At 34.8% G+C, this 57671-nt stretch carries 41 protein-coding genes and 2 pseudogenes (1 of these 43 only partly in view); 13 read left to right on the top strand and 30 right to left on the bottom strand.

All coding sequences use genetic code 11. The features are described from left to right. Positions 1-125: 125 nt before the first annotated feature. The 4 genes and pseudogenes from IRZ80_RS21030 to IRZ80_RS13640 form a co-directional block, all read right to left on the bottom strand. Positions 126-317 (bottom strand): annotated as a pseudogene (locus tag IRZ80_RS21030) (IS982 family transposase); the annotation flags it as partial. Positions 318-328: 11 nt separating this feature from the next. After that, positions 329-1330 carry a DUF6625 family protein gene (locus IRZ80_RS13650; protein WP_194642125.1) on the bottom strand — a complete coding sequence of 334 codons (1002 nt, stop codon included), beginning with the start codon at positions 1328-1330 and terminating at the stop codon, positions 329-331. 64 nt (positions 1331-1394) lie between these two features. Beyond that, entirely contained in the window at positions 1395-2357 is a 963-nt protein-coding gene (locus IRZ80_RS13645) for a hypothetical protein (RefSeq protein WP_194642124.1), read from the bottom strand. Positions 2358-2810: 453 nt separating this feature from the next. Further along, positions 2811-3662, bottom strand: a complete 852-nt coding sequence (locus IRZ80_RS13640; RefSeq protein ID WP_194642137.1) for an IS982 family transposase — start codon at positions 3660-3662, stop codon at positions 2811-2813. 666 nt (positions 3663-4328) lie between these two features. Between IRZ80_RS13640 and IRZ80_RS13635 the strand changes: the two genes are divergently transcribed. Beyond that, positions 4329-5240 carry a DUF6625 family protein gene (locus IRZ80_RS13635; RefSeq protein WP_194642123.1) on the top strand — a complete coding sequence of 304 codons (912 nt, stop codon included), beginning with the start codon at positions 4329-4331 and terminating at the stop codon, positions 5238-5240. Between the two features lie 305 nt (positions 5241-5545). After that, positions 5546-5701 carry a hypothetical protein gene (locus IRZ80_RS13630; RefSeq protein WP_194642122.1) on the top strand — a complete coding sequence of 52 codons (156 nt, stop codon included), beginning with the start codon at positions 5546-5548 and terminating at the stop codon, positions 5699-5701. A 669-nt stretch (positions 5702-6370) separates the two neighbouring features. Here IRZ80_RS13630 and IRZ80_RS13625 read toward each other — a convergent pair. Continuing rightward, positions 6371-6720: pseudogene (locus IRZ80_RS13625) on the bottom strand (phosphoenolpyruvate carboxykinase (ATP)); the annotation flags it as partial. 565 nt (positions 6721-7285) lie between these two features. On the opposite strand from IRZ80_RS13625, the gene IRZ80_RS13620 reads away from it, so the two are divergent. The 3 genes from IRZ80_RS13620 to IRZ80_RS13610 are packed head-to-tail and all read left to right on the top strand — an operon-like array spanning position 7286 to position 9174. Then, positions 7286-8122 (top strand): alpha/beta fold hydrolase, encoded by an 837-nt coding sequence (locus IRZ80_RS13620; RefSeq protein WP_194642121.1) that lies wholly within the window; start codon positions 7286-7288, stop codon positions 8120-8122. Position 8123: 1 nt separating this feature from the next. Further along, positions 8124-8618: an RNA polymerase sigma factor gene (locus tag IRZ80_RS13615; protein ID WP_194642120.1), complete on the top strand. Its 495-nt coding sequence runs from the start codon at positions 8124-8126 to the stop codon at positions 8616-8618. Then, complete coding sequence (locus tag IRZ80_RS13610; protein ID WP_194642119.1) at positions 8605-9174, top strand: hypothetical protein; 570 nt, start codon at positions 8605-8607, stop codon at positions 9172-9174. Before IRZ80_RS13615 ends, IRZ80_RS13610 begins: the two co-directional genes overlap by 14 nt. Positions 9175-9307: 133 nt before the next feature. Here IRZ80_RS13610 and IRZ80_RS13605 read toward each other — a convergent pair whose 3' ends face one another. From IRZ80_RS13605 to yiaA, 3 genes are all read right to left on the bottom strand, one after another. Then, positions 9308-9478 carry a hypothetical protein gene (locus IRZ80_RS13605; RefSeq protein WP_194642118.1) on the bottom strand — a complete coding sequence of 57 codons (171 nt, stop codon included), beginning with the start codon at positions 9476-9478 and terminating at the stop codon, positions 9308-9310. Positions 9479-9601: 123 nt separating this feature from the next. Next, on the bottom strand, positions 9602-10732 hold the full coding sequence (locus IRZ80_RS13600; protein WP_194642117.1) for a hypothetical protein: 1131 nt from the start codon (positions 10730-10732) through the stop codon (positions 9602-9604). A gap of 365 nt (positions 10733-11097) precedes the next feature. Further along, a complete protein-coding gene (yiaA, locus tag IRZ80_RS13595) occupies positions 11098-11568 on the bottom strand; it encodes an inner membrane protein YiaA (protein WP_194642116.1) in 471 nt (156 codons plus the stop codon). Positions 11569-11658: 90 nt separating this feature from the next. Between yiaA and IRZ80_RS13590 the strand changes: the two genes are divergently transcribed. The 5 genes from IRZ80_RS13590 (at position 11659) to IRZ80_RS13570 (ending at position 17294) form a co-directional block, all read left to right on the top strand. Continuing rightward, positions 11659-13218, top strand: a complete 1560-nt coding sequence (locus IRZ80_RS13590; RefSeq protein ID WP_194642115.1) for a hypothetical protein — start codon at positions 11659-11661, stop codon at positions 13216-13218. Positions 13219-13510: 292 nt separating this feature from the next. Then, positions 13511-14740 (top strand): hypothetical protein, encoded by a 1230-nt coding sequence (locus tag IRZ80_RS13585; protein WP_194642114.1) that lies wholly within the window; start codon positions 13511-13513, stop codon positions 14738-14740. A 14-nt stretch (positions 14741-14754) separates the two neighbouring features. After that, positions 14755-15549: an alpha-ketoglutarate-dependent dioxygenase AlkB gene (locus IRZ80_RS13580; RefSeq protein WP_194642113.1), complete on the top strand. Its 795-nt coding sequence runs from the start codon at positions 14755-14757 to the stop codon at positions 15547-15549. Then, on the top strand, positions 15546-16067 hold the full coding sequence (locus tag IRZ80_RS13575; protein ID WP_194642112.1) for an endonuclease V: 522 nt from the start codon (positions 15546-15548) through the stop codon (positions 16065-16067). Before IRZ80_RS13580 ends, IRZ80_RS13575 begins: the two co-directional genes overlap by 4 nt. A gap of 771 nt (positions 16068-16838) precedes the next feature. Continuing rightward, the gene (locus tag IRZ80_RS13570) at positions 16839-17294 is read left to right on the top strand and encodes a hypothetical protein (protein WP_194642111.1); all 456 of its coding nucleotides are present in this window, start codon (positions 16839-16841) and stop codon (positions 17292-17294) included. Positions 17295-17569: 275 nt separating this feature from the next. Here the strand turns inward: IRZ80_RS13570 and IRZ80_RS13565 are convergent, their stop codons facing one another. The 7 genes from IRZ80_RS13565 to IRZ80_RS13535 all read right to left on the bottom strand — a co-directional run bounded on the left by IRZ80_RS13565 (position 17570) and on the right by IRZ80_RS13535 (position 26656). Beyond that, entirely contained in the window at positions 17570-18409 is an 840-nt protein-coding gene (locus IRZ80_RS13565; protein WP_194642110.1) for a DNA-binding domain-containing protein, read from the bottom strand. Positions 18410-18418: 9 nt separating this feature from the next. Continuing rightward, positions 18419-19333, bottom strand: coding sequence for a DUF692 domain-containing protein (locus IRZ80_RS13560; RefSeq protein WP_194642109.1), 915 nt, complete (start codon positions 19331-19333; stop codon positions 18419-18421). Next, the gene (locus IRZ80_RS13555; RefSeq protein ID WP_194642108.1) at positions 19330-19908 is read right to left on the bottom strand and encodes a hypothetical protein; all 579 of its coding nucleotides are present in this window, start codon (positions 19906-19908) and stop codon (positions 19330-19332) included. The genes IRZ80_RS13560 and IRZ80_RS13555 overlap by 4 nt, the downstream gene beginning before the upstream one ends. Positions 19909-19924: 16 nt before the next feature. Further along, positions 19925-21439, bottom strand: a complete 1515-nt coding sequence (locus IRZ80_RS13550) for a ferritin-like domain-containing protein (RefSeq protein WP_194642107.1) — start codon at positions 21437-21439, stop codon at positions 19925-19927. 83 nt (positions 21440-21522) lie between these two features. Continuing rightward, entirely contained in the window at positions 21523-23520 is a 1998-nt protein-coding gene (locus tag IRZ80_RS13545; RefSeq protein ID WP_194642106.1) for a hypothetical protein, read from the bottom strand. 26 nt (positions 23521-23546) lie between these two features. Continuing rightward, complete coding sequence (locus IRZ80_RS13540; protein ID WP_194642105.1) at positions 23547-25265, bottom strand: alpha-keto acid decarboxylase family protein; 1719 nt, start codon at positions 25263-25265, stop codon at positions 23547-23549. 38 nt (positions 25266-25303) lie between these two features. Further along, positions 25304-26656, bottom strand: a complete 1353-nt coding sequence (locus IRZ80_RS13535) for a heme-binding protein (RefSeq protein WP_194642104.1) — start codon at positions 26654-26656, stop codon at positions 25304-25306. 433 nt (positions 26657-27089) lie between these two features. Between IRZ80_RS13535 and IRZ80_RS13530 the strand changes: the two genes are divergently transcribed. Genes IRZ80_RS13530 through IRZ80_RS13520 form a run of 3 tightly spaced genes read left to right on the top strand, consistent with a single transcriptional unit; the run spans position 27090 to position 31518 of the window. After that, the gene (locus IRZ80_RS13530) at positions 27090-28109 is read left to right on the top strand and encodes a LacI family DNA-binding transcriptional regulator (protein WP_194642103.1); all 1020 of its coding nucleotides are present in this window, start codon (positions 27090-27092) and stop codon (positions 28107-28109) included. Positions 28110-28154: 45 nt separating this feature from the next. After that, positions 28155-29144, top strand: a complete 990-nt coding sequence (gene mgrA, locus IRZ80_RS13525) for an L-glyceraldehyde 3-phosphate reductase (RefSeq protein WP_194642102.1) — start codon at positions 28155-28157, stop codon at positions 29142-29144. A gap of 28 nt (positions 29145-29172) precedes the next feature. Next, a complete protein-coding gene (locus tag IRZ80_RS13520; RefSeq protein ID WP_194642101.1) occupies positions 29173-31518 on the top strand; it encodes a glycoside hydrolase family 2 TIM barrel-domain containing protein in 2346 nt (781 codons plus the stop codon). A 67-nt stretch (positions 31519-31585) separates the two neighbouring features. On the opposite strand, the gene IRZ80_RS13515 is transcribed toward IRZ80_RS13520, so the two are convergent. The 15 genes from IRZ80_RS13515 to IRZ80_RS13445 form a co-directional block, all read right to left on the bottom strand. Beyond that, positions 31586-33571 (bottom strand): alpha-L-arabinofuranosidase C-terminal domain-containing protein, encoded by a 1986-nt coding sequence (locus IRZ80_RS13515; RefSeq protein WP_194642100.1) that lies wholly within the window; start codon positions 33569-33571, stop codon positions 31586-31588. Between the two features lie 59 nt (positions 33572-33630). After that, a complete protein-coding gene (locus IRZ80_RS13510; RefSeq protein WP_194642099.1) occupies positions 33631-35196 on the bottom strand; it encodes a putative Ig domain-containing protein in 1566 nt (521 codons plus the stop codon). A 47-nt stretch (positions 35197-35243) separates the two neighbouring features. Beyond that, positions 35244-36683 (bottom strand): glycoside hydrolase family 28 protein, encoded by a 1440-nt coding sequence (locus tag IRZ80_RS13505; protein WP_194642098.1) that lies wholly within the window; start codon positions 36681-36683, stop codon positions 35244-35246. A 58-nt stretch (positions 36684-36741) separates the two neighbouring features. Further along, a complete protein-coding gene (locus tag IRZ80_RS13500; RefSeq protein ID WP_194642097.1) occupies positions 36742-38307 on the bottom strand; it encodes a glycoside hydrolase family 28 protein in 1566 nt (521 codons plus the stop codon). Positions 38308-38501: 194 nt separating this feature from the next. Beyond that, on the bottom strand, positions 38502-40139 hold the full coding sequence (locus IRZ80_RS13495; RefSeq protein WP_194642096.1) for a sodium:solute symporter family transporter: 1638 nt from the start codon (positions 40137-40139) through the stop codon (positions 38502-38504). A gap of 219 nt (positions 40140-40358) precedes the next feature. Next, on the bottom strand, positions 40359-41507 hold the full coding sequence (locus IRZ80_RS13490; protein WP_194642095.1) for an acyltransferase family protein: 1149 nt from the start codon (positions 41505-41507) through the stop codon (positions 40359-40361). Between the two features lie 201 nt (positions 41508-41708). Then, entirely contained in the window at positions 41709-44855 is a 3147-nt protein-coding gene (locus IRZ80_RS13485) for a glycoside hydrolase family 2 TIM barrel-domain containing protein (protein WP_194642094.1), read from the bottom strand. A 140-nt stretch (positions 44856-44995) separates the two neighbouring features. Beyond that, complete coding sequence (locus IRZ80_RS13480; RefSeq protein ID WP_194642093.1) at positions 44996-45874, bottom strand: inositol oxygenase family protein; 879 nt, start codon at positions 45872-45874, stop codon at positions 44996-44998. A gap of 122 nt (positions 45875-45996) precedes the next feature. After that, on the bottom strand, positions 45997-50028 hold the full coding sequence (locus IRZ80_RS13475; RefSeq protein WP_194642092.1) for a two-component regulator propeller domain-containing protein: 4032 nt from the start codon (positions 50026-50028) through the stop codon (positions 45997-45999). Positions 50029-50081: 53 nt separating this feature from the next. After that, positions 50082-51911 carry a metallophosphoesterase family protein gene (locus tag IRZ80_RS13470; protein WP_194642091.1) on the bottom strand — a complete coding sequence of 610 codons (1830 nt, stop codon included), beginning with the start codon at positions 51909-51911 and terminating at the stop codon, positions 50082-50084. Positions 51912-52096: 185 nt separating this feature from the next. After that, on the bottom strand, positions 52097-53179 hold the full coding sequence (locus IRZ80_RS13465) for a phosphatidylinositol-specific phospholipase C1-like protein (protein ID WP_194642090.1): 1083 nt from the start codon (positions 53177-53179) through the stop codon (positions 52097-52099). Between the two features lie 86 nt (positions 53180-53265). Further along, positions 53266-54123 carry a DUF4861 family protein gene (locus tag IRZ80_RS13460; RefSeq protein WP_194642089.1) on the bottom strand — a complete coding sequence of 286 codons (858 nt, stop codon included), beginning with the start codon at positions 54121-54123 and terminating at the stop codon, positions 53266-53268. Positions 54124-54208: 85 nt separating this feature from the next. Next, positions 54209-56005, bottom strand: a complete 1797-nt coding sequence (locus IRZ80_RS13455) for a hypothetical protein (protein ID WP_194642088.1) — start codon at positions 56003-56005, stop codon at positions 54209-54211. An 80-nt stretch (positions 56006-56085) separates the two neighbouring features. Further along, positions 56086-56652, bottom strand: a complete 567-nt coding sequence (locus IRZ80_RS13450; protein WP_194642087.1) for a hypothetical protein — start codon at positions 56650-56652, stop codon at positions 56086-56088. Positions 56653-56665: 13 nt separating this feature from the next. Then, positions 56666-57671, bottom strand: partial view of a GH92 family glycosyl hydrolase gene (locus IRZ80_RS13445; RefSeq protein WP_228520908.1) — the final stretch only. 1274 nt of this gene lie beyond the right edge of the window; only the last 1006 of its 2280 coding nucleotides appear in the window; its start codon lies off the right edge, out of view; the stop codon is at positions 56666-56668.

The following is a 57671-nucleotide window of genomic DNA, read 5'->3' as shown; positions in this document are numbered from 1 at the left end:
TCATAAAAACACAAATAAACACTTAAAATATTACAAAACAACAAAGACCTGCCTCTAAATACTTATGTATTCTTCGCTATTTTAATAAAATATTCAAAGAAACCGCAGTGCATTATTGAATTAGACTAATTTTTTAGATTATTGATGTTTCTATTGAATACGAATTTATTTAAATATCGTATCGTGGTTAAAATTGTTATTTTAATAAGAATCATTGTTTTAAATCCTTAAAAAGATTTAGCATAATTACGCCTAGTCATCAACTGGTCACATAATTGAGAGAACAAAGTCTCTGTCCTTTTTCTGTGTTTTTTAAACTAGGAAAGTCTTATATAGTGGAATTTTTATTTAGGACAGGATCGGTTTTATATATTATTCTACAGTTTTTCTCAAAAAGATTAAATCCTGATCTATTTATAATTACACCATCTTTTTGCATTTGATCAGCTTCTATGAATACGAATTTATCAAGATCTTTCCAAACTCGATCCTTTTTATAATAAGAGTTCATCCATCTCCCTGAAAAGAAATTCATAAAATGAAGGTAAATATATTTCTGATCGTAATCTATTTCATTGGTTAACTCACCATTGTACCAATACCAAGTTTGTGGGTGAAAATATTCTCCCGATCTCCATAAAGCATGAGTAAGAGGTGTCGTAAATTGTTCAATTAAATATAATTTTTGTCTATACTTCTTACTGAAAGGATTAAAGATGTCATATAAAAAAAAATATTTAGAATTAATCTCCGATGGATATTGAAAAACTTTTATAAATGAATCCTCATCAAATCTCAGACATTCGGGATTTTCAATTATGCTTTTCCATCCTTTATATCTTTTAAATGCATTTCTCATCCATTTAAAGTTTTTGAATATTGCTAAATGTCCAGATATACACCAATTATGACTACTTAGTACATTGTTTTGTAAAACTTGTGGAGTGTAAAAATTTCTTATGTTACCGTATATTACATCTATATCGCCGTAACCATAAAAATCATAACCTTCAATTTCTTCCTCATGAATGAATCCATACATAGGTTTTAAATCGCATAATTTATAATTATCTGACAGAGTAAAATTTATATTGAGTTTTTTATTGACCTTTTGAATATAATTTTCTTTTGTTATGGACTTGAAAGATACATTCCCAATTTTATAGTGCTCGTGTTCACAATCAGTATGAAAGAGCCAGTTTATCGTAGAATTTGCTTTACAGGACTCCAAAAAAAGGGAAAACCAATCAGGCCAATCTCCAAAATAATCTATAATTATAACAATTGATTGATAATCGACTTCTTTAGATTTTAAAATATTGTGCTCCAAAATAATTATTTTGATTTAATATTGATACATAAAACTCAGCCGAAAAAAAATAGCTTTTCTTAGTCTAAACTGTTTTCTTTAAATTGTAATTTGAAATTTTACGTAAGGTTTCTATAACTTTACTATAACCTTTTCTTTGAATTTCTTTCAAAGGATCCGGTAAATTCAAAGGATCTAAGTTTCTGTAATAATCCCAGAGCTCTACATAAGGTATTTTGGCTAAATCTCCATTTTTTTCTCTCCATACTCCAGCCCAATGCATTAAAAATACAGAACGTTTATATGGATCTTTGAAAGTGCCGTCTTTAACAATTCCTCCAGGAAAACCTGCCCAACATTCGAGTTTTATATTTTTTGTAATTGTGCCTCCCCACATATTAAAAACAAATAAACTTCCGTAATTATACCCTGATGTTACAATCAGATAATTTAGGAAAGGCTGCTCCATACATAATAATTCCATATCTTCTTTTAAAGATAGAGCTCCTTCTACCTGATCCATTACCCAGTTCATCGGTAAAATGTTTTTTGTGCTTACAATAAAACCTGTATTTGTAGCATATTCTATTTGTGTTTTATTCAATTTATTTTTGGTATAAATTGAATCTTTCCAAACCCATCTTCTTATTTCTGGCAAATTAGAGTGGGAAGTAAAAATTTTGCAGTGAGATAAATTTTGCCAGACAAAAGAAAGACTATCAAGAACAACAGTGTCTATATCTATATATATAAACTGTTCGAATTCTCCTTCCCAAGCAACTAATTTTCTATAAGCCCCAACAACTTCCCCATGAAATTTTAAGCTTATATCATCACAATATCTTAATAACTCTTGATTATTGAAAACACTAAAATCATAAATCTTTTTCATTGCTTCAACTTTATCAAAATCTTCATTGTAAGGTATGAGACAAAGAGGAAGTTCTTTATTATATGTTCTAAAACTATTTAAAAAAGCAGTAACAAGTTCAAAAACTTTATTATTTGCTAAAAAATAAACGCCTTGCTTTTTTATAGGTGTTTTCATAAAAAATTATTATTTTAACAGAATTTTACTTGTAATGTTATAAAAATATTTAACACGAAAATTGATTTATTTCCAAATTTAACCAATTTTTAACAATCATATCTTTTGTAAATTTCTTTATTCTTTCACAAACAAATCCTACTAATTTTTAAATTAAGTCCATTAAAAGTAGAAAATTAAGGTCTGCAAACAAACTAAATCCTTTGACAATTTTACACAAAGGTTAATATTAAATATTTGTTAAAAACAAGCTTGAAATCATTAAGTTGATTTCAAGCTTGTTTTTTATATTACGTAGCGCTTTTTTAAACCAAAAAGATAGGTGTTCATAGCTGCGCTACCTTGGTCAAGTTAAGCACTATCATGATGGATGCAATTCATGATTCGCTGTTAGTAACCTGAACTCGATTAATATAAAGAACGATAATTGGTTAGTTTTAACAGTTTCGTATTTCAAAGAAGGTTTTTAGGCAGAAAATTATAAGCAATTATTCCAGCAATAAGGTTTGACAAAAAATTAGTAAATGAGCGATGTCTGGAGTGTTCCACTTGACAAATGTTTTTAAGTTCATCGTTGACTGTTTCGATTATTGAACGTTTACGAAGTAAAATTTTGTCGCTCATTTCCATCAAACTATTTTTCATATTATTGCGAATACTGGTAATCAATTGGATTCCATCAACAAATAATAATTGTGATAGTTTTTGGCATATATATCCTTTATCACCAAATAACTTTCCAAAAATTGCGTTCAAAAAACCCTCATTTTTCAGTGGTTCTCTATCATCAACATTCGCTTGAGTTACAGCAAAACTCAATAACTCTCCTTTGTCATTAATAATTATATGGAGCTTAAATCCATGAAACCAGCCCATTGTAGATTTTCCTGTAGTAGCAGTGCCTTTAAAAACTTTATTTCTACTGATTCGTTTGTTTTTACAAATTCTTATGGGTGTTGAATCTACAAATGAAATTCCTGTGCAATTGCCTAAACAACAAGTTTTGGCAAAAATGGTCATTGGTAAAAGAACGCTTTGCATCAGTTCTAAAAAACGATTATAAGAAACGGTGTTTGGAAATTCATTTTGCATATGCTTTTGAACATAAAAAACATAATAGTGCTTGAAACAACGAAAACCACTCAAATGAAAAAGTAAATAAATTGTAATCACTTCGGATTTAGACATAATCGAAGGACGTTTGGAAGGCTTTCCTAGCAAAAAAGGTTGTGTAGCTTTATCAAAATCTTTACAAAATTCATCAACAATAGAGAAAATATCAGTAATTTTATCGAAACAAATCATAAGGCGGAATTTAGTTAAATATTTAATTGTCAGAAATTTAGATATACTAAATTTTACCTTTTTCTGCAATGTTTTCAGCCTAAATTATTAATCGAGTTCAGGTTATTAGAAAGCTTTGCTTTGATACGATCTAAAACATATGTTGTTTTGGCTTGTCTAAACTTTCCTTCTATGAAGCCCTCAATATTAATGTCTCCTATAAAAATGCTTTTGGAATACAGAAATAAACGTGATATATTTGTGTATTGGATTAGTTTTCTACATTGCAAAAATAATCTGTACATAATCTTTTAAAAAGAGAATGACAGTCTTTTTAAAAATTAAATTATGCCTAGTTTGTTGAATTTAAGCAAAAAAATATCATGTACTAAAATCTCTATTATATTTGAAAAACAAACAACAACCTAATTGCAGAAACTAAAACATAAAAACCAACAAGGTCAGGGCTAAATAGAATTCCGAAAAATAAAGCTTCTTTTTATGTACAAGAAATTCTAACTAATAATTTATTGTGCTCAAAATTCAAATGTGATTTCTATCATATTAAAAATTTTAAATCGATTCAGTATTAGGTCTTTCTGTTTAGAAAACGAAGAGGATGCAAAAATGTAAATTATACAAATGAAGGGGAGCATCAGCAATTACAATCTTAAAATATAAATTATAATGACTACTTTACCTTCAATCGCTTTACTTACATGCTGGTATGGAGATTACCCATGGTATTTTCCTTATTTTATTAAATCATGTGTTTACAATCCAACTATTGATTTTATTATATTAACTGATAATACTACAGTAATTCCCGACAAGCCCCACAATGTGAAAATCATTTATAAAACAATAGATGATTTTAAAAGCAATGCCTACTCAAAACTGGGTTTTAAAGTGGCTATTGAGAGTCCATATAAATTATGCGATTTCAAACCGGCCTATGGTTTTTTATTCCCTGAAATCATAGCACCTTACGATTTTTGGGGACATGGAGATATTGACATGGTTTATGGTAATATCCGTGGTTTTATGACTTACGAAATTTTAAAGAATCATGATATTTTAACCTGTCGTGAGGACATTACAATGGGAACATTTTGTTTATATAGAAATTCAGATCAGATGAATAAACTTTTTATGAAAAGCCGTGATTATGAACTAGTATACACTCACCCTGAGCATTTTTGTTTTGACGAATGTAATTTTTTATTTAGAGAGCTAGCTTTTGGAAATTCTATTTTGGACTATCCTAAAAACATTCAAAGCATGACCTACCTTGCTGTAAAAGGAGATAAAGAGGGAGATTTTAGAGCATTTTTCGACCATTTCATAATACAGGGAATGTCTGATAAAATAAGATGGGATAATGGATTAATAATTTTTAACAATCAATTTGAATGTATGTTTTATGATTTGATTGATTATAAGATAAAATGTAAAAATAAAGACCTAAACTGGTCTGTTCCTAACATTTTTTATTTTAACAAAAAAGGTATAAATAAAAATAGTACTGTTAAGCTTTTAAGATTAAAAATCAAATCAAAATTAAGATTTTTCAATAAAGATGAAAGTTTTTCAGTGTAATAAAAAAAAGGCAAAATTTAGCATACGAAGACAATCTGATCAGCAAGGCTGCAGAGACCGAAATGTTTATAAATAATTTCTAAACATTACTCTAAAACATTCCGAATTCAACTGTTAAAGAAATGTTAACAAAACAACCCATCAAGTAAGTAATTGATTTTTTTTGGAATTAAAATTGATTTTTGGCTTAGGAACATAATTGGATCAGAATCGATTAGAGAAAGAAGTATTGACTTGTATTCCCTACATTGGACAAAAATTATAGAGAACAACCAAAATAAAGAAGAGGACGGCTAAAATCCAGAATGGCTAAAAGTCGTGTTGTCAGGAAACTGATGGACATGTCTGCCGCATCGTTACTGAATCTCCGAATAACGAGAAAAGTGCGTTTTAAAAAAGTTTTAGGATCCTATTATTATAACAAATCAGATTTAATGAATCTGTTCAATGATGAAAACTAATATGAGACTACAAAAACTTTCAAAATATCTCTCTATTTTAGAGGAGGATCACAGACTTAATGCTTGGCATTCGTTCTTTTAAGTGCTATTCTTTGTCTCGGATATAGACAAGGACATGCAAAGATAATTAAAGTAAGTCGGAGTAAATAATGTCGCTTTCACATATCAACACTTTACCAACCTACCATAAATACTTTAAGGAGTTACAGAAAATGGGTTATATAAATTATCGGCCATCCTACCATCCAGGATATCGAAGTGAAGTCGAAATAACAATAAAGCCTTATAAATTACCATAAAGCTTTTGCTCTATTGACATATATTCAAAATTTATATCATAAAATTGGTGTATTGCAAAACTTTGCCATTTAAGAATCTAGATTCAGAATTTATCCGTCATTGAAACAAAATTTTTTAACACTAAAAGTAGAAGTAGCAAAATATAATTTGACTTGCCTATAAGTTTATAGTCTCTAAATAATGTTCACTTTTGTAGTATTCATTAATAAATTATGTCGTTCTTTTACAGTCAATCAGCTTACAGCAGGAAAGTTAAATAAGAAAAATTTCAAGGCCTTTTTAAAGTTATGGCAAAATCGTGGCACACCCGATTTTACAAAGTAAAATATTGGTAATATTACGGGGTTTATCACATACGTTTGTTTCCCGGCGAGAGGCCAAATCTCTTGCTCTTTTTTCCCATTCATTCACATCTGCATAACTATCTCTTGGATCCAAAATTCCTTCACCTATATCTGTCAAAAAAATGGGTACTGTTAAATTTAAAAAAGGTATTTTTATAGTAGCTACCTCATTAATCTCTCCATTTATGATGGCATCAATAATAGCCCTTGTATTTTTAAGAGAAATCCTTTTCCTGTTCCATTCCATCCCGTATTCACTAAATAAGCTTTTGCACCATGCTCTTTCATTTTACTGATAAGTGTTTGAGAATACTTTGTAGGATGTAAAGTCAAGAATGCTTCTCCGAAAGCAGGTGAAAAGGACGGAACCGGTTCCGGCGAAACTTTATTATTCCATATCTGACGCGAAGATAAATTTTTACTATTGATTTAATCAAAATTTAAACCCTATTCAATTTACTCAAATCTTCCACAAAATGGTTCGAAAATTGTCCCGTTAGGGCTACAACGAAAAAAGCTTCAGAGAAATCTGGAGCTTTTTTATTATACACCTTTTGTAAAATTCAATTATTTTGGTATTAATAAGATTAGATAATCTGAATAAGAAGAAATCTATATTTCTAACACCTCTAAATTGAAATCTAAACGCTTTTATTTTCCTAGACTGCTAAGCTTTCTGAAAAAACTAAAAAAGAAATTAATAAAAGTGTTTCCGCCTCTGTCTATCCAAAAGAATGGTTTTTTTCTTTCTCCATTTTTTTTTATTTACCACTTTTTCTGCACTCTTTTTAAATCATCACTTGCTTTTTATTAAGCTAAACTGCAGGATTTTAAACCTAAATTCTGAAAGCGATAAAAATATTTTAAAAAAAAATGTTTTTTTGAGGTAACAATTAACCTAGTACTGTATCAAAAGATAAACTTTAAAAAATTAAATCTTATGAAAACGAAATCTATTTTAATTATTACATTTATTCTTCTTATCTCAAAATCTGTTTTTTCACAAACTGCCTTCAAAGTAGAGGTAAAAGGAAAAGGAGCTCCTGTCTTGTTATTCCCTGGTTTTGGCTGTACAGGAGAAGTATGGAATGAAACAGTTGCAGAGCTTTCTAAAAATTACGAATGTCATGTTTTTACTTTTGCAGGATTCGGAAATGTTCCTCCAATTGAAGAACCTTGGTTTTCTACCATAAAAGATCAGGTCATTTCTTATGTAAAAACAAAGAAAATAAAGAATGCTACATTAATTGGCCATAGTTTAGGAGGTACTTTAAGCTTGTGGTTAGCCTCTCAAGAAACCAATTTGTTTAAAAAGTTAATTATCGTTGATGCTTTACCTGCAAGTGCAGCTTTGATGATTCCTAACTACAAAGGGGAAATTATTCCGTACGACAATCCACAAAGTAAAATGATGCTGGCAATGGATCAAAAAGCGTTCAACGGAATGAATTCGCAGTCGACTGCTTATATGTGCATGAACAAAGAAAAACAGAAAACAATCAATGAATGGATGAATATTGCCGATAGAAAAACCTATGTTTATGGTTATATTGACATGCTTAATTTAGACCTGCGAAAAGAAATTTCTAAGATTAAAATTCCAGCAGTCATTTTAGCTGCCACAAATCCAGATCTTAATACAGTACAAAACACCTATAAAGCCCAGTATGAAAACCTTCCTTCTGTTAAAATTTATTACGCAGCAAACTCTGCTCATTTTGTAATGTACGATCAACCTGAATGGTTTATGGATAAAGTAAAACTTGAATTAAAATAAGGTGGCTAAAAAAGAACAATTCAACGAGATCTATTACAAGCATTACAATAAGGTGTTTCGTTTGTGCAAAGGTTATTTTTGTGGAGATACTGCATTGGCCTCTGATGCAGCTCAAGAAATCTTCATCAAAGTCTGGGAGAAATTAGACACCTTCCGAAATGACTCGAGTATCAGCACCTGGATTTACAGGATTGCAGTAAACACATGCCTTCTTTATTTAAGAAAATCATCTTCAAGAAAAGAAATTAGGACCGATATTATGCCTCAGACAGTTTCAGAAACCTATTCGAGCGAAAAAGATGAACAGCTGCAGCAAATGTATCAATGCATACAAAAACTTGAAGAAACAAACAAAATGATAATCCTAATGACTTTAGACGGTTTAGAATACCAGGAAATATCAGAAGTAATCGGGATAACTGAAGAAACACTTCGCGTTAGAATTCATAGAATCAAAAAAAGTTTAACTCAATGTGTACAAAATGAAAACATTTGAAGAATTACAAAATATCTGGGATCAGCAGACAGAATCTAATACACAGCCAACTGCTTCCGAAATTATTAAAAAAGCAGAGGCGCATACTAAAAAAATTAAACGCAGTCATTTTTGGACCAGAATAATTTTAAGTCTAACCTCATTAATATTAATCACTTATTATATTTGGGCAGGTGCTTATAGACATACACAGTTTAGTTTTGGATTATGTATTATGATTGCAATGCTTCTTATCCGCGCAGCCTTAGAATCGATCAGCGTAAAAAAACTACAGGACTTAAAAACCGATGTTAACTTAATTGAATACAGTAAACTAGCGCATGAGTTTTACAAATGGAGAAAAAAAATACATTACATCCTTACACCTGTCATTTACATGACTTATATTGTTGGCTTCACGTTGCTTTTACCTGTTTTTGAAAACAATTTCTCAAGAGGCTTTTATCTTTACATCCTATCAAGCGGATATATTTTTTTATTAATCTTTGGACTATTTATGGTAAGAATAATTCAAAAGGAAATAAAGCTTTTAAATTTCTTAAAAAATATCACTTAAAAGAAAAAACATTCTTTTATTAGCTATCTAATTTAGATATAACAGTTTTTAATCTGGCCCTTAGAAATATTAAATATATCCAAGTGTGCTTAAGTAATTCTTTTTAGAAATCTTCCATAAGCCGGTTAGACATTTAAATGCTTCCCGCTACTAAGAACAACCCATCAGCATTTTGATGGGTTTTTTTATGATTATCATGTTCATCACCTCCCGTAAAAATTGGAATTAACTCAAAAATACGGTTCCCTTTTTTGGTTAGATATTCTCTATTTTCTGCCCTAATTGACAAACTCTCTGGAAACACTAACTTTTGAATCCTTATCTTATCCTCAACATCTCCTCTATCATGGACATATCAAGCTTTTTAACCATATCCAAATTTCACTTCGTAAATAATTACATATCAAAACATTCCTACCCTATTTTATCATTTTTTCAATTTCTCGACAACAATAATCAGGTTTGATTTAAAATTCTTATTTACAATTTTAAAACTAGCCAGATAATCGTCTTTTATATAAATTGTTTCTGCAGGATCGGCTTCTATATCTAATTTTTGAGTGTTAATTTTAACAAATCCTATTTTAAGAAATTTATTGGCAAAATCAAAATCGTTGCCATATCCTCTTGGCATCATCAAAATAACCTGATCAGGCTTTTTTCTGGTAGAAATAATCTGCTGTCTTTTTTCATCAATCCAAACGCCTTCCGAATCATTATAAACCCAATTATTATTGATTTTATTGAGTTCTGCACCTAGATTCTCAAAAGAAACCGATGACAGATTTAATAGATCTTTAGGTTCTATTTCTCTTTGCAGTTTATTTTTATATTTTAACACACTATAATTATCAATAAGCAAATCTATATTGTGAGGGTCATTTTTAGAATAAACAATGTTTAGTTTTTGACCTTGATAAAAATCTTTGAATTCATAAGTAGAAACATCTTCAACTGCCGTAATGACTCTGCCGTCTTTTGTCATAAATTCGACCGTAACAGTAGCGTAATTTATTCTTCCTTCTATCGAAGATCCATCAATAACCGTTGCAACAGCATCTTGTTGAGTTTCTTTCAATATTTTATCAGCTCCTGAAGAAAAACAACTTGATATGATGAAATAAAATATAAACCCTGGAAAAAAAGATATTACGAGATAACCCTCTATGGGAGGCTTGGGCTTTCCGTATTTCTCAATATTTCGTTTCCTCCAGCTGCCATAATAAATAAAAACATTAAGAAGTGAAACACTTAAACAAATTGTACCTAGAATTGAAAGTGTAATCGTGTTTCGGGTAATACCTAATCCGGGAAGAATGAAGAAGAATAAAGCTGAAAAGAATAACAACAAAATTGTCCAGATTGTAAACCGAATTATATTCTGCCGTGGATAAGTTTTTAATTTATGCTCTAAAATCCTAGCCAATGCCTGATCCATCAAAGAATCAAATTGAGCTGGATCAATTTCTTTTCTTTTCAAAGAAGCTTCTATCTGATACTGATCCTCATTAGCATTAATTCTGTCAACAATATATTCTACGATTTCGTCTTTATTCATAAGTGATTCGTTTTTAAGTTTATTCTGATTATTACCTGATAACTTGTAATGATTATACTTTTTTCTCTAGCTAATATAACTCAATCTGCAGCTATTTCATCAATTGTGAATATCTATTTTAAAGACAAAAAATATTTTTCCTATCCAAATCGGAGTTTTAGTTTTTATTACTCATAGAAAAGCTCCAGAGAAATCTGAAGCTTTTTGTCAATAAAATATTTGATTTAGATTGCAGGTACAAAGTCAGGAGACATTCGTACAATATCCATAAGAAAAGTGACATTAGGCTTCACATCCTTACAAATTAAAACTTAGAAAACCTCAAAACTGCACAATGTTGTGACAGTAATGAGGCCCGCTAAAAACTATATGTTAGCCGATTCAAATTGTTTGAGATCTCGGGTATTTTTTTGCACTGCAAGAGCAGAAAACAGTCCTAATACGAACGACATTCCGAAGAATCCTTTTTCACTCAGGAGTAAATCGGCATTCCATAGACCGATTATTAACAATACTACAGCAGTAATGGTACTAAACCAACTTAAACCGTAATATAAATCGGTTACGGGAATACCTTCCAGTCTGTCTCGTACACTTTTCTGCACTGATATTACAGAGAAAAGACCAAAAAGGAGAATCGTAAAATAATATCCTTTTTCGTTGTAAGCCATATCCGAGTTATAAAGTCCGATACAATAGGAAGTCATACCTATAATTAACGTCATCCACGATGCGCCCACAAAAGCGACACTTGGCTTTAGAGGAGATTCATTGTTTAATCTTGCATTTCTTGATTCTGAATTGCTGTTTGATTCATTTGATTTTAGCGGTTCCATAATTTTTTATGTTTTATGATTATGAGGCAAATGTCAGCATGAAACAGGAATTCTAAAAATCAATTTATTAATAAAACTGACGATATAAAAATGTATTTTATTATTTTTATACTAAAAAAAACCATCCGTATGAATGCACTTCAGGAAATAGTAAATATGATGAATGAAAACGAAAAAAAGGCATTCATACAATATCTTTCAAAAAAGAACAAACGTAAAGACACAGGCAATACAGCATTATTCAATTCTTTAAAAACTGACGATATAAACTATAAAATAAATACTTTAGAAAACAAAAAAAGTACCGATGCCTATCATGCTCTCAGAAAAAGACTGTATGACAGTATGATTGATTTCATGGCCAATCGAAGTTTTGAGAATGACACCTCACAAGAAAATGCAGTACTCCGTCTTATTGTTGTAAGCCGTTTATTTTTTGAACACAAATTGATAAAAACAGCCTTTAAATGTCTTGCAAAGGCCGAAGATATTGCATTGAGCATTGAACATTTTGGTCTTCTCAATGAAATCTATCAGACTCAGATACAATTTGCACATTTCAATCTGTCGGAACCAATCGAAAAAATAATTGAGAAGTTTAAAGCCAATAAAAAACAGCTCGAATATGAGGAACAGCTTAATTTAGGCTATGCTGTTCTGCGCCGTGAACTTGCCGCTATTCATCACGAAGGCCGGATTGTAGATTTTCAGTCACTCATAAAAACCACCATTGAAACACATGGAATATCATTAAAACAGAGACTGACTTTTAAATCGCTGTATCAAATATTATTTATCGCCAACGAATATGCTTCCCTAAACAGTAATTTCTCGCTTATTCAGCCTTTTGTAGTTAAAAGCTACCGTTTCATTAGTAAAAAAACGGATCTGACAGACAGACATTTATACTATCATATCTACATTTTATATTTTATAGCCAACTTCTATTTTCGGAATGGTCAGTTTAGAGAATCTTTGGATTATCTTGGTTTGATGTCTGCCGAACTTCAAAAACAATCTGGTAAATATTATCAGCGGTTCTGCCTTCGGTATTTTTTATTATTGGCTTTCAATGAAAATTATCTTGGTCATTGGCAAAAAGCAATTGAAATTGCCGAAAAAGCGCTTTCTTCAAATAAAAAAACAGATCCTAATGACAGCAATGACCTCCGTCTGATGCTGATCGTTTTTTACTTACAGCAAAATGCAGGACGCAATGCCGTAAAAGAAATGGCAAAATTAAACCATACCGACAGCTGGTACGAAAAAAAAATGGGAATGGACTGGACCATAAAAAAGTGTCTTGTCGAAATCCTTCTGCACGCCCAGCAGGAAAACACCGAACTGGCTTTATCCCGAATAAAAAGTTTTAAACGGCGTTATAAAAAATACCTTTTAACGATAAATGAAGAACGTGTTGTACACTATCTTTTATTTATTGAGCAATATGTACTGAAACCCGAAATTATAAAAACACAAAAATTCCAAATAGCAATAGAAGATTTTATAGTTTCGGCACAAAACGGCCCAAAAGATATTTTTATCATGAGTTTCTTATCCTGGCTGCTTGCAAAAGTGAGGCGAAAAACGACTTATGAAACTACGTTAAATCTACTGACAGCCTACTTCCCTGTTACAAATTTCATATAAATACTGATCTTAAATAGATTTTAAGAACAAACACATTATGTCTTTTAAACTTTAGAACATCTGTAGCAGCTTTTCATTGGAAAATTTTAGAAAACTAACTTTAGTTTTCATTCAGCACACAAAAAAAATTATAAATCAACTTAGTTTTAAATATATCTTTCTACTATTTACAAATATAAAAAAGCCAAACTGCTATTTAAAAAATTTATTTATTTCTGTAATAAAATTAGTTATATATTAGCAATAAAAACACTGAGATCCAACTTAAACTAAAGAAGAAAACGCATAAAAGATGATGACATTACCCAGCGAAAACAAAATTTCTAAAGACAAAAATATTCTCATTGTTTTAGGTAAAAACACAAACACAACTTTAGAGCTTAGCTACCTGATAGAAAAATTCTGTGGAATTGTAGTAAATGATTTTTCTGAAATTAAAACTTCGTTAGCTAACAAAATGATTTACGTCTGCGGAGATATTAATCAACTTAAAAACAATGAACATAGCTTTTATGTAATCGAAGAACTGTCAATAAATCACGAAAATTACAAAGGTGATAATCTGCATTTTACAACATTAGGAGAAGTTCCGCTTCTTATCAGCAATGCTGGAATCTATTACCGAAATATGTTTGGCGACAATGATTATTTTAATACAATTAAATCTGAACATTTATTTCAGGAACTGACAGAATCGAACAAAGAATCTAAGGCTCTAAGAAAAGGCATTTATTTAACTGAAATTGTAAAAGAAAATACAAATAATTCAGAATTGCTTCATTTTCGCCTTTTGAGATGTTCAAGCAATTTTACCGGACCAACAGACAATTTTAGAAAAACTGATCAAATTATCCTAAACTTTTTAAATAATGCTATCAAATATACTTTTGAAAAAGAAACAAAAGTTAATCATGTTCTAGCTCAAATTTATGAGAATAAAATAAAGAGCAATGACAGCGCAAAAGAAGTAAAATCTAAAATAAAAGCACATTCTGACAAAACAAAAGATATGTCTAAAGATGGTATTATTGCTTTTTGCACTTTCTATGACAAATCCAATTTTGACCAGCTGACACAATCAAAAGAGGATAGGTACGATTGGTTTTATAAGAAAGCAAGCGGACTGACAAAACTTCATTTTAAATTAAAGAATACCGTAACTGATCCAGCTTTAGAAAAGGAATTCAGTGTTACTTTGTATCCAAATTCAGCTTTTTTAATACCTCTTTCTACAAATAGATTATACACTCACGAAATTAAGCCTTCTGTTCTAAATGTAGATCAAATTCCAATTAGAATGGGTTATGTTGCCCGCTGTTCAAATTTAGAAGCCGTTTACATAAATGACCAAACCTATATCAAGGAAAACAATACGTTTATTAAACTTGAACCAATGACTTCAGATACAATGATTGACCTAAGAAATTCATATTACGAAGAAAATATCAGTGAAAAGAAAATAGAATACGGTAAAATTCATTTTAGCATGAATTCTGGTGATTACGAAAAACCAATATTTTAATCTGACAATAAGTAATGAACAACTTAGGCTTTTATAAAATCACACTCCCTCTTGAAAACTTATTCGAAGAATTATCAAATTCCATAACTTTTGAAAATATCACTAAAGGGAGAATCGGAAATAATTTAGTTAATATATCTGATCAAAATATTCCAATCACAAGAACAACCAGTATTTACAATATTCCGCCTCATGATTTTTCTCCTGTACATCATCAAATTATAGCGTCTTTAAATACTGAAATTCAAAATAATCCTATTGAAAATTTACAATCGGCAGATTTTAATAATGCACTTATAGAAATCTACGACTGTAATTATTCTAAAATGAATTATCATTCTGATCAATCTTTAGATTTGGAAACTGGCTCTTTTATTGGTTTATTTTCATGCTATGAAAATCCTGACAATTTAATAGAAAAGAACATACGTAAACTAAAAATTAAAGACAAAGTAAGTAATGAAGAATACGAAATCCCGCTGACACATAATTCTATTATCCTATTTTCATTGGAAACTAATAAAAAGTTTCTTCATAAAATTATATTAGAATCTGCTTTAAGCAAAAAGAAACTTGAATTTGATAATAAATGGCTTGGAATTACTTTTAGAAAATCAAAAACATTTATACATTTCAAAGATAATTTACCGTATTTCTCCAATGGAGAATTGTTAACATTGGCTGATGAAAATCAAAAAAAAGAATTTTATACTTTAAGAGGACAGGAAAACAACAATTTAAATTTTATTTACCCGATATTATCATACACATTAAGTATAGGAGATACAATGGAACCAATAGAATCATGACAAAAAAATTAGTACTTTTGGCATTTGACACATATTATTTTGACGGAAAAGCCAAAACCGTCTGTATTGAATTTAATCAATGGAATCATAGCAAAGACTATAAAGTATATTCAGAAATAGTTGATAATGTCGAAGAATATATTCCAGGAGAATTTTATAGAAGAGAATTGCCTTGTATTTTAAGCCTTTTGAAAAAGATGGAGCTGAAAAAAAACATTGATGCAATAATTGTTGATGGATATATTTATCTGGATGATGACAAAAAATATGGCTTAGGTGGGCATTTGTATGAAAAATTAAATCAGGAGATCCCAATAATTGGAGTAGCCAAAACTAATTTTGCATCATTAAACAAAGACAAAAAAAGCTTGTTTAGAGGCGATAGTAAAAAACCTCTTTTTATCACTTCAATCGGGATTGATTTAAACGAGGCATTCGCAAAAATCGAAAGTATGGCTGGAGAATTTAGATTTCCTACTTTATTAAAAGAATTAGACAGGCTGACTAAAGAAATTTAAATCATTCTCAAATCTAAAAACACTCCTCAATAAAAAAATAAAGAAGTGCCCAAGTTCCTATAAAAAAAAGACCAAGGTACATGTTATTTAAGTTTTTCTTTAAATCCTTTTTAACTATAAGCCGATATAAAGTCCAGACTATAAAAGTGAGCGTCAAACCTATTACCATGAAAATTCTCGACATAACTTATTTGTTTTCTGACGGCGTTGTATTAGTTTCTGCCGTCTGTTAGATATTTTTTTTAGCTGCCACTAAAGCCCGAATATCTCGAAGTTTAGTGAGTGCTAAGTAAAATTACTAATTTAAAATGAGGATTACAAATACAAATTTATTAAAAACTTTCTTTTGATAAATTCATACTTTTCATTGCTTACAAATAAGATAAACGGATTATAATAAAGAACCTTAACTAGGAATATAAAATTTTAGGAAAAGAGAGAACGTAATTTTCTCTGCATCTAATCTTTATTTTCAATCATATTCTTCCTCTCACCAAATAAAAAAACTGCGCTTGTTCAATTATTTTGACCATTTATAATTTTAGGCAGTAAAATTGTATTTATTTTATATATGTATTGATTATTAATACATTAACTTTACATATAGAAATAATTGAATGAGAAATTTAAAGCAACAGTCACCCCAGAACTTACTTTAAATTTTTAGATTATTTCCCTGACACTACCTACTTTATTAGTGACAGAAAATAACAAAAAACAACATATCGGAAAATAAAAAAGATGATTTAGTAACTTTTTAAATGTATAGTTATGAAAAAATTCCTATTACTAATGGTTTTAATGACATCACTTGCAAACTCACAATCAAAAAGAGAACAATATGCGAAAGATAATGCCAACTATTATCCAGGTACTCAAGTCAGTTTGTTAGCATCACCCAGCTCTTATGAAGTAGGAGTTTCCTATACTGATATCCTAACATACGGCGTTTCATTTGAAAGAACTCAATTTGACATAGTGAATAATGAAAAATCATTTTATGCAATATACGGTTCACTAGGAGGAGAGTTTGAAAGGGTTACAGTAACAGTGAAAATTGGAGGTACCAGCCTAAAACAAATGAATACTGAAAACACAACAATTCAGCTTGCCTATGGAGGAGCATTAGAAGTAAGAATTACACCAAATATTGGGGTTCTTGTTGGTTCTGATAATGTGGTAGATACTTTTTTATATGGATTATGCTACCATTTTGGTGCGAAATAAAACAAAAAATACTGAAACACTTTTAATCCAATATCATTTTCAATCTAAAATTATCAAGGATAGAAGCCAATGCCGTTACGTTAAGCTTTAATTTCATTCTCGAAAAGTCGCGAAGACACAAAAAAACGTTCAGAACTTTGCGTCTTCAGAACTTTGCAAGAATTATATTTTAGCACACAACCTTAGCTTAAATGATATTCGCTTTGTGGACGCAATCATTCCTATAAGCCAAGAATAGCATTTTATAAAGATATAACAGCTTGTTGCTTATTTTACTAAACTCGAAAAAAATTAGCTTCAATCCAGCGTTTTTTCCAACTGCTCCATATTTCTTCAAATACCTCATCATTTTCTTTGTACTGAGTTTTAAACCGTTCTTTTGCAACAGCAATATCTCCTTGCTTTTTTAAAATACTTAAAAAATCATACTGTTCTTTGTGCAGATCATAAATTGCTAATTTAAATTTATGACGCAAAACCACACAATAACTTTCGCTTTCAAATGGTAAATTGGGTTCCTTTCCATTTTTAAACTCAGAATAGTATTTTTGTACTGGAAACTGGAATTTGAATAAGCTGCATATAGGTACTAATTTTAGTTCCTTTTCTGCAGTATTAATCGCCGCTAATTGATAATTTTCTTCCGCTTTCATTTCAAAAAGAACACCAATGGCATATTCAAATTGAGCCAGTTCAATCATAAAATCTATCCAATCTTCTTTCAGTTCCTCTTGAGCATCAGGTCTATTATTTTGCAGATACTCCGAAAAATGAGCCCCTAAAAAAGATAAGTTGTAATTATACGATGGTTTTGAAGCAAGATAATCATCAGCAAAAGCGCAAAAAATAGCCTCCCCCAAGGCATATTCTAATGCGCTAAATTGCTGTGACATACAATTTCGCAAACGCGCAATATAACTCCGCTGGTAAATACCCAAATGTTCTTGCGCGGTCAATTTTTCAGAATGACAAATCACATCTTCAATTGATGCTGCATTTGATGCATTGGAAAGCAAATCATTAGGATTGACAGCTGTCTGCTGGTAAGGATCCAGTAAAAGCTGCTGCATCCATTGCTGAAAATCCTTCAATGGTATGGTAGGCGTTTTGTGCATCTTAAACACTTATATAAATTGATTTATCGCAACAATATTCAATGGATTTGAAATTTGCTCTTTCTCAGCAGATTGAATTTCATTTTCAGTTCCAGCAAATGCTTTATCCATATATTTTTTTGATTTAAGCAACTCGGAATGATACACATCAAAGGCTGGAATATTACCATCCCACTCCAATAAAACGGAAGCTTCGCTTACCAATTGATATGCCATCTGAAACAATTTCCATACTGGATTGGTCACTTCCCTATCATGTGTATCAATGATATAATTACCGCAGTTCTGATGACCCGCCAAGTGCATCTGCACTACTTTATCATGCGGAATTCCATTGATATATTCCACTGGGTCAAAATCATTATTAAAAGAAGACACATACACATTGTTTACATCCAGCAGTAATCCGCAACCTGTTTCTTCGGTCATTAATCGCAAAAACTCCCATTCTGGAAGTGTAGAATTATTAAAGGATGCATACGTACTTGGGTTTTCCAAAATCAATGGACGTTCCAAATAATCCTGTACCTGCCTGATTCGATCACAAACATGTTTTAATGACTCGTCATTTAGCGGAAGCGGTAATAAATCATGCGAATTGGTTGTTAAAACTCCTGTCCAGCACAGATGATCGCTAATCCAAACCGGTTTCACTTCGGCTGCCAGCTGTTTTAAACTTTTTAGGTAATCAAAGTTCAGCGGATCGGTACTTCCTATAGACAGCGATACCCCGTGCATTACCACGGGATACTGTTCTGCTATCTGATGTAAAATATATCTAGGCCGTCCATGCGAATCCATAAAATTTTCAGAAATTACCTCAAACCAATCTACTTCGGGTTTATTCTGAAGTATATGCTCAAAATGCTGACTTCTTAAACCTAATCCTAATCCTAAATTAGGCAATCCAAGTCTAGTTATCATTTTTTCGAACAGCAGTTTGAAATAGTCTCTGGCAGTTTTTTTGCACTTTCTTCCTCCATCTTCAAAACCCTTAAGTCGGCAGCAGCCTTTCTATCCACAGGATTGTTTATGTAGGAACAAGACCTTGAACCACTTTGTCCGCAGGAAGAATAATCTTTACCTGTAGTCCCGCGAACCATATTTACATATTCATCGCTTGGACCATACTGTTGTGGCGCTGCGCCAAATGATTCACCGTTTTCTGTTCTTTTTTCTTCAAAACGCGCTCTTGCCAATTGCCAGACACTAAGTCCTTTATTAGGGCCTTGTGCCAAAAAACGAGAAGACAGAATAGGCACTCCGCAGCTTCCCTGATAACGGCATTCATTTTCGCCTGGATGACAAAGTTCTTCGGTAGTTCCAAAGATTCCACAGCCTCCCTGTCCCTTGCAGGCATTCAAGGTATGACAGGGATGACCAACTGCTGTTGAACAATCTCCTTTTCCAGCACAATCATTATTGCCTGAATATCCCGCATTTTTACATGAATTAAGCCCCATACATACATGAAGCTCTCTATTTACTAATTCTGACATCTTTTTTATTTTTTGATTAATGATTATGTTTATATGGTGTGCTTGGTACCTTTGGCATATCGGCTATAATACTGTGATCCAGCCCTACGTCTGGCAGTGAAGGAAAATAATTTTCACTCTTAATTGCCCAGCCCCAATTAACAGGATCTGCTTTAGCCAATTGATCGACCAAATTCATAATCTGCTCTTTTGGTCTTAAAAAACTATTTACAAAAGAATAAGGTTCAAATGTTAAAGCTCCTCTGTAGGCACTATTTCCTTTGGAATAAGTATAATAATTTATCTGATTTCCTACACCGCTCAACAGCCAGATCATCGATTTATGAATGCCATACAGGAACAAATCATATTGAGTGCTTTCGTCTTTATAATAACAGGTTTCAATCATTAAAAGAATATAAGCAAAAACCGCATTACCCAATTCTGAGCAAAGTGCCAGCGCCTCATTACCCGATGCTCTATAATCGGCTATTGTCGGATTGGCATCAGTGTCGTACACGAAATAACTGAAAAAATCGTCCAAGCCCTGAATTTTACTAAACTTTTCCTGATAATGACCACCAAGACTATACGCTTCGAGGAATTTGGCAAAATGTGCCACTTCTTTTCTGGTATCATCATAATCGCCTTCCCAAAACGTAACCTTTCCATCCACGACTTCCATTGGTACCGGCATTTTATTTTCTCCCCAAATCAGAGTATGCTGTTTCTCCTTGCTTCGTCCTTCTCCTTGTTCTACAATTCGTTCCAAAGCCTCAACTGCCGAATGAGCATCATACACCCCAACCAATTCGCCGCTATCATTGCCATTAGCAAATTGAGGATTATGCTCTCTGTCATAATGCACGGTATTCATTGAGTTTTGAGAATAAAACGGCTTAGGACGTGCCGGATTATCAGGTGGAAGCAATTGTGGTCTATAATTATACGGACCAGGGAAATTCTCTTTTACGCACTCAATAATCATTTCATACAAACGGCCAATAGTTTGATAATCAACCGTGTTTAACAATTGTTTTTCTGCATATGGATCTACAAATGGTTCAGGGCTTTCTATCTGCAAAAAAGTAGTCAGCTGATTCAGCGATAATTTTGCAGCGTTAATTTGAAATTCAGGAATATGTCCATCTAATTGTGTTGGAAATGACAGTACTTTTCCGATTCCCATAAGATCCGGCTCTGTTTGACAAACTGCTTGTTTCACATTACAGGAAAGAGCCAGGTGCAGCATTTCTTCGATAACCACACTCATAATTAAAGCAGCTGATTTATTCGAATACACCAATACATCCAGTTTCAGATCTTGCGCCAATGCTTCAATTTCAGCTTCAGTACGTTCACCAGACTGCGATAGCTGCGCATGGAGTTTATCGTATAGCTTATCTTGATCCTGCGCTCTGTTTATTGAATAATAGGTCGACAGATACGTTGGAATAGTAGCAAGCTCCAGTGCAATAGCCTGCTGCATTACCTCTTTGATATTATCTTTTGTTACCTCATTTGAAAATGTAAAAAGTTTTTTGGTTTTCATGTTTTTAGAAATTTGAAAGCATTATAACATTTGTATAAGCAAAGTGACACAAATGTTAATCTGCCTTATTTAGTTAGAGTGAATTATTCTGGAGAGATAAAAGGATAATACTTTTCATCTATGATTGGTTCGATACCAAAAAAATCATTAAGAACAGATTCGGCAGTACAAAATGCCCCTTCTACCCAAGCCTGATCATTTGAATACGTTTCGCCAACTATAAAAATATCGCAATCCGTTTTTGGAACGAGCTGTGACGGTTTTCTAATTTTTCTTTGCACGTCACCTAAATCATAGTGTGATTTATAAGCATGATACCCTGCATTAAAAGGAGGCAGCGACCAGTCCATGTATTTTGTTTCCAAAGGTTCAGGCACAAAAGAATAATCAGCCTGTGGTCCAAAATGCAGTGCTGCCAATTGTGAACGGAGCATTTTGACCATTACTGGCGTGGCTTTTCTTGGTCCTTCGAGCGGCTGGCAATCTCTGGACTCCGGAATTTCACGTGTTCCATTTGGCCCAAGCTCTAAAGCTTTCCAGAATGTTGTATACTGAATGTCATCATAACTGGCCAGAATACCATACACTTTTTCCCCCTTTTTATTTATGGCGTTATCACCAAAATAAACCACCTGCCGGATAGGCATATCGGTAATACTTGGACCAATAGTATCTAATTCGGCTACAGCTGTAATCTGCTTTTCTTCTTTAAAAGTCAGGCGTTCCTGAATTGCATTTTCTACAGCAGCTATAAAACTGATTTTATCGTTAAATGATGCACCTATAATAACCGGATTTTTTGCTGATTCTATTGCTTTCAAATAATTAGAAGGAAATTTTTCTTTTTTAAGTTTGGCAATTCCTTCCTGTGTTAGGAAATAACTGGTTAGTTTGGCAGGATACGTTGGACTTCCAGCCTCGGTTGTTCTCCACCAAGGAGTAGTAAAAAACATTCCTATTTTGTACGAAGGTTCCATAATTACAGATTCCAGATAGAGCTGTACTTTTTCGTGGTTCAAGACATCCTGACCTTCATCATCTGTATAACGCGTTGCCTCAGCTACCAGTTCAATAGCCGCACGAGGCATTGCAAGAAATGCAGCATTGCATATTTTACTTTCGGCAAGTTTATCAGGAGCTGCGCGTTTTGCGGTGGTAAAACGAATCCCAGCCTTAGTATGCAGAATTGAACGTAATCTGGTATCTGGAAAATAATTCAGTGTAATTCCTTTTTGTTTTGCCAGTTTTTCAACTTCTTCGAATAAAGCATCAAATAAACTGGAGTATCCTTTTACCAGCGTTTTATATTCAGTTCCAGGAGTAAATTCGTCATTAACATTAAAGGACTGGGCACTATGGCTGTTTACTACGTTTGAACTATAGCCGTTACCATCTGCCAGATAACCAAATCCCTCTTGTCCAAGTCTGTCATAAGCGAGATTCCAATACCCTATATCTTTTAGTAAATCTCCTTTTTGAAAGATTGAACTTTCCGGCATATCAATATTGATTCTTCCTTCTGCATAAAACCGGCACCACTCTCTTCTGGTTACAGGTCCGGATTCTTGCGTAATAGCTACAGATTGTATCGTTGTAAATCCATCATCCGGCGGAGCGTCTTCACCATAATTGTTTGCAAAATAGGGAGCTGGCTGATTAGAATTAATGTCTGAGACATACATATTTTTAGAACGCAGAGACATTAATGGATCCGCAGATTCATTAAACTCAATGGAATCTTTCTTTAAATCAAGTTTCTCTATAGTTTTGGTAACTACACGATGTCCAGCCCCTTCAGGACTTCCGTCCCAATAAGAATATCGCATACCGCCCAATTCCAGATACGAATTGTCTTTATTGTCCTTGTAATGCCATGTACAGACACGTGCGCCTGGCTCTCTCGTACCTGGATTTTTTTTGGAAAAATCATATTTCCCCCAGTCGTAGAGTTCCAACACATCACCTTTGACAAGCATTTTTTCGTTTTTATCATGTTTGGATTTCCCTTCCAGTAATCTCCAGGCAGTATAGAGCCCAGCTGCACCCGCTCCAAAAATAGAGTATGTTTTCTTATTAGTCATGATTGTATATTTTTTTGTTTTTTTGTTTATTCGTTACCCAATCTTGACATTTGCTGTGCCAGATCTTTTTGAGGAATTACAATTTCTACCAAACTTGGAAGATTCGTTTTTTTCTTGAGTTCAAGAAGTACTTCGTTTAACTCTGTTACGGTTTCGGCTCGGTAACTGTTTGCGCCAAATGCTTTGGCAAGTGCCTGATAATCCCATTTTGGAAGGATATCAAATTCATCAAACTTATGTTCTGGTCCCGCCTTAAACGAGTCCATGTCTACATATACCTGCTCAATAGCATATACCCCGTTACTCATGACAAATATCACAGAGTTGATATTGTACCTTACCAAAGTCGAAAGTGACTGTGCAATCATCATAAAACCGCCATCTCCGGCTACAGTCCAAGCCTGCTTGCCGCTTCCAAGCTGAGCACCCGAAGCTGCACCAGTTTCAAAACCAATACACTGCCACGCTGCCGAAGAAATAAAAGCATTTTTTGATAATCCGTAAATATTGGTAGCCACATACATAGATGAGCTTACGCCAAAAGTCATGACAATGTCTTCAAGCATTTTGTTCTTTTCCAAGAAAGAAACCGTATTTTCAAAAAAGCGATTGAATGTTATTACTTCGGGGGTGTTATCATATTTAGGATCCGAATTAGATTTCCAAGGCTCTGGAAATTTTGGCTGAGGTGGTGCCACCGATTTTAAAGGATATTCTGCCGCTTTTTTAAAACGTTTTATTAATGCTTCAATAAAATCTTTTAAGGTTACATCATTATACGTAAAATAACCAACACGCATTTCTTCTGTGGTTGCCTGAATCATATCCGAAAACTTATTTTCTACCAGCCACAAATAATCATCTGTAATAATCGTCCCTAAAGACAGGATACAATCAGAAGCTTCGACCAGTTTTATCACTTCGGGTATAGATGCCTGATCTGAATAGGTTCCAATAAATTTATCTCCCTCCTCATCCAGAACCGTTTTTCCCAGTGAAGTAGTAGTGTACAGTATACCGCTATATTTGATAAATTCTTCCAGCTGACTGGACAAATTGTGCCGCAATATCTCTACGCCTGCAAAAATCAAAGGCGATTTTGCCTCAGTAATTTGAGTCCAGGCTTGAGAAACAGCATTCTCAAGTGCCGCCGCTTCACTTTTGATTATCTGAGGCTTTAATTTTTTATCTGAAGGCTTTGGGCAAGGCTCACCCCACACCTCTTTATAACATGCAATGTATACAGGACGCTGGTGCGTAAGTGCAGTAATGATTAATTTATCGATTTTTTCTGGAGCATCTACAGAACTGCTCAAGGTCTCGGCAGCAACAGTTACTCTTTCGTAAATTTCCTGATCCGCGTTGAGATTACCCGTAGAATGATGATAAAGCACATTGTACATACTCCCGATCTGGCGTGCATCTGCTCCGGGAGTGGCACTAATTACCACAACAGGACTGCGCTCTACATAAGCTCCTGCAATAGCATTTAATGCGCTGTAAGTACTTACCCCATACTGCAGGGATACAGCAGCCAGCCCGCGGGTACGTGCATAAGCATCTGCAGCATAAGAAGCGTCTAATTCATTGGAAGTTCCAATGGTTTTGATTCCATCAAAATTTTCCAGGGCTTGTGTAAAGTGCTTGACATAATCACCTGGTATTTGAAAAATTTCGGTAACATTTAATTGCTTGAGCCGAGTGAGCAGATAATCTGCAACTGTAAATTCTTTTGTAGATTTCATTATTTGATTTTCTAAATTAAGCATCACATTTGTTCTTCTTACACTTTTATACGCACCTGTAAACTTCCAATATTGTCAGTCAATCCAGCTCCGTATTCTCCATTTAAATCATCGTTAATGCATAATTTTAAGGCTCCGCTTTCCCCTGCGGGAGTTGTAACGGGACCGTTTCCAATATAGAAAGGAGCATTAGACCCAACTTGTCCTATAAGAGATCCCATATTTACATTTTGAATTGGATAACCTGACTGGGTCACGATAATACCAGGGCATCCATCTGCTCCATACAAATTGCCGCCATTTGTTTCTGGATCTGCAGTCCATTGACCAGAACTGTAACTTACTGTTACCTGACTTCCTGGCTGTACGGTAACTCCTGTTTCCTGCCATGGCTGTTTTGCATTCACTTGAGTAAACGTTTCTACCAGCTGTAAGGTGTTTGCATCAATATGTAAAAATTGGGTCGGTAAACCATTTATTAAAAACTGTAAAACAATATTTTGAATGTACTGCAGCTGCACTTTTCCATTACTCAAAGTTTCAACATACCAAGTAGTGTCCATCGAAATCACTTTCCCAAAGGAATTTTCAAAATTTATATTACTTACCGCACCGCCTTCATTGGTAGTACTAACCGTAATGCTTGAGTAACTCTCGACAGTAATACCTTTACTATTCAATCCTTTTAATTGCTGTGTCAAATAAGTTGATGGATCAATTATAGAAGAATCCGTAAAAGGTAATTTAGTTCTATCGGCTATTGGAAAAACCGGATTTCCTGTTCCAGATACAACCGGTCCTCCCGTCATCAAAACGGAAACACCATGAGGCACCGAAATTTGTTTGTTATATTGAGTTGCTGGATTTTGTACTGGAATTGGATTTGTGACAGGAACAGTCCCTGGTCCATAAGGTCCTTCCATTTGATTTTGTATAGCATGATAAAGCCAAGTCCCATTTTCAGCATGAATCAAGGTGTTCTCAATTGGCTGTGATCCGCTTGGATCGGCGTTGTCTGCTATGTATACTCTTTGTTCATAAAACAGTACACCGCTGGACTGTGTAAACTGCCCTTCCCTGTTTGGCGCTCCGCCGGCTATTGCCGAAAATGAAATTTCTTCAAAATAAGGAAAATTTTTAGTGATGTAGCCATTTGGAGCATCTGTCTGAGGCAAAGGCATAACATTGTAACCTGCAGCATCAGCTCCAGTCGGGCTGTTCCAAGTACCAATAAAATTATTTAAAAGTCCCAGATTTGAAGTACCAATGACTGGCGGCTGATTTGTTGCTGATACAAGCGGCGTTGTAATGTCTGGAATTATCGCTGTTGCTGATGCTTGTTCAGCAAGATAAGGGCATTTTTGTTTTTCTAAGCTGATTGAATTTTCCATTTTTTTATGTTTTTTATTGGTTCCTTGATCGTAAATTTTCTGGCTAAACCTCCTCTTCCTCTATAAAAGCATTTTACAGGTCAGCTTTTATTTTATGCTTCCAGTTAATATATCGCAGCACTTTCATAGCTCTCTATAAAAAGTCAGTTTAAAACTTGTGACATATTAATTTGGAGCAGTATCCAGAAAACAATCCAGCGTTAGGATTTCTTTTCTATTATAAACTTACGATGACACTACATTTCAAATCAAAAAAAAGGTATCAATCCCGAATTTTCATCTATAAGAAACCCAAATAATAGTATAAGATAAATAGTATTAAGACAATTGGAGTCTGCACTTAAAGACTGCTTTCTAAATCAGCAGTTTTTTCAAGCAGAACGAATTGGTAAATTCAAAATAATAATCTATTTTCGTAATCGATTACGAAAAAATGAAAACAAAAATTACTCTTAACGACATTGCAAAAGAATTAGGCATCGCTCCGGCGACCGTCTCTCGTGCATTAAGCAATCATCCGGAAATAAGCGCATCCACCAAGAAAAAAGTTAAAGCTGCTGCAGAACGCCTTGACTACAGACCTAATAAAATTGCTTCTTCATTGCGTTCGGGAAAAACAAAAATTATTGGAGTACTAATTCCAACAGCTGAACATTTATTTTTCGGATCAGTAATTCATGGCATTTCAAATTTAGCCAGCCAGCACGGTTATGATGTACTTATTTATCAGTCCAACGAAAACGAAGAGTTCGAAAAAAAAGGAATTGATACTTTTATAGGAGCCCGAGTTGATGGGATTTTAGCCTCTATTTCCAAAAATACTATTGATTTTTCACACTTCGAATCGGTCAAAAAGAAAAATATTCCAATTGCTTTTTTTGACCGTACCAATGATGATCTAGAAATTTCGTCCGTCTGCACTGATGATTATATGGGAGCCTTCATGGCAACTGAATCCCTTATAAAATCAGGATATCAAAGAATTGCTCATATTTCGGGCCCACAGCAAATTAAAGCTTTCACAGAAAGAATCCGAGGCTATAAAGCAGCTTTAAATGAGTACAATATTAATTTTGACCAAAACCTGATTTACAGCGGAGACATCAGTATTGAAGCCGGGAGAAAAGGCGTGCAGTATTTTTTAGAATTAGAAAAAAAACCAGATGCCGTTTTTGCCACAGAAGATTTTACGGCGCTTGGTGCTTTAAAGGAATTAAAAGAACGAGAAATTAATGTGCCTAATCAATTTGGAGTAATGGGTTTCTGCAATGATTTATTCAGTGAACATATTACGCCTTCCCTTTCGACTGTAGACCAAAAAACTGTCCAGATGGGCGAAGAAGCATTCAATCTCATCTATGAATTAATTTCAAAGAAAGGAGAAAAAATAAACCTGCAAAGACGAATACTAACACCAGCTTTAATTCTAAGGCAATCATCAAATAAGAACTAAAAAAAATTAATTAATCACCGTAAACGATTACGTAAACTAAAAAAAATGACATACCAGCCAGCCGCAAACAGATATGCCGATATGGAATACCGCAGATGCGGAAATTCAGGGCTTAAACTTTCAGCCTTTTCACTAGGCCTTTGGCACAACTTCGGACAAAACAGCGATTTTGAAAACAGCCGAAACTTAATAAAAACAGCTTTTGATAGTGGAATTACCCATTTTGATCTTGCTAATAATTATGGCCCGCCTCCAGGATCGGCAGAAGAATGTTTTGGGAAAATTTTAAAAACTGATTTCAAAAATTATAGAGATGAAATGATTATTTCATCCAAAGCCGGCTACACTATGTGGGACGGTCCTTATGGTGACTGGGGATCCAAGAAATATTTAGTCTCCAGTTTAGACCAAAGCTTAAAAAGAATGGATTTAGAATATGTGGATATTTTTTACCATCACAGACCAGATCCGGAAACTCCTTTGGAAGAAACAATGGCAGCTTTGAACTTAATCGTACAGCAGGGAAAAGCTTTATATGCTGGTATTTCTAACTATCGCCCGGCTGAAGCTGCAAAGGCTTTTAAAATATTGAAAGAAATGGGAACTCCCTGCTTAATTCACCAGCCAAAATATTCGATGTTCGAACGCTGGATTGAAGACGGACTTTTGGATTTATTAGGAAAAGAACAAGTAGGCTGTATCCCTTTTTCTCCATTAGCACAGGGATTACTAACCGATAAATATATAAATGGAATTCCTGCTGACTCAAGAGTTGCTACCAGCGGACAATTTTTGAATGCAAGTCACATTACCACTGAAAGGCTGGATAAAATCAAAGCATTAAATACTATTGCAGAAGAAAGAGGCCAAAAATTAGCACAAATGGCATTGGCCTGGATTTTACGTGACCCTAGAGTGACTTCGGTATTAATTGGTTCCAGCAGACCTGCGCAAATTTTAGATTCAATTAAAGCCTTAGAAAATACCGCTTTCAGCGAAGAAGAATTAAAAAAGATTAATCTGATTTTAAAATAAGAATTTTAAAAACTTAAACCCCAAAAGAATGAAGGATTTAAAAAAAACAAAGGTGCAGCTATTTATACGCTGCTTCTTATTTGTTTTGGTATTTACAACGACAGCCGTTTTTTCTCAAGGACGAAAAACAATCCCCTTTGATGCCAGCTGGCAGTTTAAAGCAGGAGAAATCGCTAATGCCGAAAAACCGACATTTGACGACAAAACATGGAAAACACTTGATGTGCCGCACGATTGGAGTATCGAAGGTCCTTATGACCGAGAAAACCCGTCTGCCCGTGGCGGCGGTTATCTGCCAGCAGGAATTGGATGGTACCGCAAAACCTTCCAATTAGATTCTACCGACGCTAATAAAATGTTTTCCATAGAATTTGATGGTGTCATGGCAAACAGCGATGTATGGATTAACGGTACCCATTTAGGCAGACGCCCTTATGGCTACATCAGTTTCACGTATGATCTTACTCCTTATTTAAATTTTGGAAAAGACAAAACCAATGTAATTGCAGTGCGTGCAGATAATTCAATCCAGCCTGCTTCCCGTTATTATACCGGTGCCGGAATTTATCGTCATGTACGATTAACTGCTGTAAATACTACACATTTTAAACATTGGGGGACACAGATTACAACTCCAAATGCGACGACTCAAAAAGCCATTGTTAATATTAAAACTGAGATAGAAAACAGTGGCGCTGCCGGAACTTATAAATTACAGATTGATATTATTGACAGCAAAGGAAAGGCTGTCAAATCAATCGAAAGTCAAGAGAATATTGATAAAACAAGCAATTTATCTAAAGATATTGAAATTCAAAATCCTAAATTATGGGATATTGAAGCCCCGAATCTCTATACTGCGGTAACCAAACTATATTCCGGCAAAACACTTATTGACAGCCAAACGATTACATTTGGAATAAAAAATGCCGAATTTAGAGCCGAAACTGGTTTTTGGCTGAATAATAAAAATTACAAAATAAAAGGAGTCTGCCTTCATCACGACGGTGGTGCTGTTGGCGCTGCAGTGCCACTAGGCGTTTGGAAAGAGCGGTTGAAAAAATTAAAAGAAGTGGGTGTGAACGGAATCCGTACCTCACACAATCCTGTAGCTCCAGAGTTTCTTGATTTGTGCGATCAAATGGGATTTGTGGTTATGGACGAAACTTTCGATACCTGGACAGCCGCCAAGCATAATGGCGAAAAAGGATATAATTTATACTTCAAGGACTGGTGGGAACAAGATACTAGAGACATGATTTTGAGAGACCGAAATCATCCTTCAATTGTTATTTACAGCATAGGGAATGAAATCCACGATGACCTTAGTTATCCTGAAGGCTACAAAACTTATAAAATGCAGGAAGATGTTGTAAAAAAATACGACAGCACCAAGCCTGTAACCATGGCTCTTTTCAGACCAGCAAATTCCAAAGTATATCTTAGCGGTTTTGCAGAACAAATGGATGTTGTAGGACAGAATTACCGTGAAAACGAATTAATTGCCGCGCATGAAGAGCATCCAACCTGGAAAGTTATTGGTACCGAAAACACCCATGTAATTAGCCAATGGCTCGCACTGAGAGACAAACCGTATATGGCCGGACAGTTTTTATGGACAGGTTATGATTACTTGGGAGAAGCCGACTGGCCAGAAACCACCAATAATCAAGGGCTGTTTGACAGAGCTGGAAACTGGAAACAGGAGGCACTGCAAAGAGAAAGCTGGTGGTCATCAAAACCTGTGGTGCATATTGTGAGAAAATCAGATAATGCTGGGGCTGGATTCTGGATTTCTGATTGGACTCCAAGTGATTTTGACACTTATGACAATGCCAAAATAAATGTTTACAGTAATTGTGACGAAGTAGAGCTTTTTCTGAACGACAAATCATTAGGAACATTAAAAAAACCGGCAGATGATTCGCCAAGAGAATGGAATGTCACTTTTGAACAAGGAACAATAAAAGCAATTGGAAAAAACAACGGAAAAGCTGTAGCCAAGGAAGAACACACTTCTGCCGGAAAACCAGCCAAAATTATCCTGACCAAAAGCAATGCAGTACTTGCCAACAACTGGGACGATGTAAATTTTATTACTGCCACCATCGTTGACGAAAAAGGAATCAGATGCGCTAATGCCGATAATCAGATAAAATTCACAATTACCGATTCAGGCAAAATCATTGCTGTAGACAATGGAAATATCATAAACCACGATGGTTACCAAGGCCCAGCTGTAAGAGCTTATCAAGGAAAAGCAATCGCGATTATTAAAGCAGTAAAAGATAACGGCACAATAACCGTTAAAGCAGATGCTGAAGGTTTAGAACAAGGCTCACTGCCTGTCGAGATTGTTTTTGATAAAAAATAGACTTACTTCCAATAACTAAAAAAGCTTCAGATTCCTCTGAAGCTTTTTTAGTATCTATCATTATTTATTATTTCATCTTAATTTTCAATACAATAACCGAATAAGCAGGCAGATTAAGCTGTGCTTTCTCCCCTTTCAAATTGTATTCGTTTTCTGTCGGACTTATTTTTTTAGGAGAGGCAAAAGTATTTTCATCCTGTAGATTTGGGCTGGTAAGCGTAATTATACTTCCTTTTGACAATAATTTACTTCCTTTTAAATCAACAGTAACTTCTTGTGCTGTAGCAGCTGTATTTACCAGTTTTACAATTATTTCTTTAGAATTAACATCTTTCACCGCAGAAGCATACAAACTGTTTTGTCCTGTCAGCGGCTGTCCGTCTTTAGTAATAGATAATAAATCAGTTCCTTTATTGAGGGAAAACAATTTTTGAACATAATAATTAGCAGAGCCAAAAGCTTCCAAATTGTTGAACCAGATCATATCCGGTGTCCATTGCCAGGCATCTTCATGAGCCATTAACGGAGCATAAGAACACAAATTCACTACTTCGGCATTTCTTTCCAGTCCGGTCATGAAAGCCGCTTCAGAAAAGGCGCATTCCCAATTGTTTCTGTTACTTGACTTGTCAGCCGCAGGACTTTGGGCAGCATATTCACCTGCAAATATTTTTGGCCCTTTACGGTCGTATTTGTCATAACGGGCAGCATTTTCTCTAAACCACTGCGGGCTTTTATAATAATGTTCATCTATCAGTTCGGCATCCAGCTTTTTAAGTTCCTGCATAGCAAAATCAAAATGCTCGCCATCTGGAGATGGTCCGCTTCCTGACACTATAGTTATATTTGGATATTTTGCCTTAATTGCTTTTTCAAAAACTTTATACCTTTCTATATAATCCGGTCCCCATTGTTCATTTCCTACTCCGATGAATTTAAGATTAAATGGTTTTGGGTGTCCCATATCCGTGCGGAGTTTCCCCCAAGCTGTCGTCTCTGCTCCATTAGCAAATTCAATTAAATCCAGCGCATCTTGAATATACGGATCTAATTCTTCTACTGGAGCTAATTCACCGGTATTGTACTGACAAGCCATTCCGCAGCTTAAAATAGGTAATGGAGATGCCCCAATATCTTCTGAAAGCTGAAAATATTCATAGAATCCCAAACCAAAACTCTGAAAATAATCAGGAGTCTGCTTATTACTGAACTCCACATTCCAGCGGTTCATCATCGTTCTTCTATCCTCAACATTTCCTACTGATTTTTTCCACTGATAACGGTCTGCCAAAGTTCTTCCTTCTACAATACAGCCACCTGGAAAACGTAAAAATCCTGGTTTCATATCATACAAAAGCTGTACAATATCTTTGCGCAAACCATTTTTTCTATTCATCCAGGTATCTTCCGGAAACAGTGAAATCATATCTAAATCAATAGTTCCAGTCCCTTCAAAAGTTATTTTTAATTTTGCTTTTGCTTCAGTCTGAGTTGCTGTAAATTGTGCAGTATAGTATTTCCATTCATTTGATGCCGGCACAATACTGGTTTCACCAATAACTTTCTTGTCTTTATCAATAAACTGAATGATTATTTTTTTTATGGCTCCGTCATGATTAGCCGCCTTCAAAGAAAGATTGTATTTCGCATCTTTTTTGACACCCATCCCTCTAAAACCTTCATTGATAATTGCATATCCTTTGTCATCATTTACAAGAACTCTGCAAAAATTAGTATTGGTTTTATTTTCCGATACTTTGATAGGAACTGCAGTACCCGACTGCATATTCAAAGAAGATCTTTTAGTATTAGGCTGCTCCCATCCCATTAATGGTTTATCAAATTCGAAGGAACGGTTTTTTACCATTTCGGCATACAGTCCTCCGTCGGCGGCAAAATTGATATCTTCAAAAAACAGACCAAACATCGTGGGCTGGATTTTGGTAATTGTTTTAGTAACGTCTACTTCTAAATTTGTCTTTTGGGCAAATCCATAAAGACCATTAAAAAGCAAACCGCCAATGATAATTTTTGTAATTATATTGTTTTTCATTATGTAGATTTTATGTTGAAACATGTTCAAATGTATCAATATTTAAATATTTAAAAAACTTATTTCGATAATTTTAAAAGCATGACTCCATGAGGATTTACACTAACTTTTATTTCATCTGAGAACTCTCCGAGATCTTTCTGACGCCAAACATCTCTGATTTTATATTTTTTCAAAAAATGAAATTCTTTCAATTTCAGCGTATATTCTTTTGTTAAATCTGTGGTATTGAATATTCCAACAGCGATACTACCGTCAAAAAGTGCTTTGTACATTACTCTGATCTCATCACTTTTTAACCAAAATTTATCTGCTGAAATTCCTAACGGATCCTGATCAATATCAATTACTTCATTATTTGTAATTAAAGATAATGTAAAATCATCCAGTTCATCTAAATTACAGCTTATTATAAGTGGAGCTGCCTGCAAAGCCCAAAAACTAACTTGTGAATATTGCTCATCAGCTGTTAATTTTGATGGTACTGTTTTTTTGACAAAGCTGTTTGGAGTTCCAAAATTCCCTATTTGCAGCATATCAGGATCACTCCAATGTCCTGGTCCCACATAAGGCCTCCACTCGAATTGTGTATCAACTATGCTTAGAACTTTCTCCCATTTGTCCTCAATATCTGTAGTAGTTCTCCATAAATTGGAATAAGCAGACAATCCTTCTGCATTTGTAATTGGAGCATTATTAGAAACCGAAAATACGATATCACGACCTTTTCCTAACAAATCTTCAGAAAATCTTTTTGTAGTCTTGATATCATTTGGTTTCCAATCGACCTTAACAAAATCAAATCCCCATTCTGCAAATTGCTTTGCATCTTTGTCTAAAAACCAATATTCTCCAATTCGCGATAAATTTTTACGGTGTACCCCAGGATAACTTCCTGATATTTGATTGACTTGTTTTCTGTCTTCTTTCGAAATTGCAAATACATCATAATTTCCTTCTGCATTGTCGCAGGTTCCTCCTGTAAATCCGGCATAAGAACTAACCCAAGGCGTTGTATAAATTCCAATTTTCATACCGAAACTATGAACATAATTACAAAGACCTTTCATATCAGGGAATCGTTCATTGGATTGCAGTGCAAAATCTTTTCCTTCTCTTTTACCTTGCCAGCAATCATCAATATTAATATAATTCCACCCGTAATTAATTAATCCTAATTTTTCAAAAGCTACAGCTGTTTTACGAATTTTATCATCGGCTACGGATTCTGACCAAGAATACCAGCTGTTCCATCCCATTGGCGGAGTTAAACAAATTTTATCTCCAACTTTAATTTTCATTTCACGTTTATCGGATCCTAATTTATTTGTCGCTTTTAAAACGACTGTAAAATCACCCTTTTCTTTTAAAACTCCAGTAATCACACCATTTCTGGAATCAACAGATAAGCCCGAAGGCAAATTATCAACACTGTAAACCAAAGTACCTTCTCCAGTTGCAGGAATTTTATAAATGAATTCACTGTTTGGACGCACTCCAAAAACGCGAACGGCATTAACTTTAGGAAATCTCCCCGGTTTAGGCGTTAAAATACTCTGATCGTTATCCTGCGCCTGAGCGACTATTAAAAAAAAACAGCAAAAGAAAGCTAAAATATTTTTCATTATATTTTGATTTTAAAGAAAAACTTAATGTTTTATTTAAAATATTATTACTTTTTCACCGCTTCATATTTATCCGGAAAGGCCGATTCTCCATCTAAATTATTCACTTTCAAAACATCTACATTTTTGCTTTCGACTGCATGTTTGAAATAGTCCTGTTTGTTATTTCCCCAGCTCACTGAACAATTCTGAACTTTTATACTTTCTGCGGTATCAAAATAAAATCCCGATGTACTGCCTTTTACAAAACCATCCGCTTTTGAAGGACGGCGGTCATAAACCCCGCCTGGGAAATTGGATGTTTTATCAATAGAAACACTCACTCCCTCAAAAACTATATTCTTAATTTTATCCTTCGATTCGCCGCTCACATAAACACCATTTTCACCTGTACATTGGATATTGGTAAAATAAATATTGCTTACTGTCCCCACTTTTCCTTCAGTTGCTCCTTTTGGAAAACGCCAATTGGCATCTTTGTGGTTGCCGCTCGCACGACTGTAAGCAGTTACATAAATAGGTTCTGCTTTTCCCCACCAGGTATCGGTCTTTAATTTTCCTTCAATAATCATATTCGAAAAAATCACATCGCTCACCGTTCCTTCATCACGATTTTGAATTCCTACACCGCGGTTACTGTTTTTAATAATGCAGTTATTAATAATCACCTGTCTGATGGCATCCATATTCTCTGAACCAATCTTGATGGCACAGCTGCTGCTGGTCATGGTACAGTTGGTCACAACAATATTCTCACAGGAACCAAATTCTTCAAATTCTCTTCTGTTTTTTAGGCAGATGCAGTCATCACCGCTTTCTATATAACAATCGCTGATGCGGACATTCTTGCTGTGGTCAATATCAATTCCATCACTGTTGCGGACTTTCAGGCTGTTCAACAACGTTATTCCGCTAATGACAACATCATTGCACCCAATAAGATGAACGGTCCAATAGGCCGAATTTCCAATATGGACATCTCTTATTCGAATGTTTTTTCCTCCAATAATTGTAAGCACATGAGGACGCGGGTCCAGGATATTGAAAGGTTTCAGTACATAAGCATCTTCCTCTTCGGCACCCATAAAGGAAATTCCGTTTCCGTCTATTTTTCCGCTGCCGCTAATGGTAAAATTCTCGATGTTTTTGCCACCAATCCAAATTGTTCCCTCACCTTTGTTGGCACGAAAAGCACTTTCGGTGTATAATTTTTCATCCGGGCTTGCCAAAATTTTAGCACCTCCCTCGATATGCAGATCTACATTTGATTTCACATTGAAAGGTCCTGTCAAAAAAGTAAACGGAGCTGGTATCAACACCTGTCCGCCTGTAACACTGCAGGCATCAATCGCTTTTTGAATCGCAATGGCATCATTCGTTTTTCCGTCACCTTTGGCTCCATATTTTTTAACGTCATATACTTTTTGCGCAGCAACGCTCAGTGACAGGCAAAAAACGATCAAAGTAATTACATGTTTCTTCATCATATTTTTTATTTATTAAAAGATTATTTTCAAATCTTTATTTACTATTTCAAAGTCTAAATCACCTCGCAGGCAATTCAAACGTACTCTGTTTCGGTTCACTTTTTCTTTTTGAAGCTTCTGCATCAAGGTTACTTGAAGGAACATCTTTAAAAATAATCTGATTGTTTTTATCCGAAGGAACATCAATTTTTTCCATCACAAGTCCTTTTACATCATCAAAAACAAATGCCGGACGAAAATCCTCCTTTTCAAGCGTCAGTTTTATATTCTTCATTTGGATTCCGTCAACATGACGAACGTAAAATCCCCAGGACGGCAGTTCACCAAACATCGTAAACTCAGGATATCCTTTTATGTTTTCCAATACGTCTTTTAAACGCCATAAAGGCAGATATGCCATACCCTTCGAAGCTTTTCCCGAATACTGGATTTCAATATTTTCCAAAGTTACGTTTTCGATGGAATGTCCAGGAATTCCAGCAATGGAAGCAGGAAATGGATTGTGGAAATAATCTACTTCCGGACCTCTTAAATCATAATCAATATCGGGACGGCCAAAAGGAACCTGCACTTTTATATTTTTTACCGATACATTTTTGATATAGCCTGGCTTCTCTCCGTTTCTATGTCCCAATCGAATCAGAACCGCATTTCCAGTATTTACGGCAGTAATATCCGAAACCTTGATGTTTTCAATTTCGGCACCATCCACAGATTCAATGGCAACAGCCGATCTAAAAGTATCAAATACCTTAATGTTTTCTATCGTTATATTTTTGAAACTTCCATAGGAACCAGTCCCGAATTTGACAGCACAGGAACTGGAACGAATGGAACAATTAGCTATATAATAATTATCGTTGTACAGTCCCGGAGAATCCGACTTCAGGCAAATGCCGTCATCGGCAGCATTGATATCGCAATTGGTTACGCGGACATTACTGCATCCATCCATATCGATTCCATCATTATTCCAATAAGCGCGGCTGTTGACTTTGACATAATCGATGATTATATTTTTTGATTTCCGCATTGAAAAAACCCAGCCCGGACTGTTTTTCAGCAGCACATCTGTTACTTTGATAGAATCACATTCTGAAAGAAAAATCAATTTTCCCCTGCCGTCATTCGGGCGGAGTCTCCTGTAATTGTAACTTGGGTCTATCCGCACTCCCGTATGATGCAGACTGTCAACCGCCAAAGCCAGCTCACGCCCCTGACCATCGATAATTCCTTTTCCAGTAATGGCAATATTTTTTTGAGCGTGGGAAATTATCAGTGCGCGTGCATCATTATATTTTGGATAATCATCAGGATTTATGCTTCCTAACAGCGTACTTCCTTCTTCAAAAAAAAGCTCAACTCCGCTTTTTAATATAATGCTCCCAGATAAAAAATTTCCTTTCGAAAAAACAACTCTTCCGCCTCCTTTCTTATTGGCAGCATCAATTGCTTTCTGAATCGCTTGAGTATTTAGCGTTTTACCATCAGCCACTGCACCAAAAGCCGTAACCGGAAAATCTTTTCTTTTATTGGCAAACATTTCCGAATTGAAACTGAGCTGAAAAAGAAAAAGCAAAATGATATAACTCTTAAAAATTTTACTGCTGGTATTCAAAATCATTTTATTCTTATTTAATAATTTGGTTCTACTGGGAATTTCATGAACATTCATATTTTTTTCTACCATTAAGACATTAAGGTTCATTAAGAAACAAACAAACAAAACCTTAATTTTCCTTAATCCCTTAATGGTTAAAAAATCAAACTGTCTTTCACATTAAAACATCAGAATCTGATAAAAAGCTGTTCCAAAATTTACCAAAAAACAGTATATAAAGCTATTAATATGCCGCTGATGATGAATGATCCAATAACAAACTCAGATGACACTTTAAACATTGCTGTATCGACTTCAATTTTGTGTGCTTCATGCTGTTCTTTTGGTTCAGGTTTTAAAAGACTTATCGCCACCATTAGCAATACTATGATAAAAAAAGCAATTGTCATTCTGTCCAAAAACGGATAATCAGGAAAAGCACCATTGGTCCACATCGGCAGGAATTTTAATACTGCCGCGATAGGAACCGTAAGGAAAGCACCGGCAAGTCCTGCTGATGCAGTAGTCCTTTTCCAGAACATTCCCAATAGAAAAATAGCAAGAACCCCTGGTGAGAAAAACCCAACATATTCCTGTATAAACTGATATGCCTGATCTAATGATTTTAATGCAGGAGCAACTACAGCCGCAATAGCCATACAGATTACTACGCACCATCTTCCGGTAAGAACCAATTTCCTTTCCGAAGCATTTGTATTAAAATATTTTTTATAAATGTCTAAAGAAAAAATTGTCGAAATACTGTTTGCCTTACCTGCCAAAGAAGCAACAATTGCCGCTGTGAGAGCTGCCAAGGCTATTCCTTTTAATCCGGCAGGCAGTAAATTCATCAAAGTTGGGTAAGCGTGGTCAGGTTTCAGTACACCTGCAGCATCTACCATTTCCTGCTGAAACATTCCGTTTTGATGCATTACATACATAGCGATACCCGGCAGTACAGCAATAATTGGAACTAATAACTTTAAAAAAGCAGCAAACAGAATACCTTTACGAGCCGTTTTCAAATCGGCTCCCAAAGCTCTTTGAACAATATACTGATTACAGCCCCAATACGCTAGATTATTAATAAGCATTCCGCCTATAAGTACAGACATTCCTGGAAGTTCTGCATAATGAGGACTGGATTTATCAAATATCATGTGCAGGTGATCTGGTGCTTTTTCAGCTATAACTGACAGCGCTTTAAAAATGTCTTTCCCAAAACCAAACTGCTCCGAAAGCAGAGTCAGCGACAAATAAGTAGTAACCAGACCTCCCAATATTAATACTACAACCTGAAAAATATCGGTGTACCCTATGACCTTCATTCCGCCCAAAGTAACAATAACCGAGAACAGACTCAATCCTATAATACAAAATTCAAAACTAACTGGTGCGATAGACGAAATTGCCAAAGCTCCTAAGTAAATAATGGAAGTAAGATTTACAAACACATATATCAATAACCAAATGACCGCCATTATAGTACTTACGGAACCATTGTATCTTTTTGCCAAAAACTGCGGCATCGTAAATATCTTGTTTTTAAGATAGACCGGTAAAATAAATATGGCTACCAAAATTAATGTAGCGGCTGCCATCCATTCGTAAGACGCAATAGCCAGTCCCAGTGCAAAACCAGAACCGCTCATTCCTATAAAATGTTCTGCCGAAATATTGGACGCTATCAATGAAGCACCAATAGCCCACCAGGTGAGTGATCCTTCAGCCAGAAAATATTCCTGAGAACTGCTCGATGTGTTTTTCTTACTCCTATAAATATACATTCCATAGGCTGTAACTAAAACAAAATAAATAAAGAAGACTATATAATCTGCGGTTTGTAATACGTTCATAATTAGGTTGGTTTATTTTTAGTTAATAGATAACTTGACTTAAATATTTAATTTTATCTTTTAACACATAGACATGGTTTTAGTTTAACCAAAAAGAAGTTTCTGTTTATAAACAATCTCACAGCATCAATGTGAAAATTTATTGTTTCTAAAAAAACTCAGATCCGAAGTTTAAAACCTATGTCTCTTTGTGTTAAATAGTTCTTTATAACATGCAGCTTAGACTTTAAAAAACCATTTTCTTTTGTATAGAAAATAAAGCAAAATGAATTGAATTAATGTTACCGACATTGCTGTAAAGACTGGCTGCCAGACAATCGGAGAGAACTTAATCAGTCCGCCAAATACGAAATCTGCAGTATGTCCAAAATTCACTAAGCCTTCGGATGCCATATAAATCAGAATAGAATTGGAGCCAATTAACAGTAAAGGGAATGCCCATTTACGAAAACCTAATACATCAATTATCAGGTAAAAAAAAGTAAAAAACAAAATACTGAATCCCCCGACAAAACATACAAAAGAACTTGTCCACAAACGTTTATTAATTGGAAAACTATAATCCCAAACAAGCCCTAAAGCAATCAGAGCAGCTGCTGCAGCAATCATTATCAATACTGTTTTATTTGTCGAAAATTCATTTGCCCTGCTTTTCAGAAAAGTTCCTAAAAACACGCCCAGCAAAGCAGTAGCAACAGCCGGTATGGTCGAAAACAATCCTTCGGGATCATATACTTTACTGTGTAATCGCCCTGGCAGAAACAGCTGATCTATATAGCTCGAAAATGATCCTTCCGGCGTTAAAATACCAGCTCCAAAATTTGGAACTGGTACTAACTTCATTACTGCATAATAACCAACCAAAATGCCTACTAACCAAAGCACTTGTTTTTTTATATCAAAATTTAAATAGATAATTCCTGCAAAAAACCAAGCAAGTCCAATACGTCCCAATACACTTGCAAAACGAGTCTGACTGTATCCGTCAAACTTCAATAATCCATTGACAATAAATCCTAATAGCAATAGTTTACACGTTCTTTTAACCATGGTGAGGTATATTTTTCGTTTTTCTTCTGCTGGCAGTTCCATTGGTGTATTCACTCCTGCAACACACATTTTCTTTTCGAAAGAAAAAGGCATTGAAACTCCTGCAACAAAAAGAAACACTGGAAATATCATGTCATAAAACGTAATGCCGTTCCAGTCTGTATGATGCAGCTGTGATGACATCCATACAAAAACAGGAATTGGCGCGGCTTTCGCCAAAGCATGTGCAATGTGTTCTCCGCTCATAATCCAAAACATAACAAACCCTCTTAGAGCATCCAAAGAAACTAATCTTCCATTTGTAGCAGCATTACTCATATAGTCCTATTTTTAAAGCAGTTTTTAACTATTGACTGCTTTATAAGCATCAATTAATTTTTTAAAATATTTTTTATAACTCGTTTTCAATTATTTTTTGGAACAGAAATCTTAAGCTTTTTTGGAAGCATTTTTTTTAGACCTAACAGGTTTTAAAAACCTGTTAGGTCTTTCCCTTTCTACTCGATTTCTATTCGATTTCTATTCGATTGGTTTTATAACAAATCCGTAGCTGTATTCACTTCCTTTTAATAAATACTGTTCATGCGGCAATGCTCCCCAGCTGGTGTCTCCGCCTAGTCCCCTCTGAGTTAAATCCACACATACCACCACTTCTTTTCTAGGTGTAATGTCGCTTATGTGCTGATTTTTCTTTGTCAATCCCGGATCAAAATCACTTGGATAATTATTCAAAGTACTCATACATATAGGCTGCAGTCCTTTAATTTCAAAACCTTTTCCTTTATTATCCGAAAGTGTAAACCAGCGGACATCAGTTTTATAGCCATTTTCCTGAGGCCGTGTATAAGGAACATACTGGTCTGCTACCTTACTTTGATAAATCCCTTTAATCGAAGATTCGTATCTGTCGGGATAATTTTCCCACGGCCCTCTTCCATAGTAATCAAGGTTTTCAAAATCATTTTTTAGAGAAAAAATCATCCCGAAACGCGGCATTTCCGGTATTGGATTAGTACCTTTTTTGAAAGAAGGCTGTATCTCCAAAGCTCCATCACTGCTTAGTGAATATTTGATTGTATAATCGGAAGCAACATCGTTGAGCTTTAATTTTGTAATAACATAATTTTTCCCATTTTCTTCCGTCAGCTGAATGGATTCTAAAGTGGTATTGTTTCCAGCTGTTCTCCAAACATTTGCCCTGATTGGCATTTTGTTTCCAAAATCATTGTCTGTTGGTGCTCTCCAAAAATTAGGTTCCGGATATTGTTTAAAATATTCTTCCCCTTTTAAACTGTAATGCGTAATTAACCCCGTCGTTTTACTGATTTTAACTATAACATTATTGGCACTCAAAACATATTCGCTTTTCTCATCACTTGCTTTTGAAGAGGATTTATTCTGATCGGTTTTTGCAAAATAGCTGCCACTTTCTAAAACAAACTGCTCTCTTGCTATTTCAAAATTCTGAGGCATTAATACAGAACCTGTTTTAGTGTAAGCAAAAACATTCAGTAAATACTCAACTCCCGGTTTCGCTGCTAATTTTGGCAGATCAATCTTAAAATCCTTTTTGGATTTCGGATTCAGATCAACATCAATTGTACCTTCTTTTATACTTTTTCCGTTTTCTAAAATCTGATATCTGAAATTATAATTATTCAAATTGGTAAATCCAAAATCATTTGTAATCTGAATAATTCCATTTTTAATATCTGTACCCTTAAACAAAATATCCTGATATACTTTTTTGACTTCAAATGCTCCCGGATGCGGAACTCTGTCTGGCCAAACCAATCCGTTATGGCAAAAATTTTCGTCATTAGTATAGTTTTGGCTGCCCAAATCGCCACCGTAAGCCCAATATTTGCGGCCGGCTTCGTCTTTCGCCTCAAATCCCTGATCTACCCAGTCCCAGATAAATCCGCCCTGCATATTTTTGCTTCCGCGGATAATATCCCAGTATTCCTGAAAGTTTCCGTTACTGTTCCCCATCGCATGCGAATACTCACACATGATGAAAGGACGTTTCACTTCTTTGCGCTCCGCATACTCTTTCATGTACTCAATTTTTGGATACATTGGGCAGACAACATCTGTATTTTCGTTTTCTTTGGCCTGCTCAAATTGAACCAATCTGGTCTTATCTCGGTTTTTTATCCATTTATAAGCATCATGAAATACAGGCCCGTTAGCACTTTCATTTCCTAATGACCAAAATAATACCGCAGGCTGATTTTTATCCCTTTCGACCAAACTGTAAATTCTGTCCATGTGAGCCGCATGCCATTCCGGAAGATGACCCGGATTAGTTTTTGGATTCATCCAAATAAGGGGCTGTCCCTCTACTCCCATTCCGTGGCTTTCGATATTGGCTTCGTCAACCAGATACAATCCGTATTTATTGCAGAGTTTCATCCATGCCACATTGTTGGGATAATGACTGAGACGCACCGCATTGATATTGAATTGTTTCATCAGTCTGATATCCTTCATCATCGTGGCTTCATCCTGATAATGACCGGTTACAGGATTAGTTTCGTGAATATTTACGCCTTTAAACATAATACGGACTCCGTTTACCAATAATTGTCCGTCTTTCAATTCTATTTTTCTGAAACCAATTTCAGTAGAAACCGATTCTATTATGTTTTCTTTTTCATCTTTTAAAGTAAGGAGCAGCGTGTATAAATTTGGTGCTTCTGAGCTCCATAATTTTGGAGCAGCTACATTTTCTGAAAAATTAATTGTCTGGGTTTTATTCGCCTCAAAATTAACTTTCAGCTCTTTGACAAAAATATTCTGACCGGAAGCATCTACTAATTTGGCTTCTAATTTTTGATTGTTTATTGAAGCTGATGATAGATTTTTCAAGCTAACATCAACATTCAAACTACCATTTTTATAATTAGAATCTAAATCAGGTTTTGCAAAAAAATCAGCAATGCGAATATCATTGGTACTGTACAAATAAACGTTTCTGTCAATTCCTGAAAGTCTCCAAAAATCCTGATCTTCCAGATAAGAGCCATCGCTCCATCTGTAAACCTCAACTGCCACATCATTTTTTCCAGCTTTCACATATTTGGAAATATCAAATTCTGCAGGACTTTTGGTATTTTCGGTATAACCCACTTTTTGTCCATTAACCCAAATATACATAGCCGAAGTTCCTGCTTCAAAATGAAGAAATATGTGTCTGTTTTTCCAATTCTCAGGCAGAATAAAATCTCTTTTATAAGACCCTACAGGATTATCCGAATGGTTAATAAAAGGAGGATTCCTTTCAAAAGGATACGTGATATTGGTATAAATTGGAATGCCATATCCTTTGAGCTCCCAATTGGAAGGCACTTCTATTTCTTTCCATTCCAGCGTGCTGAAATCGGTTTTATAAAAATCCTTTGGACGCTGATCCGGAGTTGGAGCCCATGAAAATTTCCATTTGCCATTGAGCGGAAAATACCATGGCGAACTAGTATAATTATCCTTCAGCGCAGATGCTTCATCCGCATACGGAAGAAATGATGCACGTGCAGGCTCTCTGTTAATCTGAAAGACCTCTGGGTTTTCCCAGTCATTTCTGCTGTTTTTTTCCTGTCCAAAAACAGCTGTCCCATAAATCGCAGACAGGCAAAATAATACTATTCCAGTTCTGATTTTCTTCATTTACTATTTATCTACTAATTAACACGAGATTATTCCATCTCAGATTTACAGGTATTTAACCTGCATCAGTAAGACTCCTGCAGGATTTAGAAAACCCTGCAGAAAGAAATACATTCTCTAAACAAAAAGTGATTTGTACTTTAAAAATTAAGTTTTTCTGGTAAATACTTAGCTACTAATTCTTTGTAATAAGGAAGCAAAGCTTTTACATCCGGCTTAACAGGGGCTTTTGTATATAAATCGTAGGGATTGAATTTTTTGACCCATTCGAACATTTCTACATCTTTTTCATTCATTAAATGGGCATAGGCATTTTCTCTGTGCTGTGAGTAAAAAGAATGATATCTAATCATGTATAATGCCGGATCCGGAAGGTAATCTTTCATGATCTGGTACAGATATTCATCATGTCCCCAGCTCATTTTTACTTTGTCAAGACCGCAGTTTTCGGTATAAATTCCAAACTTTGTATTGAATCTCTCATCGGTATAATCTGGATTTTCCTTGAAAAATTCAGGGTAAACAATCTTATCAGAATAAGCACAGCCCACAGGAAAAGTATCTCCAACTACAGCCCATTGAGGCTCTCCAAACAAACATAATACTTTTCCCAGGTCATGCAAAAATCCTGTAAGAACAAACCAGTCTTCGTGACCGTCAGCCCTAATCGCCTCCGAAGTCTGCAAAAGGTGCTGGGTTTGGTCTAAATCGATATCCGGGTCGCTGTCATCAACAAGGGTATTCAGGAATTCAACTGCTTCCCAAATAGACAAACTCTTTTTATTAAACTGTAAAAACTCTTCTTCTTTACTGCATACAAAATCATAGGTTTGATATGTATGGTTCATTCTGTAAAACTCCTTAACGGTTTCTACTCTTTCTGAATCGACATAATTTCTAAACTCTTCTTTTTCTTTTTCTTTTATATTTTCGGCCGGATCGGGATAACGTATTAATAAATCGTCTTCCCATTCGTCCAAATTCTTTAACGGCTTATCTGTATCTATTATCTTTTTCATCGTGTTTAAATTAAAATTTACAAGACAAAAATATAATATCACTTAGAAAACGAAATGGATTAATTCATCAAAAACATGGATATATTCTAATTACTACAGCTGATTTTCAAAGTTTTAAGAAATCAGCCGTTAATTAGTTTGCTTGGAGGAAATCCAAACTGTTTTTTAAAACACCGGCTAAAATACAAAGGATCATTGAAGCCGACTAACTCTGTTACTTCAGAAACATTATATCTTTTTGTTTTGAGAAGCTGTGCTGCTTTTTTCAGACGAATCGTTCTGATAAACTCATTTGGTGCCAAATCTGTAAGTTCTTTTATTTTTCGGTACAGCTTTGAAGAGCTTACTCCAAGTTTATCACACAGAAATTCTGTAGACAAATCGATTTCGTCCAGATTGTCATTTATCAGAGCAGTAATTTTAGTCATAAATTCTTCATCGATAGGAGAATGTGTCAATAAACCCACCTTGCTTTCTACTTCGCCGGAGAATTTTTCCTTTAATTCTAATCTTGACTTAATAATATTCTCGATAACTGTTTTAAGCAGTGAAGGCTCAAATGGTTTCACAAGATAACCATCTGCGCCAATGCCATATCCTTTTACCTTATCTTCATTTTCAGAAAGTGCTGTTAGTAAAACCACTGGAATGTGACTGATAAACTCATCTTTTTTTAATTCTTCGCAAAAATCAAGTCCGTTCATAACCGGCATCATGACATCTGCAACACACAGAATTGGTTTTACCTGTCTGCAGATTTTCAGTCCTTCCATTCCATTTTCTGCATCATAAACTTTGTAATAATCAGACAGATAATCAACCAAATATTTCCTTAGTTCCGTGTTATCTTCAACCACTAATATTTTTTGTTTCATCTCCGTATTCTGCAGAATTTTCTTCACGGTCTTTTCGGGAAGAGACATACTCTGATTGTCATTTTTCAGAATATATTCGAATACTTCTTTGTCATTATAAAAACTGCGGTCAATTGGAATTTCAACTGTAAATACACTGCCGCTTCCCGGCGTACTATCTACTTTAATAGTTCCTTTATGAAGTGTTACCAATGACCTTACCAATGACAGACCAATTCCTGAACCCGTATTATCAGTTTTACTGCTGCTAACCTGATAAAAACGTTTGAAAATTTTCTCCTGGCTCTTTAACGGAATTCCTATTCCATTGTCACTTACTTCAATAATTAATTTGTTTTCTTCTTTTAATCGGATAAACAAATCAACGTTTCCATATTTATTGGTAAATTTCAATGCATTAGACAAAAGATTGTATAAAATTTTATCATACTTATCATTATCCACCCAGCCTGTTATATGGTCATTTTCTGTGTTAAAAGTCAAGACAATATTTTTATTGAAAGCCATTTCTTTGAAAGAATCAAAGATATTTTTAGAATAGGTAACAATATCTGTCTCCGAAGCTTTAAGTTTTAATTCCCCTGCCTGTGCTCTTCTAAAATCCAGTACCTGATTGACCAGATTTAACATTCTGCTGGCATTCTGATGAATCAGATTATACCTGCTCTTTTGATATTCGCTTGCATTCCCTTCCTCCATCAATTGTTTGGCGGGGCCCAAAATCAGTGTCAAAGGCGTTCTTAACTCATGAGAGATATTGGTAAAAAAACGAAGCTTTTCATTGTTCAGTTTAATATCCTGCTCCCTGTTTATTTTTTCAGTAAGTAATTCCTGTTTTAATCTGATACGGTTTCTGATTTCTTTTCTAACGAAATAAAAACCGACAGATAACAGCACTAAAAATAACAGCAAAGCTATTGGTGTCAGCCAGAAAGGAGGATGTATTACTATTTTATAAGAAGCAGCCTTGCTCCAATGTCCGTCACTGTTGCTGGACATTATTTTAAACACATAACTGCCCGGATAAAGGTTGGTATACTGCACGGTTCTTGAGTTGCTGTTTGCAGTAATCCAGTTTTTATCAAAGCCTTCCAGCATATACTGAAACTTATTCAATTTTTCGTTTGCAAATGACGGAGCCGAAAACTGGAGCGAAAAATTGCGGTTTCTATAATCCAGTTCAATCTCCCTGCCGTAATTTAAATCATTAACCAATGGAATCTGTCCGTTAATTTCCATTCCCGGAAGTACTTCTTCATTCTGAATTTTGAATTCGGTAACTATAGGGCTGGGCGACCAGTTATTTTTTTTCATCGTATGAGGAGAAAAATAAATAATACCGTTTTTGCCTCCTAAATAGATTTTCGAATCATTAAAATTGAAAAAACCGCTTGAACTAAATACATCTAATCTATTACCGCTATTGACATGATAAATATTAATATCTTTCAAATTGTATTTTACCCATGCAATACTGTTATTATTGATATTTAACCATAAATCCCCTTTGGAATCCAGCAGTATATCTGTAATCCACTTTCCATTTAGTTCCTTGAGATGAGTAACTGCTTTGAATTTGTTTTTTGAAGGCTCATAAATACACAGACCATAGCGGGTAGAAGCCCATACCTTTCCTTTTTTATCTATTAAAACATCGCTGACATTATCGTCGTATGGTATTCCGTTTTCTCTTTTAGAAAGCGACTTATAGGTATCTATTTTGCTTGATACAGTGTTGTACCTCACTACACCGGTTTCTGTGGCAAACCAAATATTGTTCTGATTGTCTTTTTCTATGGCATTGATTTGAAAACCTGGCAGTAATTTACCTTTCGAGACTTGAACTTCCAAGGTATTAGTGTTTATAACAACTGCTCCTTCGCCAAAAGAACCGACCATCATTGCTTGCGGTCCTATTTTACAAAAGGCAAATAATGCTGCCGATTCGAAACCTAAACTAATTTCTTTTGAAGAATTGGTAAGATAATTATAAACCAGCAGATTGCCATTCCAAAGACCGCAGTAAAAAATCTTCCCATCTTCCGAATAAATGCTGGCAATATCCTTATCACTATTATACAATGGCTTGAAAACATTGCCATTCGAGATAAAAAGTCCATTATGGCTGGTTGTAACAATCACCTTATTATCATAGGTCTTGGCAAATCCTCTTATGCGAGGAGCCTGATTGCCTATGTAATGTGATATATCTTTGTTGATTGTAAACTGATTTTCGTAAGGATCGTATTTATCCAGTCCGTCTTCGGTTCCTATCCAAAGTACTCCTGAAGCATCAAAATATAATGCCGAAACCAAATTATCAACTATAGATGTTTCTTCTGACAATATAGAATAATACCATTTATAATAGCCTTTCTGAATATCTTCCAATTGATTGCAAACGAGTAATCCTCCTAAAGTTCCCACCCAGTATTTACCATCGGGAGCTTGGGCAACAGACAAAAAATACGGGCCTAAACTTCCTCTAATCTCTTTGTTTTCAATATACAGGTTTACAAATTGATTAGTATTTTTATCCAATTTATAAAGCCCTTGGCGTGTTCCAACAAAAATATCCGACTTGGCATCCTGATAAATAAAATTGACGTATGGATTCTTCTCATTCGAATGAGGAACAGTAAGCGTATAATCATTAATTTTTACGATTGCACCTTTGGTGTCCATTGTTATTTTGGCCACAGATCCTTTTTCATAACTGCCTATCCAGATATTCCCGCTTCTGTCTTCAAAAATTTCTTTTACATATTCAAAACCCTTTATCGGAATCTTTTCAAATCTATTTTCCTTCAAAAAAAACAGATAAACACCCTTGGTTTTAGTACCTACCCAAACTCTTTTAAATTTATCTACATATACAGAACGAATTTCTTCTTCGGGCAGACTATTTGAATCTTCTTTTTTGGAGAAAAAAGTGGTAAAAACCTGCGTGTCCAATTTGAAAAGAGTCAAGCCTTTTCTAGTACCTATCCATAAATTGTTTGATTCTTCATCGAGTTCCAATGCCGTGATATCATCATTGTATAGTTTATTTGCACTAGCGGAAGAACTCATGTAATTTTTAAATTGATAACCATCGAAACGATTCAATCCAGAGAAAGTACCCAGCCATAAAAAACCTTTTTTATCCTGAACTATATGCCTAACGGAATTATGAGACAAACCATTGTTGTCGTTATAATGCGTAAACTTTATATTCTGAGAATAAGAATAATAAAAAGTAAATAGACAAAGGAATACTATAAACAGATTTTTCTTCATAACATTGAATTATCAATACAATATACTGATTTTTAACCAGTAATCATTATTTTTTAAGGATTTATTTTTTCTATCTGATTGGTTTTCAGATTAATTTTAAAATGATCGGACGGTTTTCCATTCATGGTTTTCAGCATTATTTCTGCCCATAAAACCAGCTTCGCATTATCTGTTTTTTCTAACTGCCCGCATACTAATTGATACTGTTTTAATCTTTTGACACCAATTCCGGGAATGGCCAATTCATCTGCGTTTTTTAACCTGTAAAAATCAAAAATCATATCAAAACCAGTCCATGATTCAAAATCTTTAACAGTTAAATTATTAGAAGCTAATTGTTTTTCAAAAGCAGCGGCATTATTATTAATCTGCAATAAATCTTTCCCGGAAAGTTTCAAGACAGATGCTAAAAAATCTGTCGGAAAATCTTCAGGCAAAAACCGAAGACGCACTAATTCTTTCAGGTGCCATTTTGTGAAATCTTCATAATCCTTGGCTTTCAGAATGTCTTTATTCCAAATCGCAGGTTTTTTTATATTTTGCAGATGAGCATATTCTTCTTCATAAAAAGGGAATAAACTATTAAATTTTGGAACAGAACCCACAACAACCGTTTCCACTTCTACTGCTGCAGCCGAATGTATAGTGAGTATCTTATAAGCCGGCATATAAGCTGCCAGAGACGGTGTCTGGATATTAAATAAAGTATTGCCTTTGGCAGTTGTCCGCACTCCTGTATCATTAATGTGCATATGGCCGCCAAAATGAATCTGAATACCTGCATCCGCAAATGCCTGTGCGACTTCTTCACTTGGAACTCTTGCCAGCTGCATTTTATCGGAACCAAAAAGAAGTTTCATTTCTGCTGAAGCATCATCGTTGAAATCAACCATCGGATAATGACTGAAAGCAATAAGAACTTTTCCTTTCCGTTTTGCTTCTGCCGAAACTTTCTTTACCCATTGTATTAAATGTTTTTTATAAATAAGCACATTGTTATAGCCTATGCTTGCTCCCGAAAAATCATGTGGATCATTCGGCAGACCTGATAATTTTTCGTTTGGGACATACGCATTAGCATCTATTGCCAAAAGCCAAATTCCTTTTACCGGCTCCACCAGATAACTCGCATCCGGAAGGAATAAATTAGTATTTTTTACTGGATAAATTCGTTTTTCTAAAATAGATTCTTTTAAAGCTTTATCAAAATTATAGTCATCATACCCATAACTTGAGAAAGGAGTTTCCCAGTACAGAAATTCTTTTTTTGGATAAAAACCAAAAGCAGCCATTTCACTCAGAGTCTCTTTGTAACCGCCATTTTTTATATCGGATGTGATGATGGGTTCCAATTGATTTTCTTTCGGCTTCAAAATACTTTTAGAACTACTGATGATTTGTTCCTTACCGTCTTTACCCAAAAAATCAGTTTTAGCAGCCTCTTGTGCAAAAGGCTTAGGAGCATCATGATTTCCTGTAGTTACAAAAAATGACATGCCGTATTTTTTAGAATATTCGTCCAATATTTTTCTTAATCCTCTAATATGCACAGGCTGTCCGTCATCGCTGAAATCACCTGGAAGTACCACCAGCTTAATTCCTCTTTTGGAAATATCATTCAGAGCATGCAAAAAGGCAAAATAGTTTTCATTAAAAATTCGGGTAGAATGCAGCTGGGAGTCCATCGTCCTGATATTCGCATACTCGCCCGTAACCGGATTTTTAATTCCCTGGTAATTATTATCTTCAAATTTTGCAAAAATATCCTGCAGATGAACATCAGCTATAAAAGCAATCTTTACAGCTGCTTTTCTTTCCTGCTGCTGTGATTTACAGGCATAGAAAGAAAACAGCAGTAATAACAAACTTGATATTCTTAACATATAATTTTAGTTTTACTGGAAATATTATCAATATTAATTTTTCTTCCACCATTAAGACATGAAGGCTCATTATGAAGCGGACAATACCTTAATTTTCTTAATCCCTTAACGGTTCAAAGATTTTAAAATTCTTTTTATTATTTTGATTTGACACAAATACCATAAGAATCATAATTTTAATTACATTATTTTATTCGTTCAAAAGTATTGTTCTCAAAGGAAATTCTAAAATCCGATTTAAATAATTTACTTGGCAGATAATAATCGGTTGAAATAACTTGTGCTCCTGATGCTTTGGCTTTTTCAAACGAAGTATAATCATTAGTTCTAGCCTGCCTGGTATCCGAATCGGCTCTGGTACGAACCATATAGCCTTTGGCAACTAATTCCTTAATATAGTCAAAATCCTTGATTGGGTCATTTATAATCCGGAACGCTGCTTCGGGATTCCCCTCTTTGCTATTAACGAATAAAACTCTGTTCTTTAATGACGGATGGTTGTCTAAATACCGATTTATTTTTTCTTCTTTTTCGTCTAATACAAAAAGGAAACGCCCTTTTACATCCTTCAATTCAGGCCAGCCCTTTTTTAAAACTGCTCCTTCCAAAGTTTTATATTTTCCTCTAACTAAATCTGGTGTAATAAGCTGTTTATTAGAAAAAACACTTTTTATTTCTATATCAATGCTGTCCAAAGCTTTTGCGGTAAAAGGTAACGGCTTACGCAATTTTTCAATAACATCATCTTTTGTGTTCATCAAAATAAAAATCGGGGTGTGATTCGGGTGTTTATCAGACCATCTTTTCAGCGCCAATAAGCCTTCCTTAAACAATAGATAATGACTTCTAAAATCAATATCCTGAATATGAAACATTTTCAGCCCAGATCTTTTAAGTTTTTGCTCTTTATCAAAAGCCATAGGTTCCTTTCCCAGACTTTTTACTATTTCCAATCCTTTTGGATTCGAGTAATAGCCGCCGTTGGGGTCATATAAAACATCCAGTTCTAAATTTCGCAAACCTAAATCGAGCTGCTCTTCCAAAGGAATATGGCTGTACTGCAGCGATTTTGCCCGTGAAGAATCCAGTTTAAACAAATAATTAAACAAAGGTTCTTCAATAGCGATTTTATAAGAGTTATGACTGCCGATAACCTGAATGTAATTAAGGCGGACACCATCATTTGAAAAACCGCAGATGAAGATGCCTAAAATTAAAGGACTTATCGATAAAGCCGTAAAAAACGGTTTTAGTTTAATTTTTAACATGTTATTCTTTTATTATTTTACAATTCAAACAAGAACACACTAAACTAAAACCGTTTTTCATTGGTTTAAATTAAAGGATAATCAGTCTATTTTATATAGGCTTCTAATTTATCCAAAGTGTTTAGTTCCTGCTCTCTTTCGCTTGAAGATATAATTTTTGTTTCTAAAGATACCGTTGGTTTAGAGATCAGCAGATACTGAGCTCCGTCATCTGTGTTTTTTACGTAATCTTTAGGATTGTACTTTATAGCCGCTCCAATTCCTATAACCTCAGCAGCTACATCTTCCGGGTGTTTTCCCCATACAGCGATATAATCAGCTCCTTTTTTGATTTGAAAATCTTTGAAATAATTTACTCCGGTAGCAAACTGTACTTTTTCTCCAGTTAAGCTGACAGCTTCCACTTTGGCTTCTCTTTTTCCGGAAAATACAGTAACACGAATCAGAATATCTACTTTTTTTCCTTTGTAAGGCACACCTCTGGAAATCATTTCCATCCATGAAGTATTTTCTGTTTTACCTACTCTAGCCAAACGGTTAGTAACCGGATTCAGCGGTACTATCTTTTCTCCGTCCCAAAGTTTTACGCCTCCCAAACCTACAGTATTAGCAACTTTATAATAATCTGCTCCCCATCCTTCTTTTTGCTGTTCCGGGGTTGGGTACCATTGAGCTTTTTTCAGCTCTAATCCTGCTTTTGCTTTATTATAAACATCGATAGCCACTTTATCGCTGAAATAAATTCTCAATGCCATCCATTCGTTTTCAATAGCTGGTCCATGATGCCCGATTGTCTTGTATAAATCCCCTGATTCTGAACCGATATCTGTCAGATAGGTTATTTTTTCTGATTTTTCGGCCTTCATATACAAACTGGTGTCCGTATTATTTTGTCCAAAACAAATACAGCAGAACAGTAAAGCGGCAATAAATGATAATTTCATAATTTCAATTATTTTATGGATTAGTTTTAATTTTCGTAAAATTAAAACAACCTTTCAAAAATGCATGAAGAATTCCTTTATATTATCAAGAAATTGTCATTTTGTGATGAAAAGGCGTAAATCCTGTAATATAAACATACTCTCCGCTGGTTCGCAAACTGCCCTGATGATAGGTATACTCTTCGCTGTCCAGATTTTCTACGTTTAAATGTTCGCATTTTCCCGGTCCAAATTGAATAGCATCTGTTCCCGCGGAAAGCGATCCCATTTCGGATTTTAGGAAATAATTATTTTTTTCATCCATTTCTGCTCCTGCAATACTGCTGCCCTCTTTAAAACACATTTCTATCGTCACTTCGACATTTGGAGGACCGTCAACTTTAAAATCTAAGTCCAATGTTCCATTGTTCTCGATAATTTCAATCACGGTAACCTGTTTTTTTACATTGCTTTTTGTTCGTGAATCAAAATCCATTTTATTCCAAAACCGGTCATCGGGTGATTCAGATAATTTGTAATCACCATCTGCTTTCAGGAATTCTTTGGCAAGAGGCTGGTAATAGTCTCCTTCTTTGGTTTCTTTCAGTATATATTTATTCCCTTCTTTTACAATTCCGTCACTGCTAAAATATCCCAATCTAAAAAACGAAGAAGACAGACGCATGTATTTCAATATCGCATCTCCTTTTCTGTACATTAAAAAATTAGGATTTGAGGATCTTCCCGAAACAACCATAATCGGTTTATCATTACCTCCAAATAGTGTCACAGAAGTTTTTCCGCGTCTGATTCTTGCCAGATTTGAAACTGCAAAAAACTTTTCAAAATCATTTGCGGTCTTTCCTTCAACCGAAATTGGTTTCCGAAGCTCTTCATTTTCCATAAAAAACACGAGCGAATCCGACAGGACTTCAGCAGTAAAAGCAGGAAGATTTTCGATAAGATTCACCATTTGGGCAAACACTGGGTTATTGGTATGAACTGCCATATAACGGTATTGCTGGTAAAACTTAATAACCGTCAGATTCATGAACTGATCCTGTCTTTTGGAATTTACCGTAACCAAATCTCCGTTGGTTTCTGTATGATAATAGCAGGCCGTCAGGTTTTTGCTGACAATTTCTAATAACTCCGGTTTATGCAGTAACCTTGCCATCGTGATTAAAGCCTTGTCGATAACCGCTGAGTACACTCCGCTTCTTTCTGAATAATCACCGTCTTCGTTGATATCGATTCCTTCTGCAAGCCATTCATTAATTCTTTGAATATATCTCGAATCCGGATACAGGGAATTGATATTTGCCAAAGCAGCACAAATAACCCATCTGTGATTGGGAGTATGAACACCTCCCGTAATCATGGCTTCACCTGCATTCAGAATAAACTTTTTCAATTTAGCTCTCAATGCCTCAAAATCTTTTTGCTTTTCCAGATTTAAAACTGTTGCCGCTGGACACATATATTCCAAAATAAAGGATGTATCGGGCGGGGACTGCATGTTTCCTCCTGCGTCTAATGTGCCATCTGGATATTGCTTTTTCAGTAAAACATCAATTGACTGATCCATTTTGTCTGCTACAAGTCTGGACTTATAATATTCCGAAGCAGAATTGGATATCGAGGCTGCCATAACAGAAATAGATCCAGCTATAGAACGAAAACTATTTGTTCGTATCGCGGAATCAATCGGAGCTTTATCCAATAGGCTCTTTACTTTGGCATCATTATTCAAGATGAGCTTTTTCATTAACAGAGTATCTTCTTTTGCACCACTACTGTTCGAAAAAAAATCATTTGCAAAAGCGATATCACTTACTAAAGCACCCGCCAATGAAAGACTTCCAAGTCTAAGAAATTCTCCGCGGCTCATCTGATGTTTCATACACTTCGATTTTGGTTAGTTAATACTCAGGTAATTTGAAGCAAAAACCATTGGTCAATTGGTTCTTTTTGACAGCTGTATTAGTTGTCCTCAATTTTTACAAGCAAAAAATTTATACCCAAAGGGTTTTCGGTCATTTTACAGATTAAAGGAAAATCCGGATTTTTTATAATCCATATTTCGGTCTTATCAATTTGTGCTGTGACATGAAAAGCATCAACTGATTTTCCATCTAGAACAACACTGTTTTTATCCGTTTTTTCATCCAGCACATAAGTAGTATTATTATAAACAAACTTCTTATTTTTAACTAAATCCTGATAAGCTGACTGCGAAATCATAAAAGAGGTTTCACTTGGTTTCAGTACCAAAACAGGAGCGTATTCTCCTTGATTATAACTTAAAGCATTGCCGTTTTTTAATCCTTTCTGACTAATTACGATACTGCTTTTTACGCCTCTGGTTTCCAGATTGAGTACCAGTGTGTCCTTATCCATTTTGGTAACAAGCGTTAAAGACCTCGTTTGCCCGTGCAGTTTACAGACATAATTTAATTTGGTATTATTTTTAATCGCTGGAATGTAGTTTTGCGACATTCCCATTTGATATATTCCACAAAAAATGATGGCTAATAATATATTTTTCATCTGCTTCCTATTTTTATTTTGTTGGCGGTAAAATTGTTGTTCCCCAAGCCGAAGGTTTTGAATCCATTTCAAAAATCAGTTCGCCTCCTTTAACAATATCATCGTGCATAATCCATGCTTTGCTGTATGGTTTCCCGTTTAAGAAAGCTGCTTTTATGTATTTATTTTTATCATTTAAATTCTTCGCTGTAATCTTAAACTGGTTACCGTTTTCTAACTTCACCGTTGTTTCTTTAATGAATGGCGTGTTCAATAAATAATACGGCTGGCCTGCATTAGGATACAGTCCCATCATGTGAAATGAAAGCCAGGAAGACATTGCACCCGAATCATCATTACCCGGTAAACCTTCATGCGAAGTATTGAAATTATTTGTAATAATTTCATGAATTCTGTCACTGCTTAAATAAGGTTTTCCTATCCAGTGGTACAAAGTAGGAGTCAAGAAAGAAGGTTCATTGGCAACGTTATACAATTTTGCATCAAAGAAAGTATCCAATCTTTTTTGGAAAGCTGAATTACCGCCCGACTTACGCACAAGTTCAGGAACATCATGAGGAATACTGAATGAATATTCCCAAGAAGTTGCTTCATAGAAAAATACGCACCAGTGGCATACATACCAAGGAGATTCTATAATAACCGGAGTATATTTGAAAGTAGGTTTTTGAATTTTTGATTCTCCAAAAACAATATCATCCAGCCAGTTTCCTGATGCATCTTTTGGCATAATAAAACCTTTAGCTCCATTATTTTCATAATCAGAACGCCATAAATTCTGCCAGCTGTCTGCCTGTTTCATGTATTGATTATACAGGTCGGTATAGCCCAGTCCTTTTGCCACGGTAGCAATATTGTAATCATTGTATGAAAAATCAATTGTCATGTTTCCGGCACGGGGAACATTGTAAGGTACATACCCCAAGCGCAGATATTCAGTCAGTCCGCCTCTTCCTTCTTTTTCTTCATTGCCACCAGGAGGAACAGTCGCATCTTTCAGCATTGCTTTTAATGCCAAT

The sequence above is a fragment of the Flavobacterium sp. HJJ genome, from assembly GCF_015351475.1.
In the GTDB taxonomy this organism is placed as follows: Bacteria; Bacteroidota; Bacteroidia; order Flavobacteriales; family Flavobacteriaceae; genus Flavobacterium; species Flavobacterium marginilacus.
The sequence above is the reverse complement of the archived record's forward strand: the minus strand, read 5'-3'. Positions and strand labels throughout refer to the sequence as shown.

Coding starts and splice junctions, on each gene's coding strand:
- IRZ80_RS13505 (WP_194642098.1), bottom strand. CDS start 36,683: ATGATGAAGAAACATGTAATTACTTTGATCGTTTTTTGCCTGTCACTG.
- mgrA (WP_194642102.1), top strand. CDS start 28,155: ATGACATACCAGCCAGCCGCAAACAGATATGCCGATATGGAATACCGC.
- IRZ80_RS13550 (WP_194642107.1), bottom strand. CDS start 21,439: ATGAAAACCAAAAAACTTTTTACATTTTCAAATGAGGTAACAAAAGAT.
- IRZ80_RS13465 (WP_194642090.1), bottom strand. CDS start 53,179: ATGTTAAAAATTAAACTAAAACCGTTTTTTACGGCTTTATCGATAAGT.
- IRZ80_RS13635 (WP_194642123.1), top strand. CDS start 4,329: ATGACTACTTTACCTTCAATCGCTTTACTTACATGCTGGTATGGAGAT.
- IRZ80_RS13640 (WP_194642137.1), bottom strand. CDS start 3,662: ATGATTTGTTTCGATAAAATTACTGATATTTTCTCTATTGTTGATGAA.
- IRZ80_RS13500 (WP_194642097.1), bottom strand. CDS start 38,307: ATGATTTTGAATACCAGCAGTAAAATTTTTAAGAGTTATATCATTTTG.
- IRZ80_RS13620 (WP_194642121.1), top strand. CDS start 7,286: ATGAAAACGAAATCTATTTTAATTATTACATTTATTCTTCTTATCTCA.
- IRZ80_RS13630 (WP_194642122.1), top strand. CDS start 5,546: ATGGCTAAAAGTCGTGTTGTCAGGAAACTGATGGACATGTCTGCCGCA.
- IRZ80_RS13530 (WP_194642103.1), top strand. CDS start 27,090: ATGAAAACAAAAATTACTCTTAACGACATTGCAAAAGAATTAGGCATC.
- IRZ80_RS13610 (WP_194642119.1), top strand. CDS start 8,605: ATGAAAACATTTGAAGAATTACAAAATATCTGGGATCAGCAGACAGAA.
- IRZ80_RS13455 (WP_194642088.1), bottom strand. CDS start 56,005: ATGAAACATCAGATGAGCCGCGGAGAATTTCTTAGACTTGGAAGTCTT.
- IRZ80_RS13545 (WP_194642106.1), bottom strand. CDS start 23,520: ATGACTAATAAGAAAACATACTCTATTTTTGGAGCGGGTGCAGCTGGG.
- IRZ80_RS13540 (WP_194642105.1), bottom strand. CDS start 25,265: ATGAAATCTACAAAAGAATTTACAGTTGCAGATTATCTGCTCACTCGG.
- IRZ80_RS13645 (WP_194642124.1), bottom strand. CDS start 2,357: ATGAAAACACCTATAAAAAAGCAAGGCGTTTATTTTTTAGCAAATAAT.
- IRZ80_RS13590 (WP_194642115.1), top strand. CDS start 11,659: ATGTATTTTATTATTTTTATACTAAAAAAAACCATCCGTATGAATGCA.
- IRZ80_RS13485 (WP_194642094.1), bottom strand. CDS start 44,855: ATGAAGAAAATCAGAACTGGAATAGTATTATTTTGCCTGTCTGCGATT.
- IRZ80_RS13450 (WP_194642087.1), bottom strand. CDS start 56,652: ATGAAAAATATATTATTAGCCATCATTTTTTGTGGAATATATCAAATG.
- IRZ80_RS13575 (WP_194642112.1), top strand. CDS start 15,546: ATGACAAAAAAATTAGTACTTTTGGCATTTGACACATATTATTTTGAC.
- IRZ80_RS13520 (WP_194642101.1), top strand. CDS start 29,173: ATGAAGGATTTAAAAAAAACAAAGGTGCAGCTATTTATACGCTGCTTC.
- IRZ80_RS13560 (WP_194642109.1), bottom strand. CDS start 19,333: ATGATAACTAGACTTGGATTGCCTAATTTAGGATTAGGATTAGGTTTA.
- IRZ80_RS13565 (WP_194642110.1), bottom strand. CDS start 18,409: ATGCACAAAACGCCTACCATACCATTGAAGGATTTTCAGCAATGGATG.
- yiaA (WP_194642116.1), bottom strand. CDS start 11,568: ATGGAACCGCTAAAATCAAATGAATCAAACAGCAATTCAGAATCAAGA.
- IRZ80_RS13585 (WP_194642114.1), top strand. CDS start 13,511: ATGATGACATTACCCAGCGAAAACAAAATTTCTAAAGACAAAAATATT.
- IRZ80_RS13535 (WP_194642104.1), bottom strand. CDS start 26,656: ATGGAAAATTCAATCAGCTTAGAAAAACAAAAATGCCCTTATCTTGCT.
- IRZ80_RS13460 (WP_194642089.1), bottom strand. CDS start 54,123: ATGAAATTATCATTTATTGCCGCTTTACTGTTCTGCTGTATTTGTTTT.
- IRZ80_RS13600 (WP_194642117.1), bottom strand. CDS start 10,732: ATGAATAAAGACGAAATCGTAGAATATATTGTTGACAGAATTAATGCT.
- IRZ80_RS13480 (WP_194642093.1), bottom strand. CDS start 45,874: ATGAAAAAGATAATAGATACAGATAAGCCGTTAAAGAATTTGGACGAA.
- IRZ80_RS13515 (WP_194642100.1), bottom strand. CDS start 33,571: ATGAAAAACAATATAATTACAAAAATTATCATTGGCGGTTTGCTTTTT.
- IRZ80_RS13580 (WP_194642113.1), top strand. CDS start 14,755: ATGAACAACTTAGGCTTTTATAAAATCACACTCCCTCTTGAAAACTTA.
- IRZ80_RS13490 (WP_194642095.1), bottom strand. CDS start 41,507: ATGAGTAATGCTGCTACAAATGGAAGATTAGTTTCTTTGGATGCTCTA.
- IRZ80_RS13495 (WP_194642096.1), bottom strand. CDS start 40,139: ATGAACGTATTACAAACCGCAGATTATATAGTCTTCTTTATTTATTTT.
- IRZ80_RS13470 (WP_194642091.1), bottom strand. CDS start 51,911: ATGTTAAGAATATCAAGTTTGTTATTACTGCTGTTTTCTTTCTATGCC.
- IRZ80_RS13510 (WP_194642099.1), bottom strand. CDS start 35,196: ATGAAAAATATTTTAGCTTTCTTTTGCTGTTTTTTTTTAATAGTCGCT.
- IRZ80_RS13475 (WP_194642092.1), bottom strand. CDS start 50,028: ATGAAGAAAAATCTGTTTATAGTATTCCTTTGTCTATTTACTTTTTAT.
- IRZ80_RS13555 (WP_194642108.1), bottom strand. CDS start 19,908: ATGTCAGAATTAGTAAATAGAGAGCTTCATGTATGTATGGGGCTTAAT.
- IRZ80_RS13570 (WP_194642111.1), top strand. CDS start 16,839: ATGAAAAAATTCCTATTACTAATGGTTTTAATGACATCACTTGCAAAC.